Source organism: Enterobacillus tribolii (assembly GCF_003363015.1).
Lineage (GTDB): Bacteria > Pseudomonadota > Gammaproteobacteria > Enterobacterales > Enterobacteriaceae > Enterobacillus > Enterobacillus tribolii.
Genome location: NZ_QRAP01000009.1, coordinates 1 through 57,366, shown reverse-complemented (window position 1 = coordinate 57,366; position 57,366 = coordinate 1). Strand labels below are relative to the sequence as shown.

The window sequence follows — 57,366 nt, the reverse complement described above, 5'->3', positions numbered from 1 at the left end:
TTCCGCCGAAGGGCACCACGCTATGATTAACGGCCTGCGTACCTGGGCTGCGACCTCGATCGGCGCCCTGTTCTGGCTGTGGACCGGCTGGACATCCGGCAGCGGCTTTATGGTGATGATCGCCGTGGTGACGTCGCTGGCGATGCGTACGCCGAACCCGCGTATGACCTCCATCGACTTCCTGATGGGAACGGCGGTGGCGCTGCCGCTCGGTGCGCTTTACTACATGCTGATTATTCCCTCGACGCAGCAGAGTATGCTGCTGCTGTGCATCAGCCTGGGCGTGCTGGCGTTCTTTATCGGCATTGAGGTGCAGAAACGGCGTCTGGGCTCGCTCGGGACGCTGGCGTCCACCATCAATGTGCTGATGCTGAGTAACCCGATGAACTTCTCGGTGACGTATTTTATCGATAACGCCCTGGGGCAGATCATCGGCTGCTTCGTGGCGATGATCGTTCTGTTCCTGATCCGCGATCGTTCAAAAGCCCGCACCGGGCGTACGCTCCTCAACCGCTTTGTTTACAGCGCGGTATCGGCCCTGACGACCAACCAGGCGCGGCGTAACGAAAACCACCTGCCAGCGTTGTATCAGCAACTGTTCCAATTGCTGAATATGTTTCCGAACGACATTGCCAAATACCGGCTGGCGCTGACGCTGATCATCGCGCACCAGCGGCTGCGTAACGCGCCGATCCCGGAGAATCAGGATCTGTCGGATTTCCACAAACAGATCCGCGCCACGGCGAACCGGATCATTACCACCCGCAGCGACAACCGGCGGCGGGTGTATTTCGATCGTTTGCTGGAAGAACTGGAAATCTATCAACAGAAACTGGTGCAGTATGAAGCGCCTTATACCGTGACGATTCCGGTGAAACGGCTGGCAATGATGCTGGATAAATACCAAAGGGCGCTGGTGGACTGATTCCGGCGTTTTCCGCAAAGAAAACGATTGCCCACGACAAAAAAGTGTTAATTTCCGCTTGCGGCGCGAATTTTGCTGAGTATAATGCCGGACAATTTGCCGGGAGACTGCATGAAAAACGTGATTGCTACAGCACAAGCTTTGGTCGCATTCCGACCGCAAGCGCTGCCAGAAGAAGGCAGCCAGCAGCCGTTTTTCCTTCCGTTGCTTAACCGATCGCTAAAAGCCCCTCATTGAGGGGCTTTTTTTTGTCCGGCGATTGGGGAGTACAAAAAATAATCATCACTATTAATCGGGTATGAGACGCGAACAGGAGAGGAACGATGGCTAATCCGCTGTATAAGAAACATATCATCTCAATCAACGATCTGGACCGTGAGGAACTGGAGCTGGTGCTGGACACCGCGGCCCGCCTGAAAGCGAAACCGCAGCCGGAACTGCTTAAAAACACGGTCATTGCCAGCCTGTTCTTTGAAGCGTCGACGCGTACCCGTCTGTCATTTGAAACCTCTATGCACCGCCTCGGGGCGTCGGTGGTCGGTTTTTCCGACAGCAGCAACACCTCGCTGGGCAAGAAAGGGGAGTCGCTGTCCGACACGATTTCGGTGATCAGCACCTACGTTGACGCCATCGTGATGCGTCACCCGCAGGAAGGCGCGGCGCGCCTGGCGACCGAATACAGCGGCGGTATTCCGGTTCTGAACGCCGGCGACGGTTCCAACCAGCATCCGACCCAGACTCTGCTGGATCTGTTCACCATCCGTGAAACCCAGGGGCGGCTGAACAATATCAACATCGCCATGGTCGGCGACCTGAAATACGGGCGCACGGTTCACTCCCTCACCCAGGCGCTGGCGAAATTCGAAGGCAACCGCTTCTACTTCATCGCCCCGGACGCGCTGGCGATGCCGGCCTACATCCTGAGCATTCTGGAAGAGAAAGGCATTGAGTACAGCCTGCACGCCACGATGGAAGAAGTGATGCCGGAACTGGATATTCTCTACATGACCCGCGTGCAGAAAGAGCGCCTCGATCCGTCGGAGTATGCCAACGTGAAAGCGCAGTTCGTGCTGCGCTCCGCCAGCCTGGAAGGGGCCAGAGACAACATGAAGGTGCTGCATCCGCTGCCGCGCATCGACGAGATCACCACTGACGTGGATAAAACGCCGTACGCCTGGTATTTCCAGCAGGCCGGCAACGGTATTTTCGCCCGCCAGGCGCTGCTGGCGATGGTTTTAAACGCTGAACTGAATTTTTAAGGGAGACACGCACATGACGCACGATAACAAATTGCAGGTTGAAGCCATCAAATGCGGCACCGTCATCGATCATATTCCCGCCCATGTCGGCTTTAAGCTGCTGACCCTGTTTAAACTGACCGAAACCGACAACCGCGTTACCATCGGCCTGAACCTGCCTTCCAATGAGTTGGGGCGTAAGGACCTGATTAAAATTGAAAATACTTTCCTGACCGAAGAGCAGGCCAACCAGCTGGCGATGTATGCGCCGAAAGCCACGGTTAACCGTATTGAAAACTATGAAGTGGTGCGCAAGCTGACGCTCGGCCTGCCGGAACGCATTGACGGCGTGCTGGACTGCCCGAACAGCAACTGCATCAGCCGCGGTGAACAAGTGACTTCTGGCTTTGCAGTACGTACACGGCAGGGAAATGTTCTGTTGAAATGTAAATATTGCGAGAAAGAGTTTGACCATCAGGCGGTGATGCAGAATATCTGATGACCGTCCTTTGTGGGCCGGGTCACTGTGCATCCGGCGGCGCTCTACTTATAATAGCCCGGTGTTATTATCCGTAGATGCCCGTTGTTTTCGGGCATAAGCGCCGGTGCGATGTACCGCCCGGCCCGTCAGAGTCCAAAAAGGAGCAGACATGTCACGTATCATCAGTACAGAGCAGGCCCCCGCAGCGATCGGTCCTTACGTTCAGGGCGTTGATCTGGGAAGCATGATCATTACTTCCGGTCAGATCCCGGTTGATCCGAAAACTGGCCAGGTTGCGGATGATGTTGTCGCACAGGCGCGCCAGTCTCTGGAAAACGTCCGGGCTATCGTCGAAGCCGCCGGCCTGAAAGTGGGCGATATCGTTAAAACCACGGTGTTCGTTAAAGATCTCAACGATTTTGCGGCAGTAAACGCAGAATACGAGAAATTCTTCAATGAGCATAAGGCGACCTTCCCGGCCCGTTCCTGTGTGGAAGTCGCGCGTCTGCCGAAAGACGTGAAGATCGAAATCGAAGCCATCGCCGTTCGTCGCTGATGTGCTGATGCCAGCCGGTAAATATCGGCTGGCGTTAACCCTCCTGTCGTCCTCTTTCCCCCTCTTTTTTGAATGAAATGTCGCCATTTTGTGATCTCCATTGATTTTCGGGAACGTTCCCATTTAACAAACGCCAACTTCTGACTAGTCTGTTAAAGAGAACATATCCTTTGAATCAGAGACCTCTTTACTTCTACGGGTGCTTACTATGAGCAAAGTACAACAGCAGTACATCGAGCGTTTAATCGCGCTGGTGGGCGGCAAGGAGAACATCGCGACGGTGAGTCACTGCCTGACCCGTTTACGTTTCGTGCTGAACGATCCGGCGCTGGCGTCGCCGAAAGATATTGAGGCGCTGCCGATGGTGAAGGGCTGCTTCACCAATGCCGGGCAGTTTCAGGTAGTGATCGGCACAGATGTGGGTGACTGGTACCAGGCGTTAATCGCCGCCGCGCAGGTTGACGCCAGCAACAAAGAACAGGCTAAGGTCGCCGCACGTAAAAATATGAGCTGGTATGAAAACGCCATCTCTCACTTCGCAGAAATTTTCTTCCCGCTGCTGCCTGCTTTGATCAGCGGCGGTCTGATTCTGGGGTTCCGTAACGTTATCGGCGATATTCCGATGGTGGACGGTAAAACCCTGACGCAGTTGCATCCGTTCTGGAAAACGGCTTATGACTTCCTCTGGCTGCTGGGGGAGGCGATTTTCTTCTACCTGCCGGTAGGGATCTGCTGGTCTACGGTGAAGAAAATGGGCGGCACGCCGATTCTGGGCATCGTTCTGGGGATTACGCTGGTTTCTCCACAGCTGATGAACTCTTACATGCTGGGGCAGCAGCTTCCGGAAGTCTGGAATTTCGGTTGGTTCACGGTGGAGAAGGTGGGCTATCAGGCGCAGGTGATCCCTTCGGTGCTGGCTGGTCTGGCGCTGGGGTGGATTGAAACCCGCCTGAAACGCATCGTGCCGGATTATCTCTATCTGGTGGTGGTGCCGGTGGTTTCCCTGCTGCTGGCGGTGTTCCTGGCTCATACCCTGATTGGCCCGTTCGGCCGCATGATCGGCGACGGCGTGGCCTGGGCGGTGAAGGCGGTGATGACCGGCAGCTTCGCGCCGATCGGCGCTGCGTTGTTCGGCTTCCTCTATGCGCCGCTGGTAGTGACCGGCGTGCATCAGACCACGCTTGCCATTGATATGCAGATGGTGCAGAGCATGGGCGGCACCCCGGTGTGGCCGATTATCGCGCTGTCTAACATTGCCCAGGCGTCGGCGGTGCTGGCGATCATCATCATCAGCCGCAAGGCCAATGAGCGGGAAGTCTCCGTACCCGCGGCGATTTCCGCTTATCTGGGCGTTACCGAACCGGCGATGTATGGCATCAACCTCAAATACCGCTTCCCCATGCTGTGCGCGATGATCGGCGCGGCCTGCGCCGGGCTGATTTGCGGCCTGAGCGGTGTGATGGCGAACGGTATCGGCGTCGGTGGTTTGCCGGGCATTCTTTCTATTCAGCCGCGCTTCTGGGGAATTTATGCGCTGGCGATGGTGGTGGCCATCGCGGTGCCGATGGTATTGACGCTGGCGGTGTATAAGCGCAAAGCCAGCCGCGGCGAGTTGCCGCAGTAACATGTTATTGGAGTCGAATTATGCAAACTTCCCTTCCCTGGTGGCAAAACGGGGTGATTTACCAGATTTACCCGAAAAGCTTTCAGGATACGACGGGCAGGGGAACCGGGGATCTGAGGGGCGTTATCCAGCGGCTGGACTATCTGCAACAGCTGGGCGTGGATGCGCTGTGGCTGACGCCGGTTTATCCATCGCCGCAGGTGGATAACGGCTACGATGTGGCGGATTACTGCGCCATCGATCCGGCCTACGGCACGATGGATGATTTCACCGACCTGGTGGAGCAGGCGCATCAACGTGGTATCCGCATCGTGATGGACATGGTTTTTAACCACACTTCCACCGCGCATCCGTGGTTCCTTGAAGCACAGAAGCCGGACAATCCGCACCGGCAGTTTTACATCTGGCGTCAGCTGACCAACAACTGGCGCTCCAAGTTCGGCGGCCCTGCCTGGCAGTGGAATGCGGCGGTCGGTAAATACTATTTGCACCTGTTCGCCCCGGAGCAGGCGGATTTGAACTGGGAGCATCCGCCGGTGCGGGACGCGCTGAAAAAAGTCTGCGAGTTCTGGGCCGACAAAGGCGTGGACGGCATGCGGCTGGACGTGGTGAACCTGGTTTCCAAGCAACAGGATTTCCCCAATGATAGCAGCGGCGACGGGCGGCGTTTCTACACCGACGGGCCGCGCATCCATGAATTCCTGCAGGAGTTCAGCCGCGATGTGTTCCGGCCGCGCGGGCTGATGACGGTCGGCGAGATGTCTTCCACCTCGCTGGAGCATTGTCAGCGCTACGCGGCGCTGGATGGTGATGAGCTGTCGATGACGTTCAACTTTCACCATCTGAAGGTGGACTACCCCAACGGGGAAAAATGGACGCGGGCAGCGCCGGACTTTGTGCAGCTTAAACAGATTTTTACCCACTGGCAGCGCGGTATGCACGGCAAAGCCTGGAACGCCCTGTTCTGGTGTAACCACGATCAGCCGCGCATTGTTTCCCGCTTCGGCAATGACGGCCCGCTGCGCGTTACTGCCGCCAAAATGCTGGCGATGGCGCTGCATGGCATGCAGGGAACGCCGTATATCTACCAGGGGGAAGAGCTGGGCATGACCAATCCGGGCTTTACCCGCATTGATCAATACCGGGATGTGGAAAGCCTCAATATGTTTCGCGAACTGCGTGAGCAGGGCCGCACGGAGAGCAGCCTGCTGGCGATCCTCGCGGCCAAGTCCCGCGACAACGGACGCACGCCGATGCAGTGGGATAGCGGCGAACACGCCGGTTTTACCCACGGAACGCCGTGGATACCGCTGGCCGAAAACTTCACCACCATCAACGCGGCGGCAGCGGTGCAGGACCCGGATTCGGTGTTTCATTGCTACCGGCAACTGATCCAACTGCGTAAACAGCATGAAATACTGACCTTCGGCGACTACCGTGACCTGCTGCCGGAAAGCCCGGTGCTGTGGGTTTATCGCCGTCGCTGGCAGGAACAGACGCTGTGGGTGGCGGTTAACCTCAGCGGGGAAACGCAGGCGTGGAGCAGAGAGGGCATTGATGCCAACGCACAAAGGCTGATGGGGAACTACCCGGAGGATGGAAGCGCGTCTGGGGTATTAAGACCATACGAAGCTATTTGGCTGCTGGAATAACTGTCGTGAATGAAATGTACCGGGAATATTTACCGGTACATTTCCGCCTGTCTCTCACTTTTTTGCCCTGATATTCATTCCGAATCATCAGCGGAGAAATTCCCGTTGTTTCATCACTGCCTGATGCATCTCCGGATGACATAAGGTTAAATTAGTGATAAAAATGAAACATCATTTCATTTTTATCACTAATTTAACAGAGGCAATCTATGATTACCGGCAATGTTCATCACCTTACCCTGATGCCTTACCTGCCCGCAGCGCTGAAAGCCGCTATTCAGCACGTGATGGCGAACTTTAACGCTGACACGCCGCTGGGTAAGTATGACATCGATGGCGACCGTCAGTTTGTACTGATTTCCAACGACACCACATCTCCACGCCTGGAGCGCCGTGCCGAATATCACGCGCGTTATCTCGACATCCAAATCGTACTGGCCGGGCAGGAAGGCATGAGTTTCAGCAACCTGCCGGCGGGCACGCCGGAGACCGACTGGCTGGCGGACAAGGACATTGCTTTCCTGCCTGCGGGCGACGAAGGCTTGCAGGAAAAAACCATGGTGCTGAACGCCGGTGACTTCGTCGTATTCTATCCGGGAGAAGTACACAAACCGCTGTGCTCGGTGGGTGAAAACGCGCCGGTGAAAAAGGCGGTGGTGAAGATGCTGGTTTCGTCCCTGCCCTGAGTTATAGCGGCGGCAAACGGTCGATATTATTGAGGAAACCGCTGATGCGCTCGTCGCCGTGCCGAAACAGCGAAACGATCTCCCGTACCGCTTTGCCGCTGCGCTCCTTACTCCAGGCCAACGACAGCGGCGACGGCTGACGGCGGTTTTCCACATCGCGGGCGATCAACTGCCCGCTGTCGATATAGGGCTGACACAGGTTTTTAGGCAAAAAGCCGACGCCCAACCCGTCCAGATGGCATTCCAGCTTGGTCTGCATATCCGGCACCTTGATTTCCTTCTGCCCGGAAAGCAGCCAGGCAACCCGCTTCGTCAGGTTGCGCGACGTATCTTCGATATTGATTGCGGAATAAGCCCGCAGCTGTGCTTCGCCCAACGTACCGCTTTTGGCCGCCAGCGGATGATGCGGCGCGATGACGAACACCCAACTGATTTCGCCGAACGGCAGCAGGCTGATGGAGTTGGAAAGCGACTCCGACCCGGTGACGCCGATGGCGAGCTGAAAATCGCCGTACAGCATGGAATCCCACACGCCCATATACACCTGGCGCGACAGCTGAAACTGGGTAAAGGGAAAACGCTGATTAAGCCAGCTCAGCAGGCGTGCGGCCGCTGCCGCGTTATACAGCAGGTTGTTCACCACCAGATTGACCTGACGCTCTACGCCGTCGTTGATTTGGCTCAGTTCATCCGGCATCGCATCGATCCAGCTCAGCCACTGATGGCAGCGTTCCAGCAAATGATTGCCGGCGGGCGTCAGCGTTACGGTACGGGTGGTGCGTAAAAACAGCAGCGTACCGAGATGTTCTTCCAGCATTTTTATCCGGTAGCTGATTGCCGCCGGCGTTTTGTGCAGGCTCTCCGCCGCTTTGGAGAAGCTGCGGCTTTCGGCAACGCGGATAAAGGTTCGCAAAGTTTCCTGATCAAACATAACGGACGGCTCCCGGATAAGTGACTGACAGCCAGCGCTGCGCAACGCAGATACCCAGCAGCGTGTCGGCGCCTGAGGTATGCCCGTGCGCCAACAGTTTAGCGATCGCCCCGTTCGTGGCCGGTGAGCCGCGGGTCAGGCGGCGCAGCAGGCGAATCAGGGCTGACGAAAACCGTCCCTGGCTGGCATGGTTAAGATAACAGGCGCTGACCGGGGTTGTCAGCGTATGGAGTTCATTGAGGTTTGGCAACAGGGAACGGCTTCGCATTTGGGCGCGCAATTCAGGCGACGTATGCAACAGCGCCAGAGCGCCGATCACCATGTCGTCCGCGCTGGGGGTGAGGCCGGGGCCGAGGCCGATAAAGGTTGCCGGCACGCCTGCGCCGGTGGTGAACCAGGCGTTCAGGATCGCGAACAGACGTGCCTGAATGCTATCCGGTTGCTGGAGTGCACGGTTCAGCGGGCCGCAGAGGCCGGTGGGATGCGGGATGCCGGTTAAGTGTGAGGCAAGATCGGGGAGTTGCGGGGCTGGCGCAGGGTTAAGCGCGAGACAGCGGCGCGGCCGGGAAATATGAAAGCCGTTGCCGTGCAGGCCGTCCTGCGTCATGTGCAGCGTTTGGCCGGGCTTCAGGCGCGAGCTGATGGCATGGAAATCAGTCCGGGCCAGCAACCATCCCATCGGGGTCAGTTCCGGCGCGGTGCAAAGCAGGGTTAAGAGATCGCCCTGAGGATGCTGGAGATTGATGGCATGACGAAAGTGGCTGTGGCAGCGCCAAAAGCCGGTTTGAAGTGGAGCAGAGCATGCGGTGGCGAGTGGCGTGATGGTCATGCTGGCCTCCCTGTATTTATCTCTGTCGTGTACCTGTCGCTCCGTATCCATGAAGCCGCGCAACGGGAGCGCTTCAGCACCCCCGTTGCGCGTTACGGCATTTACTCGACTTCCGCCTTGATATTCATGGCTTCAGCCAGGGCTTCCAGCGCCTGTTCGAAGCAGGGCAACGGTGCGCGTACCGTCCCGGCGCCGACCTGACCGATGCCTGCGTCTTTATGCGCGATACCGGTATTGATCAGCGGGGTGATACCGGTTTCCACCACTCTGCGGATATCCAGCCCGAGGCAGGCACCCTGGAAGTTCCATGAGGGAATTTGCAGCAGCGGGTTGTGTTGCAGGTAGATTTCACTCATTTCTTCCGACGTTTCCTGCGCTGCCTCCATGCCGCCCGCGCCGACGAAGCGGGTGACGCCCGGAGCGGCAATCATCGCCGCGCCGCCGATGCCGAAGGTTTCCGTGATGGCGCTGTCGCCGATGTCCGGGTTGGCGTCATCCTGGCTGAAGCCGGTGAAAAACAGCCCCTGCGGCGTATTGACCGGCGCGGTGAACCAGCGATCGCCCAACCCGCTGACGCGGATGCCGAAGTTGCGGCCGTTACGCGTCATGGCGGTGACGATGGAACCGGCCTTGATAGCGGCGGCAGCGTCCATCACCGCTTTGCAGTAGGCCATTGCCAGGTTGAGGAAGAACTGGTCGGTCACGCTGAGGAACTGCAGGACTTCGCCCAGTTTCTCTTTGTCACCGTCCAGCAGGGCGATTTTCGGCGCCAGGGTACGCATCAGCAGCGCCGAAGCGGCGATGTTGCGCTGGTGGAATTCGTCGCCCATGGTAATGGCCTGCGCCATCAGGGCGGTCAGGTCGATGCCGTTTTCGGTGTCGCGCAGCACCCGGCTCAGCACCGGCGCCAGCGTATCGCGCATCCAGCGCAGGCGCTGCTGCACGTCCGGGCCGTATGCGCCGAAGCGCATGACTTTCCCGATGCCTTCGTTCAGGTTGCAATACGCGCTGTTGCCGTGCGTGACGTTTTTCACCACGATAACCGGCATGGTGGCGGAGGTGATGCCGCCCATCGGACCTACCGCATTGACATGGTGGCAGGGGATAAAGGTAATTTCGCCGTTTTCCAGTAACGCGGCCGCTTCTTCTTCGCTGGCCGCCCAGCCTTCAAACAGGCTGGCGCCGATGCAGGCGCCGCGCATCGGCCCGGTCATGTCCTGCCAGCAAATCGGCGGGCCGGCGTGCAGCAGCTTACGGCCCTGTTGCAGTTCCGGGATAACGTCGGCTGCGGGGCGAACGTCAATCCAATGGGGACGGGCCGCTTTAATACGTTCAATGATGGCGTCGTTGGCCTCGGCAATAGATTTGTACATAACAACCTCTTCTTCTGATGTATTCGTTCGATTACTGCAACCGGGATAACAGGGCGGCCAGGCGGGCATTGCCGCCGGCGACCGGCGCCCACTGGTAATGCACCACCGGGCAGCCCGCGCTTTGCAGATCCTGGGCGAAGCTGCGCAGGCCGGCGTTGATCACCTGCACGCCGTCCAGCAGCGCGGGACGGGGGCGGGCCTCTCCCTGCGGGTGGCGGGTGGTCAGGTGGTGGGCAAGCAGCACCGCTTCCTGCAAGGTGTTCATCACTACAATGTCGCCGTTGATCAGCGTGTCGATTTGCGCGGCGCGCGGCTGGGGATCTTTCTGCGTTCCGGTCACGGTGGCGATCACCACCAGCGGGTTGGCCGGGCCGCGTGCAGCGCGTACTTTCTCTACCGCATCCAGTACCGCTCTGGCCGGATCGTCGCAGGCGCCGTAACCCAGCACGACATCGACCAGCAGTACGCCGACGTCGGTTTCTCGGCTCAGCTTGTCGATCTCCAGCGAACGGGTAGTGGGGTCGATCATCGGGTGCGGACGGCCTACGGTGTAAGCGTCGTCGCCGAGGTCAATCAGCATGTGCCCCTGCGCGTTCAGCATGACGCCGCGATCGTGATGGCTGTCCGGCTCTGCGCCGATCTGCGCAGCCAGCAGCATCGCCGCCTCGGCGGCCAGCGTACCGCCGGCGTACAGGCCGAGGATCTTCTTGCCGGTAACAGCGGGATGCAGGGTGGCGATTTGCTCCACGCTGGCGAGCATTGCGGCAAGCTGAGCCGCTTCCGCCAGCGAGCCGGGCAGCCAGACGTTGCCGTCATGGCGCTGTTCCGGCTTGCTGCCAAGGAACAGCGCCACCACCGGTTTGGGAATCGCTTTCATCGCCTCCAGCACCTTGCGGCGTACCGACGGCGCCGGCGGTTTAGACACGAACGCCAGTACCTTGCTCTGTTCGTCTGCGGCCAGAATATCGAGGGCGGTCAGGGCGCTCAGCCCGCCGACGTCGTTACTCAGGTCGCGACCGCCCAGGCCGATTGCGTGGGTAATCCCCTGGCCGAGCAGGGCGATTTGGGACGTCAGCTCCTGAATGCCGGTGCCGGAAGCGCCGATCACGCCGATGGAACCGTGCGGCAGCACGTTGGCGAACGCCAGCGGCGCGCCTGCCACCATGGCGGTGCCGCAGTCCGGCCCCATCACCAGCAGGCCCTTGTCACGGGCGCATTGCTTAAGCGCAATTTCCTGTTCCAGCGGCACGTTGTCGGAAAACAGCATCACGTTTTTACCCGCGTCCAGCCCCTGCTGCGCCAGCCCGGCGGCATATTCGCCGGCGACGGAAATCAGCAGCAGGTTAGCGTCAGGCAGTTTCTGGCAGGCGCTTTCCCAGCGGCGTGCTTTTTGCAGGTGCTGGCCGCCGCTCTGACCCTGGGCGATAGCGTTAAGCTCTTCATCGAGCTGTTTGCGCATCCGCGGTATGATGTCTGCGACCGCGTCGTGGGTGCGGATGGAGGCACAGATGTCGTTGGGCGTGGCGTCGGCGAAATCGTCATGCCAGAATCCGGTGGCCTCTAACAGCGATTTGTTGGCCGGCGTGCCCATCATCACCGACACCTCGTCTACTTCCGGCAGGGCGCTCAGCTTGCGGGATATCAGCATCAGGCTGACGGAATCCTGGAAGCTCCCCTTTTTGACAAACGCATAAATCATCTTGAATCACCTCGGATTATTTCTTTTCTTTCAGGAACAGCATGCCGCACAGGCCGACAACCAGCAGCGCTGCGGAAACGTAGAAGCTGGATGCCAGACTGCCGGTAACGTCACGCGCCGCGCCGGCGATGACCGGAGCCAGGATGGAAGAGCTCATGCCGATGAAGTTGAACAGGCCGAATGCGGAGCTGTAGTTGCTCTCGTCGACGCTGTCGGCGACCAGTGCGACCAGCACTGGGTCAAGCGCCAGCTTGCCGACCAGGCCGTAAACGCACAGCGCGACGACGACGCCGGTCATGGTGGGCATCCAGGCAATGGACAGCATGCTGATGATGGCCAGAGGAACCAGTATCAGGATCAGCGGCTTACGCTTGCCCAGACGGTCAGAGATGGTGGAGAACAGCAGGGCTCCGGGGATGGAGATCCAGGCAACCAGCGAAGAGATGAACCCGGTTTCGCTGCCCGGAATGCCGCGCTCGCTTTGCAGGTAGTAGGGCAGCCAGGTGAGGATGACGAAGAAGCCGAACAGGCTGCAGAACACCATCAGATAAACCAGCAGCAGGTTGCGGTTCTTGAACAAATCGCTGAATTTACCTTTTTTCACCGTGCCGTCTTGGGCGATCGCCGGCTGGCGCTTCTTCTCTTTAACGAAGAACCAAATCGCCAGGCCGGTCAGAATGGTGGGAACCGCCATGGCATAAAACGGCATGCGCCAGCTGTGGCCCTGGTCATACACCAGCCAGCTGGACGACATCAGGCCGAGCGCGATACCAAACGCCATACCGCTGTTGATGATGGCGCTGCCGAGCGAACGGTATTTTTTCGGAATTTGTTCGGAAGAGAGGCCGTACTGCGGTCCGTAGTAAGTCCCTTCGCCCGCGCCGGTGACGACGCGCGCCATCAGCAGCGTATACCAGCTTTTGGCCCAGCCGGTGACGGCGGTGAAAGCGCCGAATAACAGGAAACCGGGGATCAATACCTTTTTCTTGCCTATTTTATCGCCGAGGACGCCGGCGGGAACCTGCAATAATGCATAAGAAAAATAGAAGACCGAGTTTAATAATCCTAACTGAGTTCCGGTAAGTCCGAACTCTTTTTCCAATTCCCCCATGACCGGGTTTAATACCGTACGGTCAGCATACATAAATATCCAACCGAGCCAGAAGAGAAATACGGTTACCCACCAGGCGGGTATTCCCTTTTTTTGCGGCACCGCCGCTGAATTCACCTGTTCAGACATAATAAAGTCTCCCGGACAAAAAAATATTTTTTCATTATTAGTACAGAAAATTCACAAACTAACCTGTGCGCTGGTGCTTCTGTGATGGCCCTACGCTATAGCAAGAAACCCCGGGTTCTGGTGAGGTAAATCACATTTGAATGATTGTGAGGGATTTTTTGGTTATGGTCGCGGAGATTATTAAAAAACTTTAAATAACCATTTTTAGATTTAATTTAATAAAAGAACGGCGCATGACGCGTCATTATCAAAATATAATGAAGATATAAATTAATAACGATAACGGTCACATTTTATTTTTCCGGGAACTTTATGGTGAGGGCGAAACATAATTTTCAGTATTGGGGAAAAAATGAAAAAGACTATTGTGATTGCGCTGGGGGGAAATGCCCTGTTGCAGCGCGGAGAAACGCTTTCTGCCGAAAACCAGTACCGCAATATTGAACAGGTGGCCGGGGTGGTCAGCGAACTGAGCCGGGAATACCGGGTGGTTATCGTGCATGGCAACGGGCCGCAGGTCGGGTTGCTGGCGTTGCAGAATTTGTCATGCGCGGAATTTCCCGCCTACCCGCTGGACGTGCTGGTGGCGCAAACGCAGGGCATGCTGGGCTACATGATTGCGCAGGTGCTGGAGCGCCGGCCCGGAATGCCGCCGGTGGCTACACTGCTGACGCGGGTGGAGGTAGACCCCGCCGATCCGGCGTTCCATACGCCGAGTAAATTTATCGGCCCGGTTTATGCGCCGGAAGAGCAACAGGCGCTGGAAACCCGCTACGGTTGGCAGATGAAGCGCGACGGAGACAAAATCCGCCGCGTCGTTGCCTCGCCGCACCCGCGGCGCATCATCGAGCTGACGGCGATTCGTCAGCAACTGGATCAGGGCAACATCGTAATTTGCGCCGGCGGTGGCGGTACGCCGGTAGTGGCGCAGGAAAATGGCTATTGCGGCGTGGAGGCGGTGATCGATAAAGATCTGGCGGCTTCCCGTCTGGCGCAGGCGTTAAATGCCGATGCGCTGATGATCCTGACCGATGCTGACGCGGTTTATCAGGACTGGGGCACTCCGCAGGCCCGCGCGCTGCGCCACGCCTCGCCGGAAACCCTGCGCCCGTTCGCCGCGCCGGACGGTGCGATGGGGCCGAAGGCGGAAGCGGTGATTGATTTCGTAGAACGCAGCGGCAACAGCGCTTATATCGGCGCGCTGAAGGATGCTCCGGCGATTCTGAAAGGCGAGAAGGGAACCTGGGTACGGCCTGAGGTTGCTACGGCGTAAAGGGTTCACCGCGCCGCGATAACGGCATGTTCATGCACCGGCTCAGGCTCGGGGATGAGCATGCCGGATGTCGGGATAAATTTCCCGGCCTCCGGCTGGAGTGCGCCAAAAGTCGCATGGCGGGTTTCGCCGGGGTCGGCTGATGAATTTCGGCGGATCGATTTAAAAAGATATTTTGTGCGTTGCCGGCGGGTCATTCGGAACGCCTGACGGGCGCGGCGGAGACGCCGCCGCCCCGTAATGAACATTGCGCGGTTATTCACCCAACGTCGCCACCATCACAGCCTTGATGGTATGCATCCGGTTTTCCGCTTCATCAAACACTACGCTGTGCTCCGATTCGAACACTTCGTCGGTGACCTCCATACCGCCATGCAGGCCATACTGTTCCGCCATCTGCTTGCCGAGCGCGGTCTGATCGTCGTGAAACGCCGGCAGGCAGTGCAGGAATTTGACCTGCGGATTGCCGGTCAGTTTAATCACGTTCATGTTGACCTGATACGGCAGCAACTGCGCGATGCGCTCCTTCCACACTTCTTTCGGTTCGCCCATAGAGACCCACACGTCGGTATACAGGAAGTCCGCGTCTTTCACTCCTTCGGCCACGTCTTCTGTCAGGATCAGTTTGGCGCCGGTTTTGGCCGCCACCGCCTGACATTCTGCCACCAGATGTTCTTCCGGCCAGCAGGCTTTCGGGGCCACCAGACGCAGCTCCATTCCCATCAGCGCCGCGCCTTCCAGCAGGGAATTCCCCATGTTGTTGCGCGCGTCCCCCAGATAAGCCAGCTTAACCTGCGACAGCGGCTTACCCGGCAGATGTTCCTGGATCGTCAGAAAATCGGCCAGGATCTGGGTGGGGTGAAATTCGTTGGTCAGGCCGTTCCAGATCGGCACGCCGGCATACGCTGCCAGCTCATCCACCACGTTTTGCCCCCAGCCGCGGTACTGAATGGCGTCATACATCCGGCCGAGCACGCGTGCGCTGTCCTTGATGGATTCTTTGTGGCCAATCTGGCTGCCGGTCGGGCCGAGATACGTGACGTGGGCGCCCTGGTCGTAAGCGGCAACTTCGAAAGAGCAGCGGGTTCGGGTCGAATCTTTTTCGAAGATGAGCGCAATATTTTTACCGCAGAGCGTTTTTTTCTCGGTGCCGTTCTTTTTGGCCTGTTTAAGGTCTGCTGAGAGAGTGAGTAAATATGCGATGTCTGCCGGCGTGAAATCCAGCAACCGCAGAAAATGCCGCTTGTTTAACTGATTCATGGTATCGTCCCCGCTGTAAACGCATTTGAATTTATATTCACATTATGTGTATTAAAATTCAAATGCAAGCGCCGCGTGAAATCTTTCCTGTTTCTGGTGGAGCGCTGCGCGCGGCTGTGCGAGAATGCTCCTAAAACCGGCCAGAACGAGGATAAGGTCATGGCAAACCGTGAGCTGTTGGAAGAGCAACGCGAAGAAACGCGTTTGATTATTGAAGAGCTGCTGGATGACGGAAGCGATCCTGACGCGCTGTATACCATAGAGCATCACCTGTCGGCGGAGAATTTCGAACTGCTGGAAAAGGCCGCCGTGGAGGCGTTCAAGCTGGGATATGAAGTGACCGACGCCGAAGAGTTCGAGGTGGAAGACGGTTCGATCCTGATGTGCTGCGACGTGATCAGTGAAGTCGGATTAAAGTCGGAAATCATTGATAAACAGGTAGAACAGTTGGTGAATCTGGCTGAGAAGTTCGGTGTGAACTACGATGGCTGGGGCACTTACTTTGAAGATCCGGACGCGCAGGATGACGATGGCGTGGACGGCGAATATTACGACGAGGACGATGACGGCAAGCGTCACTGATCCCGGACGGTGTTCCCCCGTCTTTGCGAAAGGCGGGGCGTGCGTAAGGATAATACGTTGATGGTGGCGTGGGAGGGCTGAAGATAATGAATAAAGCATTTTCCGCTTGGGTGTTGGGAATCGCGCTGGTTGCCCCGGCAGTGGCTGCCGCGGCGGATGCGCCGGATGCAGCACAGGCCCGGGGGATTATCGCGCAGGAGCTGGAACAGGATTTATTGTGCGTGCGGCCGGGAGAACATGCCCGCGCAAATGCCCACCGGGAAAATAACGTATTGAAAGCCGCCGGTGCGCGCATCACTTTCGATGATGCGGAAGATACCTACAACAACTACATTTATCGCTTCGAGAAACCGTTGATGGTTAAAGGACTGCCGGTTTATTCCGTCAGCCAGACGGAGGGAGAAAACGGCGTCATCATCACCGCTGAAGTTAAAGGCAATCCGGCCGCGCTGGCGCGTGAGCTGGGCGCCAAGCCGTTAGGCAAGAATGAAATCGTGTTCGGCCTGGGCAATGAGCTGTACCAGCGCGCGGTGAGCGGCGTCGCCGGTAAGGCCGACGCTATTATTATCGGCGCCGATGACGACCAGAAGGCCATCGGGCGTTTCTATTTCGGGTGCAGTCAGGGCGCGGAATCATAAGCAAAGGAAAGTATGCACACTCGGGATGCGCTTATCAGGGAAGTGGAACGGGGCCAGCGGTTTCGTTATCTGATGTTTTGGGGCCATCAACCGGCGAAGGACGGGCGCATTACTGCGTCCTGTTTCAGTCAGTGGTGGCCGTCGGCGTTCGTGGTTGACGGTGAGCGTTACGCGACGGCGGAACACTGGATGATGGTGCAGAAAGCCCGTCTGTTCAATGACGAAACCATGGCCGTCCGTATTCTGGCCGCGGCTTCTCCGGCGCAGGCCAAGCGGTTGGGCCGCGAGGTGAGCGGGTTTGATGCGGTACGCTGGGAGCAGCAGCGCTTCGGGCTGGTATGTGAAGGAAACTGGCATAAATTTTCCCAGCATCCGGAACTGGGCGAGTTCCTGCTGGCGACCGGGAAACGGGTGTTGGTTGAAGCCAGTCCGGTTGATCGTATATGGGGCATCGGACTGGCGGCGGACGATGTCCGGGCGGAGAATCCCCGCCTGTGGAACGGCCTCAATTTGCTGGGGTTTGCCCTGATGCAGGTGCGCGAGCGCCTGGCGTCATAACGCCCGCAGCATGCGCACTTCGCAATCCACGTGTCGGGTGCTGCCCAGCGCATGATCGATATGGCGAAAGCCGATCTTCTCATACAGCGCGATGGCGGTAGTCAGGCTGGCCGTGGTTTCCAGATAACAATGGGTAAAGTCTTTACTGCGGGCGAACTCCATCGCCAGCAGCGCCAACTGGCGCGCCAGGCCCTTACCGCGCAATGCGGGCAAAAAATACATTTTCTGTAGTTCACACAGCGTTTCATCTGCCCCGGTCAGCGGCGCTATGCCGCCGCCGCCGGCCACCTTTCCTTCGTACTCAATGACCCAATAGGCGCTGCGTGGCTGGCTGTATACCTCAAACAGCTGGTCCAGGTTAGGGTCGGAAACCGTGTAGCCCTTGTCCGCCGTCAGGCCGTGTTCGGCGGATACCCGGCGGATAACGTCGGCGATAGCCTGGTTGTCGCCACGGGTAATGGGGCGGATTTGCAGTTCAATGGGAAGAGAAAAAGTGATGTCGCTCATGGAATGACCCGGATGCCACGGAAAAAATACCAACGTTGTTAATACCACTGAACCCTTAACCGATGCAATGGTGTGTTGCGTTTCACAGAAAATATTGGTGATAACGATTGCTGCTCCGGGAGAGGCATGATTAAATTCATGATGAATATGTCATTAGTCCGAAATATTCACATTATTTTTTAGTAAATAAGCCTTTTACTTTCTTTGTTCTTAATAGGGAAGGGCTGAAGGTAGTGATTTGTTTTTTTACTTTCCAGGATGAAAGAATATTATGTCAAACAATGATGGGATGGCAAATAACCGCTACCGCATGAAGTTTCATGGTAAAGGTGGTGAGTATTTTTCTATTTGGTTTGTGAATGCTCTACTTACGGCAATTACATTAGGTATTTATTCCGCATGGGCCACGGTGCGCCGTCGTCGTTATTTCTATGGAAATACTGAACTGGCAGGCGATCGTTTTGATTACCTGGCTCAGCCGATGCAGATCCTCAAAGGTCGTCTGTTGGTGGCCGGCGGATTAATCCTGTTTTTTGTCTTCTCCCTGTTCTCTCCGCTGCTGAGCGTGCTGATGCTGTTGATTTTCTTAGGCATGATTCCGTGGATCGTCGTACGCAGCTGGCGTTATAACGCAATTATGAGCAGCTATCGCGGGGTGCGCTTTAATTACCATTGCCAAATGGGCAAAGCGTATTGGGTAATGTTTTTCTGCCCGCTGATGATGTTCGTTCTCTTTTATGCGGCGTTGATTGCACTGGCATTTCTGGCGACGCAATCCGGCGGTAGCGGCGGTGCTATTTTCGTTGGTCTGCTCCTGATTGTGTTGTTCATTCCCGGATTGGCGGCGATGCAGGGCATTATTTCCGCGATGCATACCGACCTGTACATTAATAACCTGTTTTTCGGCGACTCCGCGTTTAAAGCGGTGATCAAGAAAGCCGCTTTCATAAAGTTTAGTCTGATTTCTTTGCTGATATTGCTGCCGTTCCTGATTGCGATGGCGTTGATGATGGGGTCGTTCATTGCTTCCCTCTCTATGGGCGCCGCGTACGGCATGAGCGAAGAAGCCGCTGCGATGATGGTGCTGGGCAACATGGGGGCGATCCTGCTTTCTTATGTACTGCTGCTTATCGGCGTACTGGTGGCGATGAGCTATCAGGTTGTGGCGCAGCGTAACTATCTGTTCCGTCAGACCACGCTTAACGAAGACCGGATTAAGTTTCACTCTTCCATGAGCACGCTGCCCTACCTGGGGCTGATGTTGACCAACACGCTGATGGTGGTGTTCTCCCTGGGGCTGGCGATTCCGGTGGCGGAAGTACGTCATGCCCGCTACATCGCTGAAGCGACCGAAGTTGAAGGCGATCTGGCTCTGCTGAATGTTCACGCGCACAAAGACTCGGCTAACGTTGCTGTTGCTGAAGAAATTGCGCAGGCGTTCGATTTAGGCGCGGGTCTGTGAGACTGCCATCGTGATCTGCGCGGGACACTACCAGTACCCCGGACGGGCGGCCCGTGAGGCTGCCCGTCTTACGTTGGGGGAAAGCGGCTCTTTTATCATGCTGCATCTGGAAAGCGGCAACCGTTCCTTTTCTCTGGATCAACTGACGGTTTCCGATGCGCTGGGAAGCATTCCGCTGACCATTACGTTTCCGGACGGCGCACGCTTCGTGCCGGAAGACGACGCGTCGTTTCGCGGCTGGTATTTCTCGCGCAGCAAGCCGACGCTGGTACACCGTCTGGAGCGCCGCAAGCGCGGTATGCTGCTGGCGCTGTGCGGGACGATATGTCTGGGCTTCTTCTACGTATTCATTCTGTTACCCTGGCTGAGCGTGCGGATTGCCTACCATATTCCGGTGCAGGCGGAACAGCGCCTGGGAGAGTACACCCTTAAATACCTGGTTGAGGCCGAAAGCTTCAAGGAGTCGGCGCTGCCGCCGGCGCGCCAGCAGGAACTACAGGCGCTGTTTGCCGGGGCGATTCCGCCGTCGATGCGTAATGAGGACCCACCCCTTAAGCTGAAGCTGATGCGTTTTCCCGGCGGTGCCAACGCCTTTATGTTGGCGGACGGAACGTTGATCGTCAGCGACGAACTGGTGAAGATGGCAAAAAGCGATGACGCCATTGTCGCGGTGATGCTGCATGAAATGGGGCATCATCATTATCGCCATCCGATGCGGATGGTGGTGCGTTCCTCAATCGTGACGATGGCCGTGATGTGGATGACCGGCGACGTCAGCGGGATCGGCGATACTCTGTTGCAGTCGGCGGCGTTTCTCGATCAAATGCAGTATTCACGCGGCATGGAACGTGAGGCTGATACGTTCGCCATTGCGGAAATGCGGCGTCAGAACCGGCAGCTGGCGGCTATGGGGCAGATGTTCCGGGCGTTACGTAATGACAGTGGGGATGAGGGCAAGAAACGGCTTGATATTCCTGACTGGCTGAGCACCCATCCGGCGATGGATGAGCGCCTGGAGCGAATTGACGCAGCGGCGCAGGGGGAAGCGCTTTAACCTGCTAAGATGTTGACGAATCCTTAGCTGGATTGACAGTTTTCTGCCTGTAAAACGCCTGATGAATTTCATCGGGCGTTTTGTTTTTGAGTGCCAGGTGTGGATGTAAGTACACCCGTTTTGGTTCCACGTACTTTTTGGTGCCTGACCATGAAACGTTTTATTATCGGATTCGGTGACCGCCTGAGCGATCACCGTTAATACCGTGACAGTTACACAGAATTATTTACAGGTTTTTATAATTGGGTACCGTGTTGTACCACTCACTACCATCAAATGACCAAACATTTGTATAAGATGCAATGATTAGTAAAGCGTCATTGCAGTCCATTGTGCCCGACGGTCGGATTTGTTCACCATTACATATAAAATAATCATTAATTGTGCCACTGGCCCACGAAAAGAAATCATGCTGTCCAATACCCCACAATGCATTATTGAACCAACATAAGTCGTTAAGCTCTCCCTTTAGTTCCGGTATATCGACGCTTTCCCATTTATTAAGCTTTCCACGCCATATCCGCTTACGTGATGCAACATATACAAAGCCATCATCAGCGCATACAACATTGGTTAATTTATCGTTTGTGGGGAACCCGCATTGCTGCCATACATGTCCATCGAAGTGCCAGATATCACCTTGTTCACCGACAGCATAAATATCATTCTCAGTAAATCCCGCGATATCATTGAAACCATAGTCAAAAGCACTACCATCAGCGGCAGCAACACCGGAGGATATACCATTCATTACTGGTCTCCAGTCGCCGATGTTAAACCGCTTAGACACAAAGCGTCTTAAGCCTACGGCCCAGGCATAGCCATCGATTCTTTTTATTTTCTGAATTACAGCGACGGTATCCCTTGCCACAGTCTCTGAATCCCAGGAGGTTTTCCCTCCACCACTTGGAAGCGCAAAACCACCCAGGCAATCAATGAGTAAACCCTGAGAGATGGGGGATGTTGAGGTGCCTAATACGCTTGTAAACGCTGAAGGGAATTGTATGGATGAATATGCCAACGTTTCATCATTATCGAGATCTACCAATGTGACTTGCCGCATACCCGGCTTATCCGTACTGCTGACGGCCTGAATGTATATAATATTTTTTTCCCTAATGGCGCAATCTACTATTGCGTAATCGCAAAAGATTTTTTCCCAGTTTTCTTTATTAATTAGTTTTTTCACGGCCGTCTCCATAGTCCATGGCAAAAATACAATTAAATTGCACCAACGCTACCTGTACTTTCTGTGGTAATTTTATCAATTATTCTACTGGCACGTTTAATAAGTTGATCTTTGGTTACGTTTACCGGGGTATCTTGGTTACAGGCATACTTTGTTCCTCTGTCATCTACAGCAAACACTTCAGTAAAAACCTTTCCGCCTTTGCTATCACTCTGCTTCTCAATCGCCTTGTTTATAGGTAATAAAAAAGGCCGGAAATCCGGCCTTTTTCGTCGCTGAGTGATGCTTACAGCGCGGCAATTACCGCCTGCTGCTCAATCAGCTTGGCTTTTGCCTCGGCGTAGCCGTTCATCTTCTCACGCTCTTTGGCGACGACCGCTTCCGGCGCGCGCGCTACAAACCCTTCATTCGAGAGTTTGCTTTCAATGCGGGAGATTTCCGTTTCCAGCTTTGCCACTTCCTTCGCCAGACGATCCAGCTCTGCCGCTTTGTCGATCAAACCTGCCATCGGGATCAGCAGCTCAGCGCCGTCCACCAGCTTGGTGACGGAAACCGGGCCTTTGTCCCCCGCCGGCAGCAGCGTAATGCTGTCCAGACGCGCCATGGCCTGGATGAAGCCACGGTTTTCCTGTACCCGGCGTTGCGCATCGGCGCTGCCGTCGCGCAGCAGCAGCTCCAGCGGCTTGCTCGGCGCAATGTTCATCTCGGCGCGGATGTTACGCACGGCGATAACGCACTGCTTGATCCACTCCAGGTCTGCCAGCGCCGTTTCGTCTTCCTGCGCGGCGTCGTATTCCGGGAATGGTTGCAGCATGATGGTATCGGCGCTGATGCCTTTCAGAACCTTCACGCGCTGCCAGATGGTTTCCGTAATGAACGGAATGATCGGGTGCGCCAGGCGCAACAGGGCTTCCAGCACCGTCACCAGCGTATGGCGGGTGCCGCGCAGTTCGGATTCGGAACCGCCGTTCATCACCGGCTTGGTCAGCTCCAGATACCAGTCACAGAACTGGTTCCAGGTGAACTCATACAGAATGCCGGCGGCGATATCGAAACGGTAGCTGTCCAGCGCTTCGCGGTAGGCTTTCACCGTGCGGTTGAACTCGGCCAGGATCCAGCGATCCGCCAGCGACAGCGTCATTTCGCCGCCGTTCTGACCGCAATCCTGATCTTCGGTGTTCATCAGCACGAAGCGGCTGGCGTTCCACAGCTTGTTACAGAAGTTACGGTAACCTTCCAGGCGTTTCATGTCCCAGTTGATATCGCGGCCGGTAGAGGCCAGCGCCGCCAGGGTGAAACGCAGGGCGTCGGTGCCGTGTGCTTCGATGCCGTTCGGGAACTGCTTCTCGGTGCGCTTGGCGATTTTTTCCGCCAGCTGCGGCTGCATCATGTTGCCGGTGCGTTTTTCCAGCAGATCCGGCAGGGAAATGCCGTCCACCATATCCAGCGGGTCGATGACGTTGCCCTTGGATTTGGACATCTTCTGGCCTTCTTCGTCGCGGATAAGGCCGGTCATGTAGACGGTCTTAAACGGAACCTGCGGCTTGCCGTCTTCATCTTTGATGAAGTGCATGGTCATCATGATCATGCGCGCAATCCAGAAGAAGATGATGTCGAAGCCGGAAACCAGAACGCTGGTCGGGTGGAACTGACGCAGCGCGTCGGTGTTCTCCGGCCAGCCGAGGGTTGAGAAGGTCCACAGCGCGGAGGAGAACCAGGTGTCCAGCACGTCCTCGTCCTGACGCAGCGCTACGCCGGCAGCGATGTTGTTTTCCTGACGCACTTCTTCTTCGCTGCGGCCAACGTAGACGTTGCCCTGGTCGTCATACCATGCCGGAATGCGGTGGCCCCACCACAGCTGACGGGAGATGCACCAGTCCTGAATATCGCGCATCCAGGAGAAGTACATGTTCTCGTACTGTTTCGGCACGAACTGGATGTCGCCGTTTTCCACCGCTTCGATGGCCGGTTTTGCCAGCGGGGCGACGCGTACGTACCACTGGTCGGTCAGCATCGGCTCGATCACCACGCCGCCACGGTCGCCGTAGGGAATGGTCAGGTCATGCGGCTTGATCTCTTCCAGCAGGCCGGCGTCTTCGAAGGCTTTTACCACCGCGCGGCGGGCGGCGAAACGCTCCATGCCGCGGAATTCGGCAGGCAACGTTTTGCTGTAGGCGTCGCTTTCTTCGCCGTTGGTGTCCAGCACTTCAGCTTCGTCACGGATGTCGCCGTCGAAGGTCAGGATGTTGATCATCGCCAGCGCGTGGCGACGGCCAACTTCGTAGTCGTTAAAGTCGTGAGCCGGCGTGATTTTCACGCAGCCGGTGCCTTTTTCCATATCGGCATGTTCGTCGCCGACGATCGGAATACGGCGATCAACCAGCGGCAGCAGCACGAATTTGCCGATCAGATCTTTATAACGCGGATCTTCCGGGTTTACCGCCACGCCGGTATCGCCCAGCATGGTTTCCGGACGGGTGGTGGCGACCACCAGGTAATCTTTGCCGTCAGCGGTTTTCGCGCCGTCAGCCAGCGGGTAGCGCAGGTGCCAGATGGAACCTTTGGTTTCGCGGTTTTCCACTTCCAGATCGGAGATGGCCGTGCGCAGTTTCGGGTCCCAGTTCACCAGGCGCTTGCCGCGGTAAATCAGGTTTTCTTTATGCAGACGAACGAAGACCTCTTTGACCGCGTTGGACAGGCCTTCATCCATGGTAAAGCGCTCGCGCTCCCAGTCCACGGAGTTGCCCAGACGGCGCATCTGGCGGGTAATGGTGCCGCCGGATTCCGCCTTCCACTGCCAGATTTTATCGATGAACGCGTCGCGGCCGTAGTCCTGACGGGTCTTGCCTTCTTCTGCGGCGATTTTACGCTCCACCACCATCTGGGTGGCGATACCGGCGTGGTCGGTACCGGCCTGCCACAGGGTATTTTTACCCTGCATGCGCTGATAGCGGATCATAGTATCCATGATGGTCTGCTGGAAAGCGTGACCCATGTGCAGGCTGCCGGTTACGTTCGGCGGCGGGATCATGATGCAGAAGCTTTCCTTACTGGTGTCGCCGTTCGGCCGGAAGTAGCCCTGCTGTTCCCAGTGTTCGTAGAGCGGTTGCTCGATGTCTTGCGGGTTATATGTTTTGTCCATGGTCGAATCGGTCTTGTCTCTGATCTGTCAATGCGTTGGCGGTGTGGCCGTCGTCAAATGGAAACCGGCGCTGCGGTAGGCTTTGTAGCGTTCGCGCGCCAGTTGCTTTAATTCGTCTTCGGATGGGACGAAGTCTATCACTTCATGGAAAGCGGTGGCAAAATCCGCGAACTGCGGCAGCAGGCTGATAAGAATATCGCGCGGGGCGCTGCTGCGTTTTTCCGGCCAGGAAAGCTCTACCGGCGCGCCGAAGCGCGGGCCTTCTCCCGCCAGATTGTGGGGGATGAAGGCATGGGGATCGCGTTGCCAGAGGGCCTCGTCGAGGCGGTGGGCCTGATCCTGATCCTGACAGGCGATTTGGATGCGTTTGCCGTTGCGGTAGGCAGCGGCGGCGAGATCGCAGGTTAGCGCCTCAACGGCGGTTAAGGGGGCGCCTTCGGGGGTGGGGTGGGTCAGGAGGTAGAAGGTGGCCTGTTTCATTTGCTGGTGGCGATCCTGAGTGATTGAGTTTGTTGGTTTGGGTGGCGGTTCCGTACGCCGGGGCTCCGGTAGTTCATGGTGCACCTTCGCGGCGTACGGGCAAAGGGTGGCCGTTGTGCTTCAATTAATGGGATGGCCCGCAAAGCGGGCCATCGGGTGTTGCTTTATTTTACGACAATTTGGGGGGGATTTCGCCCCCTTCAATTCGTCGTCTAGTCGTCGCCGTTCAGGCCTGCGCGGTTGAGCAGGAACTGCGAGAGCATCGCTACCGGGCGGCCCGTGGCGCCTTTGGCTTTGCCCGAGCGCCAGGCGGTGCCCGCGATGTCGAGGTGCGCCCAGCTGTATTTGCGCGTAAAGCGCGACAGGAAGCAGCCCGCCGTAATCGCGCCGCCGGGGCGGCCGCCGATGTTGGCCATGTCGGCGAAGTTGGATTCCAGTTGTTCCTGGAATTCATCGCCCAGAGGCAGGCGCCAGGCGCGGTCGCCCGCCTGTTCGGACGCGCTCAGCAGTTCGGATGCCAGCGGATTGTGATTCGCCATCAGGCCCGTCAGGTGATGGCCCAGGGCAATCACGCAGGCGCCGGTCAGGGTGGCGATGTCGATCACCAGCTCCGGCTCGAAGCGTTCCACGTAGGTCAGGACGTCGCACAGCACCAGGCGGCCCTCGGCGTCGGTGTTGAGCACTTCTACCGTCTGGCCGGACATGGTGGTCAGCACGTCGCCGGGGCGGTATGCCCGTCCGCCCGGCATGTTTTCACAGCCGGCCAGCACGCCGATGATGTTCAGCGGCAGCTTCAGTTCCGCCGCCACGCGCATCACGCCGTAAACCGACGCGGCGCCGCACATGTCGTACTTCATCTCGTCCATCGCTTCCGCCGGCTTGATGGAAATGCCGCCGGAGTCGAAGGTCAGGCCCTTGCCGACCAGCACGATCGGCTTGGTGTCCGGATTCGGGCTGCCCTTGTATTCAATCACCGACATCAGCGATTCGTTCTGCGAACCCTGGCCGACCGCCAGATAGGCGTTCATACCCAGCTCTTTCATCTGCTGTTCGCCGATGACGCGGGTAGCGACGTTGTCGCTGAAGGCGTCGGCCAACTGACGCGCCTGCGAGGCAAGGTAGCCGGCGTTACAGATATTGGGCGGCATGTTGCTCAGATCTTTGGCCGCCTTAATGCCCGCCGCTACGGCCAGGCCGTGCTGAATGGCGCGTTCGCCGCTGGTCAGCTCGCGGCGGGTCGGCACGTTGAATACCATCTTGCGCAGCGGACGGCGCGGCTCGGTTTTGTTGCTCTTGAGCTGATCGAAGGTGTAAAGCGTCTCTTTGGCGGTTTCCACCGCCTGGCGCACCTTCCAGTATGTGTTGCGGCCTTTGACGTGCAGCTCGGTCAGGAAACAGACCGCCTCCATCGAACCGGTGTCGTTCAACGTGTTGATGGTCTTCTGGATCACCTGCTTGTACTGACGCTCGTCCAGTTCGCGTTCTTTGCCGCAGCCAATCAGCAGAATACGTTCCGAGAGCACGTTAGGCACATGATGCAGCAGCAGAGTCTGGCCGACTTTGCCTTCCAGTTCGCCGCGGCGCAGCAGGGCGCTGATGTACCCATCGCTGATTTTATCGAGCTGTTCGGCGATAGGAGACAGGCGGCGAGGCTCAAAAACGCCAACAACAATACAGGCGCTGCGTTGTTTTTCCGGGCTACCGCTTTTTACACTGAACTCCATGCACTCTCCTGAATCTTAAAGACAGCGGCACGGGGGATGGCTACACTGGGAATACGACCCGGAAAAATCTGGCCGTCATCGTTGCGTGTTGCCCCCTGCCGTTAAAGGTTGGTTGCCGGAAGGGGGGGCGATTTGTGCTTTTGCCCTGCCGGAAACACCGGGATTTTACTCATTGATTACTAATTTCTCGCATTTGTCGCCGGCGAATACGGTACAATCCGGCAACCATCGTTTCGCATAACAGGCGGTTAACGACTCCGGGACGCCGGCCATCTAATTAGGCATGTTCCGATAGGTCACCCTGGCGACGGATGCTGTAATGCGATTTTAGCGCGGCCCTCAGCCATAAATGATGATAAAAATGGCGGGTTAGCGTAGAAATTAGCGAGATTCCTGCAAAAAAACAAGTTTTCACAGGCGTAATAAGCGTGATCATCATTAGATATCTGGTACGGGAAACATTTAAGAGTCAGATCGCCATCCTGTTTATCCTGCTTCTGATCTTTTTTTGTCAGAAACTGGTCAGGATCCTGGGGGCGGCGGTTGACGGCGATATCCCGACAAATTTAGTGCTTTCCCTGTTAGGGCTGGGTATCCCTGAGATGGCGCAGCTTATCCTGCCGCTCAGCCTGTTCCTCGGCCTGTTGATGACGTTGGGTAAATTGTATACCGACAGCGAAATCACGGTAATGCATGCCTGCGGCCTGGGGAAGAGCGTATTGGTCAAGGCTGCGATGATTCTGGCCTTTATTACCGGCGCGCTGGCGCTGGTGAACGCCTTTTGGTTAAGCCCCTGGTCGTCTTTTCACCAGGATGAAGTGCTGGCCGATGCCAAGGCGAACCCCGGCATGGCGGCCATGGTGGAAGGGAAATTCCAGACGTCGCAGGACGGGCGCTTCGTGTTGTTCGTCGGCGGGGTGAAGGGCAGCACCTTTGACCGGGTCTTTTTGGCGCAGCTGCGCGCCAGCGGTTCCCAGCGCCCGTCGGTGGTTGTGGCGGAAACCGGTCATTTGCAGGCTCGCCCGGACGGCTCCCAGATGGTCGTGCTGGATAAAGGCACCCGCTATGAAGGCACCGCGATGCTGCGGGATTTCCGTATTACCGACTTCACGAATTATCAGGCGATCGTCGGCCACCAGAGCGCCGAGATGAACCCCAGCGACGCCGATCAGGCCGACATGAAAACGCTGTGGCAGTCTGACAAGCCCGACTTCCGCGCCGAGTATCACTGGCGTCTGACGCTGGTGGTTTCCGTGCTCGTCATGGGGCTGATGGTGGTGCCGCTGAGCGTGGTGAACCCGCGTCAAGGCCGCGTGCTGAGCATGCTGCCGGCGATGCTGCTGTACCTGGTATTTTTCCTGCTGCAAAGCTCCCTGCGTTCCAATGCCAGCAAAGATAAGCTGGACCCGCTGGTGTGGATGTGGCTGGTCAACGGCGTTTATCTGTTGCTGGCCATCGGCCTTAACCTGTGGGATACGCTGCCGATGCGCCGGGTGCGCGCCCGCCTGACCGGAAAAGGAGTCGCCTGATGATAGGAGTATTGGACCGTTATATCGGGCGTACGATTTTCAGCACCATCATGATGACGTTGTTCATGCTGGTGTCGCTGTCGGGCATCATCAAGTTTGTTGACCAGTTGCGTAAGGTGGGGCAGGGCGAGTATTCCGCCTTAGGGGCCGGGCTCTATACCCTGCTGAGCGTGCCGAAAGATATTCAGATTTTCTTCCCGATGGCCGCGCTGCTGGGGGCGTTGCTCGGGCTGGGCATGCTGGCGCAGCGCAGCGAGCTGGTGGTGATGCAGGCGTCTGGCTTTACCCGTATGCAGATTGCCGCGTCGGTGATGAAAACGGCGATTCCGCTGGTGCTGCTCACCATGGCGATCGGCGAGTGGGTGGCGCCGCAGGGCGAGCAGGCTGCCCGTAACTACCGTGCGCAGATGATGTACGGCGGTTCGCTGCTGTCGACGCAGTCCGGGCTGTGGGCTAAAGACGGCAATGATTTCATTTATATTCAGCGCGTCAGCGGCGAAAAACAACTGACCGGCGTCAGCATCTACCACTTCAATGATGAACGCCGCCTGCTGAGCGTGCGCTATGCCAGTTCGGCGACGTTTGAAAACGACGAATGGCGGCTTTCGCAGGTTAATGAATCGAATCTGGAAGATCCTAATCAAATCACCGGTTCCCAGACGCTGAACGGCTCCTGGAAAACGAAGCTGACGCCGGACAAGCTCGGCGTGGTGGCAATGGACCCGGACGCGCTGTCTATCAGCGGCCTGTACCATTACGTGAAATACCTGAAGCAGAGCGGGCAGGAGTCCAACCGCTATATGCTCAACCTGTGGAGCAAGGTCTTCGCGCCGTTGTCGGTGGCGGTGATGATGCTGATGGCGCTGTCATTCATTTTCGGGCCGCTGCGCAGCGTACCGATGGGCGCGCGGGTGTTGGTCGGGATCTGCTTCGGCTTCCTGTTCTACGTTCTGGATCAGATATTCGGGCCGCTGAGCCTGGTTTACAGCATTCCGCCGCTGTTCGGCGCGCTGTTGCCGAGCGCGTTGTTCCTGATTATCAGCATCTTCCTGCTGCTGCGTAAGCAGTAAGTCCGCGGCCGGGGCGGCTTAACCGCCGTCCCTGCTGCGCAAAAACGTCAGTCCCCATTCTTCATAACACCGCGTTATCGCCCTGGCGCCGCACAGGTGCGCTTTCGGCAGCGTCAGCCCGTCGAACATCTCCCTGTAACGCCGCATGTTTCCCGGCGTCACACAAACAAGGTGCCTGAGCATGTCCAGCTTGATGCTGTCCTGCCGCCCTTCCAGCGCCCCGATCCTTCCTTTTTCAAACAGCGTACGCCGTAAGTATCTGAACAGGCTCAGTGATGTGGAGATATCCAGCAGAATAAGGCCAGTGGCGCGTTCGAGGCGCTCTGGCAGGCATTTCGTGTAGTTTCCGTCGATAACCCAGCTCTCCCGGCGGATGGCCGCGGCATGCAGCGCCAGAAATTGCTCCGCAGGGCGGGGTTGCCAGTCGGTGTGCGGCAGGTGAAAAAGCAGGTCGAGATGCACGGCGCATGCGCCATTTTTGCGCGCAATGGCCTGCGCCAGCGTTGATTTACCGCTGTTGGAGGGGCCGAGTATGCATATTCGCGGCCCGAGAGCGGAAAGCGGGGGCAAAGAAGACATTTTATCAACCTCAGGTTTCACGGAAGGTGATGATACACGCATAGTCCCGCGGGTTTCAGCCAGCCATCACCGCATGGCGTAAGTCGTCGCTGAACTGCCGGTATTGCGCCTCATCAAGCGGCAGCGGGTAGCTGAGCACGATCAGCGCGTGATCCTCCACGCCGGGATGATAGCTGGGGTGATGATGCCCGCAGGCGTTTGGCTGGAACCCTAATCCCTGATAGAACCGCAGGCGCTTGCGGGCGGTATCCGTCGTCAGGGGATCGATTTCCAGAACCGTCAGCGGATGCCGGCCGAGAAACTGTTGCAGCATACGCTTGCCGTAGCCCTGGGAGCGCAATTTGTCATTCACCGCCAGGTGTTCGATATAGGCATAACCGCCGAAGTCCCATGCGCCGATCATACCGACGAACTGCCCTGCGTCCGACCAGGATTGCAGAGCATAACGCGGATCGTCCAGCGCGCGTTGCTTTGCCTGCGGCTCGCGTTTTTCATGGTAGGGGAACGCCGCCTCATACAGGGCGTCCACCCTGGCAAAGTCGGGGGAAGCCAGCGTCGTGATGCGTGAAACAGTTAACATGGGTTCCTCGGTAACAGGGAAAATCACGGGCGTTACGGCAACGTCCGCCAGCGGCTTTTCCGGATAGCGCTTCCGGGAGATTGTAACAAATTCGCCTCCTGAGACGCGGAATCATTTACCCCGCCCGGCATTCTCCCGTTATGATGACGGGTTATTACGCGGGCGGCATCGCCCGCATTGGGGAGGAACTGTGAAATTCCGTTGCGGGGCTTTATTGGCGCTGGTTTTAATGACGTCGGCTTTCTGCCTGGGCGCATGGCAATCCCTGTGTCCGGCCTTGCCGGCGCCTGCCTGGCAACAACAGGTATATATCTGGCAGCGGGTATGGAGCGACCGGCATGCCCGCGCGCTGAGCGAAAGCCGCACGCTGTTTTCCGCGCTGCGGGTGCTGGCATTTCAGCAACATCCCGCCGAAGGAACCCGCTATGCCGGCGTCGATCTGGCGCTGCTGCGCGCGGATGGCCGGCCGGTGTGGCTGGTGGCGCGTCTGGATGGACAACTGGCGCGCCTGGATCAGCCGCAGTTGGTACATGAGGTGCTGCGGCTGGCGGAACAATGGCGCCTGGCCGGGGTGAATTTGCGCGGCGTTGAAATCGACTATGACGCCGCAACCGCTAAACTGGGGGAGTACGGCCGGTTCCTCGCCGCGCTGCGCAATCAGTTGCCTGCGCAACTGCAACTGAGCATCACCACACTGCCTGCCTGGCTCTCGTCTCCCCGTCTTGCGGAATTACTGCGCATTCCCGATGCTTCGGTGTTGCAGGTGCACGCGGTGCTTTCGCCCGAACAGGGCATTTTTGACTCCGCGCTGGCCGGGCGCTGGCTGGCGGCGTATGCGCAACGTACTTCCCGTCCGTTTTTGGTGGCGTTGCCCGCTTACGGTATGGCGCTGGCGCAGACCGGCTCGGCGCTGCAGGTGATCAGTGAGGCGCCATTACGCATGGCCGGCGAGTTCCGCGAGCTGACGGCGACGCCGCAGGCGCTTTCCGCGTTCGTCGCGCAGCTGACGTCCCGTCGTTATTCGCATCTGAGCGGGATCATCTGGTTTCGCCTGCCGCTGGAGGATGATCAGCGCGTCTGGTCGCTGACGACATTGAAAGCGGTAATTGAGCGACGCCCGCTGGACGTCGCGTGGCAACTGAGCGTGCTGTCTCAGCCTGCCGATCCGGATTTACACGATCTGGCGCTGCAAAACGGGGGCGATATTGACGCTCCCCTGCCGCGCCGGATCGTTTTCCCTGCCCAGTCCTGCCAGGCGTTTGACGGCGCGCGCGGCTATCAGGCCGCTGAGGAGGACGGGGCGCTTATTTTTACCCGCACGGATCGTCCGCTGCTGCGTGCGGGAGAACGTTATGCGATCGGATGGGCGCGCTGCGCCCGCATCATGCCTGGAGGCCTACATGTTACGCCCTGAGTTTTCCCGTTTTCCGCTGAAAATGCTGGTGATATCCGCGCTGGGTATCGCCCTGCCGGGTCAGGCCTGCGGCCCGGACTTCCCGTACCGCCTGTTGCTGGACCGTAACGCCACGCTGCTGTATATGCCGGAGGGTAATTACGCTTTCGAAGCCAGCCGCCTGGCGACGTTCGATGATGGCCTGCCGCGCTGGCAGCAACCCGCGGAGCCTGAAGCGCCGGCGCCGGCGATTGCGCAACTGAGGGGCAGCAGCTCGTTGGCTGAAGCGGAACAGATGAAGGTCGATCTGCCGGAGGCGGCACGGCTGTATACGTTGGGCGCGCTGGCGTTCCACCTGCGGGACGGCGCCAAAGCCGCGGATTATTTCCGTCAGGTGCTGGCGCTGCCGGCGGAGCAGCAGAGCGACTGGGGGCTGAAGGCCCGCTATTCGCTGGGGCGGGCGCTGATGGGCGACTTCCCCGCGCAGGAAGAGGGCGGAGCCACGGCAACGGACGGTCGCGCTGAGCCCGCGGCGCTGCGTGAGGCGTTGCAGGTCTTTGGCGAGGTGGTTGAAGCGGTGAAGGCGGGCGCGCCCGATCCGGCGTATCTGTCGCTGGCGAGCCTGGGCCAGGCGGGGCGCATCAGTGTGTGGCTGGGCGATCTGCCGGGCGCCGCGCATCTTTATGCGCGCCAGGCGGCGCAGGGCGACCCGGTCGGCGGGCTTTCCCTGCAATATCTCTCCGCTTATCTGATTAAAACGGCCAACCGCGCCGCGCTGGAGAAAAGCATCGACGATCCGCTGATCCAGCAACTGGTCACCATCGAACTGTTTACCCGCAGCGGCAACCTGCAATGGGCCGACAACAACAATTCGCCGGAGGACGTGGCGCGCACGGTCAGCGGGGTGGTTGAGCTGCTGGGGCGTCATGTGAAAACAGGATTTGCCGGCAGCGACCGGCTGGCGGCGCTGGCCTATCGCGCCGGTAATTATCCGCTGACGGAGACGTTGCTGAAGAACGCCGGCGACGGCGGGCTGAGCTGGTGGCTGCGGGCCAAAATGGCGCTCCGCAAAGGCGATGTCGCCACGGCCACCGCGAATTATGCCAGGGCCGCTGCCGCATTTCCCAGCGACGAGTCGTGGGGAGATCAACGCAATGAGAGCTTCGAACAGGAAAATATCGTGCCGGTGTGCCGCGTTTCCGGGGAACAGGCGATTCTGGCGCTTAACCGCGGGGAATACGTGCAGGCGATGACGCTGCTGTACCGGGGCAAGGATATTTACTGGCAGGATGTGGCCGACATCGCCGAGCGCGTTCTGACGCTGGATGAGCTGCGGCAGTTCGTCGATAAAAATGCGCCGCCGCCGGCAACGCCGCTCAAGCCGCGGGCCGGAGAGCAATATGACTGGCAGCCGCTGACGCCGGATTTACAGCTGCGTGAGCTGCTGGCGCGCCGCCTGATGCGCGTCGGCCGTTATGAGGATGCCCTGCGCTACTTCGATATTCCCAATTATCGCCAGTCCGCTCAGGAACTGGCGGGTTTGCTGGCTCAGGGCGCCGATAAGAAAAGCAACAAAGTTGCCCGCGCCGGGGCTTACTACCAGGCTGCCGTACGCCTGCGCACTGAGGGAATGGCGCTGACCGGCTATGAAATGACGCCGGATTATGCCGTGTATGAAGGCAGCTTCTCTTATCTGGGCGACGCCTTCGACACCCGCGAACGGAAGGAGAAAAGCTGGATCAGCGTTGCTGAAGCCAGCCGCGCCAAACAGTCACTGCCTGTTGCCGACCAACGTTTCCTGCATTATCGCTGGCAGGCAGTGAAACTGGCGGAGAAAGCCGCCGATCTGCTGCCGCCCAAATCCCAGCCCTATGCCGCCGTGCTGTGCAACGCTGCCGGCTGGGTTATCGCCCGCGACGCAAAAACCGGGCGGGCGCTGTATAAGCGTTACATCGCCAACGGAACGCAGTATGACTGGACGCCAGGCTTCGGCTATAACTGCCCGAAACCGGATTTCGGATCGGTGAAATAACGGCGCCGGTGAAAACAGCCAACGAGGGTTGGCTGTTTTTTCTTCATGTCGCGGGTTATTCCTCTGCCGCCATACTTTCACTTCTTTCCTTCAGCAATCGCAGCAACGCTGCCAGAAAAAACGCCATAGCGACTCCGGACACCAGCGCCATCGTGTGAAAGATCAGCCGTCCGCCCATGTCGAGGTACAGCCAGCGGCCCACTTCAACCGAAGCGGCGCATACGCTGAGGATGACGATGTTGAGCGAAGCCGACACCGTGCCCTTCGGCAGATCGTTGGAGAACAGCGTAAAGCGGAATAACGTCGGGAAAATCAGCCCGATGCCGAAGGCGTACACGCTGGTGCCCAGCACTGACCACAACCAGACATGCGTAAACAGCAGGTTCCCCGCCACGGCGATGACCAAACCGGTGAGCTGAACCGGCACGCTGGCGCGGATAAAGCGCGGCGATGCCGGATCACGGATAAAACGGGCCACCACCATGTTCGCCAGAATCACCGCGCCGAAGACCGGCACCTGCGTCCAGGCGAACTGCGATGAAGTCAGCCCGCCGTCGTCAATCAGGATCACCGGCGATACCGCTACCCAGGCCATCATCGGGATGTAGCTGAGCGAGATAGTTACGGCGCCGGTAAGGAAAATCCGGTTGTGGAATACCGCGCGGAAGTCGCGGGCGACGCCGGTAGCGCTGAACGGCGCGCCTCTCTTTTTGATGGTTTCCGGCATGTTGAACAGCAGGCCCAGCCAGGCGATGAAGCCCATGACGGCAATCAGCGCGAACAGGATCTTCCAGTGAACGAAATGCATCAGGGCAGCGCCGCACAGTGGGCCGATGAGCGGGGCGATCAGAACGATTGAGGTGATGATCGCCATCAGCTTTATCGCCTTGGTTTCGTGAAAGGCTTCCTGCACCGTGACATAGCCGACGGTGGCGATGAAACAGACGCTGGTGCCCTGAATAAAACGCGCGACCAGATACTGTTCCATTGAGGTGGTGAACAACACGGCGGCGCAGGCCAGGCTGAAGATCAGTGCGCCGGTCAACAGCACCGGGCGGCGGCCGACCCGGTCTGACAGCGGCCCCAGCAGCCATTGCAGCGCCATGCCGCCGGCCATGTACAGGCTGACGGAGGCGGGCGCGAGGCTGACGTCGGCGTTAAATTCCCGTACCACGTTGATGATGCCGGGCTGGATCATGTCCGTGGTCAGGTAGGCGGAAAAGTCGTAAAGAATCAGCGCCATCGGGAAAAACAGCATGGCGGAGGGGCGTGCTATCCATTTTGCGATAAACTGCATGTGGTTGTACTCCGGAAGTTGAGGTCATTGGGTACAAATGGCAAACAGCGAAATTCAACAAACAGGAACAACGGAATGACGGTTTGTGTGTCGTATCTGGCATTGAATTTCGTGCAATCAAAATGGCGCCAGTGCAAACGTCACACGGCGTCGGGCGTTTTTCTGACGCAGGTCAGAAAATGTTATTGATTGACTACAATGCCCAGCTGCACACTCGCCTCGGGTTGCTGAGAAGGGGGTTGGAAATATACTATGCCGGAAACCATAAACCACACGAATAGTGCTGTTATTGTGAGGGGTATCGGATTTTTACCCGGCGCAGATCACCATCAGGAAAGGCGTTGCGATGCGGTATGAAAACCGTTCACTGCCGTTACCGACCCACGATCCGGGCGTAAACGCCTTTCAACTGGCGCCTGATGGTGCGTTTATGCGCCATATGCACAGTTCGCGGCCTGGGCGGCGTCAGTCCGGAGGCCTTTGAACAGGCCTCGTCGTGAGGACAGAATTTGTCTACTGTCGTGGGGGCAGTCCAATTACGGTTTGTGGGCGTTTTTGCTGACTCGCGTGGGCTTATCACGACAACAAGATGATTAATGTCAGTTTGAGCCACTCTGTGGTGTTTAAAGGATTTCTCATGAACGGTAACAGACCTTTACCCTGTTTCAAATATCATCCATATCCTCTGCAGACTGGTGCATTTAAACAGGACAAAACTGTTCTTTGCGACTGCTGTGCGCTACATACAGACATTTATTACGCTTCCACTTTCGTCAGTGCTGGTAACATTACCAACCTCTGTTTCTGCCCGTGGTGCATTGCCGATGGGGTTGCGGCAGAAAAGTTTGATATCTGCTTTCATGAATCTTCGGATATTGAGGGACAGATTGTTATGTACGATAGTGCCGGCGAATTTATAGGCGTCAACAATATTTATCCACCGGAAATGGTCGATCTATTAACCAAGCGAACTCCCGGATATTTCGGCTGGCAGCAGGCATACTGGCTCGCGCATTGTGGTGAGTTTTGTGCTTTTATCGACTATGTTGGCTGGGATGATATTAGCCAACAACTGGACGCGTTTGCTGACCTGGCTGCTGACTGTGCACACTTTGGGGTGAAAGTGGAACACCTGCCGAAATACCTTAGTAATGGCGATTGTCAGGGCTATCTGTTCCGCTGTCTCAAATGCGGTACCCTGAGGCTTTGGGCTGATTTTTCGTGAAATAACCCATTTGGGAAGGAAACAGGCCACAAATACTGTGGCCTGTATTTATAGCGATTTAGCTGCTGGCTGCTTCCAATGTGACTAATCGGAGCCTGTCGGTTTGAATCACTTGACACACCTGTAATACCCTCTATCTTCAAAAAATAATCGGTGCTCATAGTATGTCCTTTAATTAATTATGGAATGGAAGGCTCGCCAGCTAACACGTCTAACCGTCTATAATTCTCTACAGCAAAACATAGGTCTTTTGTCGATTGATATAGAGGCGTATTTCCCTCATAACCTATCAATTTATATGCGCATTGCTTTTCTACGTATTCCACCCAGGCATTCTGTGCATTGTTAAATATGGCTATTTTTTTCTTTGGTTTATACATTTTTCCTAATTCAAGTTTTACCTCTTTAGCTTTGCTTTCGATTTTTTGTTTTGAGTCTTTCAGCATTAGTGATGTACATTGATATGTTTCCATATAACTTTTACCTTTAACAATCTCGTTGCACAAACCTGACTTGTTCCTGTTCAGGTAATCATAGTAAATGTCGGCATGGGCTATCTCTGCATAGTTAAATAATAGTGCTAATAAAAATAATAAATTTCCATTTTTCATCTGATTTCCACCAAATTATCGATTGTTATCTAAGTAGTCAATGCGCTTTCTGTTTCCCTCATACTCCATATAGGCAGGTTTATTTCTAATGTATTGAATAAATTCATCTATATCATTCCCAGAGGCTACAGACATAGCGCTTTCCCCGGCAAATCCCTGATATACCATATCAACAACAACATCACGAATCGCCGGGTGTAGTTGCTCCCATTCTGTGCGGTTAGCCAGAGAGCGTGTATATCTATTATAGTTTCTGCGTGCTCGATTCTCATAATTGGGATAAATCATATTAAAAAGCATAACCTCTTGCTGTGCTGTTATTTCGCCTATTGTACTCCTGTTATTATTTACAAATTCTCTGGCTCTGGTTCCTTTGCGATCAACACCCAATGAGATAGCTCTTGCCTGTGACTCGCTTATCCCAACCCTCCGTAAATCGGAATATGCCTGCTCTTGCGTACGATTACCAAGATCGTATCCTCTGCCAATTGTTACACCAGAAAGCTCATTACCAGGCCAGTGAACTACACGACTGTAATTTCTTGAACCACGTACGTTAGTCCCTTCGGCATCGAAGGTCATTTGACCACGAAGTATTGTATTTGAAGCATTATTTTCAGGGGATGCCATAAAAATTACTCCATTAACATTTTTATGGCATGCTACTATATAAATGTGTAAGTGTCTCTTAGTCAGGTAAAATAAAATTGTTTGCTGGAGTATTGTTTGTCTGAACTATTATTACTGCGGTAATTTTGTAGATGAATAATTTTTTGAAGAGATGTATCGCATTTTAGATATTTTCTATATTAATATTATATTCCAGCACTAAAATAACTTACGTAGTAGCTACGCTCTTACCCTTAAGCAGATTTTCTTGAGATCCCTACCTGCTCTCGCTAATCTCTGTTCAGATCGCGTCACAGCGCCTCACCGATTAAGGACAATCATGCTCTCACCCCTATGCGCATTATTTGGCGGTATTTTCTCTTTTTGCGCTGCCGTGATGCCGGTTCCTGCCGAGCCACTGACCAATGCCGCCGTGCTGGAGGGCGCCAGGGAACAGATAGGCCGTACCCTCTACTACGACGCCCGTTATGAAACCATCGGCTACCCCAACGGCGACGTGCCGATCGAGCGCGGCGTGTGTACCGACGTGGTGATCCGGGCGCTGCGCCACACCGGGGAAGATTTACAGCAAAAAATCCATCTGGATATGCGTGCCAACTTTTCCCGCTACCCCGCGTTGTGGGGGCTGAAAACCACCGATCGCAATATCGATCACCGCCGGGTGCCAAACATCCGCGTCTACCTGAGCCGCCATCATCAGTCGCTGCCGGTGACCCGTCAGCCGGAAAATTATCTGCCGGGGGATATCGTCAGCTGGGTATTGCCCAATGGACGGCCGCATATCGGCGTCGTCAGCAACGAGAAAAATTTTGCCGGTACGCCGCTGATCGTCCACAACGTGGGCCGCGGCGCGCGCCAGGACGACATGTTGTTTACCTGGGAGATTACCGGGCATTACCGCTATTTTACGCGCTGATGTGTTTATTGCGGGGCTTCAGAGGCCGCAGGCGCTTCTGCTGCGCCATCATTCTCCCGCGTCGTACTCATCCAGAATGTTGACCATTCTTCGAAAGGATACTGTTTGCCGTCATAGCGCAGCACCCGTTTCACCGTACGGACGGTTTCATCGCTTTCGGTCACGTGCGAGGTGATCTCCAGATCCGCGAAACCGGCGGATTTTCCTTTACCAATCCCGATCGTCAGGTGTGACGCTTCAACCCTGGCCTGTTGATCTGACGGGCACAGGCCCGGCGTGATTGACTCCCATTGATCGAGGTACGTGCGGAAAACCGGACGCAGGCTCCGGCCTTCGGGCACCACCAGCGTCAGCAAATTATTGGCCCAGCCATCGGGGCAACTGGCGCCGCGCGCCGCACTGTGAAAATTGATGCCAAACGCCCGCACGCCCGGCGCCAGATGATAGCGCGCGGTATCGATGCGCAGGGAGTTGGCGCCGACTTCCCACATAGCGTCTTCGCCAATATCTTCGCGGTACTCGCTGAGCAACCGCCCGCTGCGGGTGTCTGCTTTGGCCAGCAGCAAATGCACGTTGCGCTCCCCCGGCGCGGCATGTTCATCGCGGTCGGTGTACGCCACGGCGACGACGGTTTGCTTCTCATCATCCGGCCAGGGCTTACAGGCTGAGGCCACCAGCGTACCAGACCGGGCATTTTCCGGCAGCGCCCAGCCCTCCATGTTCAACTGCCCGGCCAGCGCGTCCAGCATCGTTTCATCACAGCGCTGCTGATCGTCAGCGTGAGCGGCACCCGCCAGGCACAGCGCCAGCAGGCAAATACGGGGCAGGGATAGCATGAGTTCCTTCTCCTGAAATTAGCGTCGGTTCGGCCCGTGGGGCGTGGTGCAGTTTACTCCGCTATCAACGATACGGGAAATGCCGATGCGGCAGGCGCCCGGTGAAAATCATTCATTTTGTGAATCGTGATGCCCCTCACATTTGCTTCATTATTGTTTCTTGTTTGTTATTTTTTTGTTTCTTTTGGTTGACGGTATTTTATTCGCCCAGTATAGAGATCATGTACCACATAAGAAACAAAGTTTCATATATGAAACAAATAGATAGGGGAACACTTTTATGAGCTGGACCAACGTGTGCGAAGTGTCTCATGTGAAAGAGGAATTTCCATTTTCAGGCACCGTCGGCGGTAAAGAGATTGGCATCTATCTGGTGGACGGCGAGTACTACGCGCTGGAAGACGTCTGCCCCCACGCTTATGCCCTGCTGAGTCAGGGGTTCGTCGAAGACGGCAAGGTGGAATGCCCGTTGCATGAGGCGGTGTTTGACATCAAAACCGGCCAGTGCCTGCGTGAACCGGGCGGCCGCGACCTGAAGCGCTATCCCCTGCGCGTAGTGGAAAACCGTATTCAAATCACCCTGATAGAGGAGTAAACCCGTGAATCCGATTCAGGACTTCAACCCCTGGTTGCCCGACACTCAGGCGCTGATCCCGGCGCAGGAAGGCGGCAACGGCAAAATTCATCATCCCGGTCAGTCGCAGAACGTTGTCTGGCAAACCCGCAGCCGCGTACCGGACGGCTTTGAAAGCACGCTGATTGCGACGCTGGAATCGTTGTTCGACGCCGGGGCGGAAACGTTGCCCGAACTGGTGGACGCGCTCAACGATCGCCGCGTTTACGACCGCAGCGGCGCGCCGTGGAACGAACGCTCATTCCGCGAGTTCCTGACGATTAACGGCTACTGACGGGAGAAGGAAAATGACAACACAATTTGATTCAGTACAAAGCTATCTCGATCAGGGGTTGCGCGGCAGCTGGTATCCGGTGCTGGCCAGTTGGGAAGTCAGCAGCAACCCGGTCGGCATTACCCGCCTTGGCGAGCAGATCGTCCTGTGGCGCGATCGCGACGGGGGCCTTCATGCGCTGGAGGACCGCTGCCCGCACCGCGGTGCGCGGCTTTCTCTCGGCTGGAACCTCGGTGACCGCATTGCCTGCTGGTATCACGGCGTAGAGGTCGGCGGCGACGGCGAAGTGCGTGACGTACCGGCCGTGGACCGTTGCCCGCTGGTCGGCCAAAAATGCCTGCGCGCCTATCCGGTGCAGGAGGCGCACGGCGCGGTGTTCGTCTATTTCGGCGTACTGGCCGACGACGCGCCGGTTGAGCTGGCATTTCCCCCTGAACTGGCGGACAGCGAGCAGTACAGCAACTTCCTCTGCACCGCGGCCTGGAAATGCAATTACCAGTACGCGCTGGAGAACGTCATGGACCCGATGCACGGTTCTTACCTGCACTCCGCTTCGCACTCGATGGCGGAAGGGGACCGCAAGGCGGACATGGTGCTGGAGGCGACTGAACATGGCTTTATGTTCAGAAAAAGCAGCCAGATGGGCGTGAACTTTGACTGGGTGGAATATGGCCACACCGGCGCAGGCTGGATGCGGTTGTCGATCCCGTACAAACAACGTTTTGGGCCGGGCGGCCACTTCTGGATCATCGGCATGGTCGTGCCGGAGGACGAAGATAACTGCCGCGTTTTCTTCTGGCGCATTCGTCAGGTGCAGGGCTGGCAGCGCGACATGTGGCGCTTTATGTACCGCAACCGCCTCGAGCAACTGCACTGGGACGTTCTGGAACAGGATCGCATCGTTCTGGAAAACCTGGCGCCGCAGGCCCGCGACCATGAATACCTGTATCAGCACGACGTCGGCCTGTCGCGCCTGCGCCGCATGATGCAAAAAGAGGCCAAACAGCATCTGGCGCGTATTAATGCGGCCAGGACGGAGAACGCGCAGTGACGGGGCTGCTGGCGGGCAAGCGCATCGTGATCACCGGGGCCGCGCGCGGGCTGGGGCAGAGCTTCGCCCGTGCGGCAGGCAAGGCGGGCGCAAGGCTGGTGCTGTGCGACATCCTGGAGCAGCCGCTGCGGGAAACCGCCGCGACGCTGAATGAACAAGGCATTGACGCGCAGGCCGTCGCCATCGATCTGGCCGATCCCGCGTCCATCGAACATGCATTTTCCCTCATCGGCCAGAACGGCGGTATCGACGGCCTGGTCAACAACGCGGCGCTGGCGACCGGCGTGGGCGGCGTTGACATGATGGATTACGACATCGACCTGTGGGACCGGGTGATGCGCGTTAACGTGCGCGGCACCTGGCTGGTCAGCCGCGCCGCGGTGCCGTTGCTGCCGCGCGGCGGCAAAATCGTCAACGTGGCTTCGGACACCGCGCTGTGGGGCGCGCCGAACCTGCTGGCCTATACCGCCAGCAAAGGCGCCATCATCAGCATGACGCGCTCAATGGCGCGCGAACTGGGCGAACGCGGCATCTGCGTCAACGCCATCGCGCCGGGGCTGACGCGGGTGGAAGCCACCGAATATGTGCCGCAGGCCCGGCATCAGCTGTATGAAACCGGCCGTGCCCTCAGCGGGGCGCAGCAGCCGGAGGATGTAGACGGCAGCGTGCTGTACCTGCTGTCGCCGCTGGCGGATTTCGTCACCGGTCAACTGCTGCCGGTCAACGGTGGTTTTGTCTTTAATTAGCCGGAGAGAACGCGATGAGCACCATGGACGAGGAAGAGGCGGGCTGCAAATACCTGATTCCCGGTCTGGAACGGGGGTTGCAACTGCTGCTGCTGTTCAGCCGTCAGCACCGCGAGCTGTCGTTCACCGAGCTGCACCGGTTGATCGACATTCCCAAAGCCACCGCGTACCGGGTGGTGCAAACGCTGGAGCACCTGGGCTTTCTCCAGCGTAATCCGCGTAACAATACCTTTGCGCTGGGCATCAACGTGCTGCGGCTGGGGTTTGAGTACATCTCCGGTCTGGATGTGGTGCAGGCCGGGCAGCCGGTCATCGAGCAACTGCGCGACGGCAGCCAGTGCAGCAGCCACCTGGCGATCCGTGACGGCGCGGATGTGATTTACGTGGCGCGCGTCAGCGCCGCCGGGGCCACCATCAATCAGGTCAGCGTCGGCACGCGCCTGCCGGCGCACAGCACCTCGCTCGGACGCATGCTGCTGACCGGCGTTGACCGCGCGGAGTTTGAACGCATCTATCCGCAGGCGACGCTGCCCGCAGGCGGCACGGTGAGCGACAGAGAGAGCCTGTGGCGCATGGTGCAGGAGGACCGGGCGCGTGGTTACGTCATCGGCGAATCCTTTTACCGTCACGGCATCTCCTCCATCGTCTATCCGGTGTTTAACCGTGAGCAAAAGGTCACCGCGGTGGTCAGCATCATGGTGCCGGTGGATGAAATTCCCGCCGCCAGGCGGGAACGGCTGCAAGAGCAGGTGCGTGATGCCGCCGGAACCATCTCCGGCTTCCTGGGGGCGCCGCTCTACTGAGTGACGCCGTAAAAATACTCATGTTTTCCAGGCGCTTTTATTGCGTCAGGGGGACTCCTGCGCCTGAAATCCGGCGTAAGGCACCAAGAGGCACCATTATGAGCAGCGAATTTTCTCCCGTTACCGGGATTGAACAGCTTGAATTCGGCGTGACGGACCCGCAGGCGTGTGCCCGCTTCATGCAGGATTTCGGCCTGACGCCGCAAGCGGCGAAGCAGGGGCAAACCCACGATTTCACCACCCTGAGCGGCGCCCGGATCAGCGTGACGCCGTTGCAGGACAGCCGGTTGCCGCCGCCTTTCGAAGCCGGCTCCACCCTGCGCCGCATGACCTGGGGCGTGGCGACCGCCGGCGATCTGGTGGCGCTGGCGCCGCGTTTGCGCGATCAGCCCGGCTTTCGCGAAACAGAACAGGGGCTGGAGTGCCGCGATCCTAATGGTATGACGCTGCGTGTGGCGGTCAGCCGCCAGGTGCCGGTCACCCTGACGGTGCCGCCGATCAATCAGTGGGGCGACGTGCGCCGCGTGGATACGCCCAGCCCGGTTTATGAGCGCGCCCAGCCGGTCAACATCGGTCACGTGGTGTTTTTCGTCGACGATCTGGCCGCTACGGAGCGTTTTTACCGCGAAGTGCTTGGTTTTCACGTCTCGGATCGCTACATCGATCGCGCAGTATTCCTGCGCTGCCAGGCGCGCGGCGGCCATCACAATCTGTTCCTGCTCAAGCTGCCTGCACGCGGCGCCGGGCTGAACCACGTCGCCTTCACCGTGCGCGACATTCATGAAGTGGTCGGCGGCGGTATCGCCATGAACCGGCATCAGTGGAGCACCTTCATCGGCCCCGGCCGCCACCCGATTTCTTCCGCGTATTTCTGGTACGTCAACAGCCCGACCGGCGGCGCGTTCGAGTATTACACCAATGATGATTACCTGACTGAAAACTGGCAGCCGCGCGAGCTGGAGCACTCGCTCACGTCCTTCACCGAATGGGCGATCGAGGGCGGCATCGACGCCGACACCCGCCGTCAGCAACGCAAGCCGGAGGCGGTATGAGCGACACCATCGTCATTATCGGCGCCGGGCAGGCCGGCGGCTGGACCGCCAAAACCCTGCGTGACAAAGGCTTCGCCGGCCGGCTGATCGTGGTCGGCGACGAACCTCATGATTTCTACGAACGTCCGCCGCTCTCCAAGGCAGCGCTGCAACAGGAACAGCCGCCGTTCAGCGCCTTGTTCAGCGCGGAAACGCTGGCGGCGCTCAACCTGGAATGGCGTCGCCCGCTGCGCGCCGAAGCCCTCGACCGCGCGGCGCGTGAAGTGGTGCTCAGCAACGGCGAACGCCTGCGCTATGACCAACTGGTGATCGCCACCGGCGGTCAGGCACGGCTGCCGGGGCGCGAATGGCAGGCGCATCCGCGGGTGCATACCCTGCGTACCTGGGACGACGCCACCCGTCTGCGCGCTGCGCTGTCCGCCGGGCAAAAGGTAGCGATTGTCGGTGGGGGGTGGATCGGCCTGGAGATTGCCGCCACGGCGCGCGGGCTGGGCAAGGACGTCACCCTGTTCGAGTCTCAGGCGCGGCTGTGTCAGCGCAGCGTCGATCCTGCGGTGTCGCAGATGCTGCTGGAGATGCACCGGGCGCACGGCGTTACGGTGCATCCGGGCTGCGGCAACGTCACGCTCGGTGGAGGGGCCGGGCAGGCGCTGATCCGCAGCGACGTAACGCCGGAAGAGGACTTCGACTGCGTGGTGGTCGGAATCGGCGTCACGCTGAATACCGAACTGGCGCAGCGCGCCGGGCTGGCGGTGGAACAGGGCATCGTGGTGGATGGTCGTGGGCGCACCAGCGACCCGGCGATTTTTGCCGTCGGCGACGTGGCGCAGCATCCGCAGCTCGGGCTGTGCCTGCAATCCTGGGCCTACGCGCAGAATCAGGCGATCGCCACCGCCACGGCGATGCTGGACCCGCAGGCGCCGGAATATACCGACGGCGCCTGGCTGTGGTCGGATCAATACGGCCGCAATATCCAGATCCTTGGCCTGCCCGGCGCGGGTACGCAAACCTGCGTGCGCGAACAGCCGCAAGGCGCGCTCTATTTCTCCCTGAATGCGCGCAACAGGCTGACGCAACTGGTCAGCGTGAATGACGCACGCACCGTGAAACTGGCTAAACGCTGGCAAAGCGCGGACCGGGAATTAGATCCTGCGCAGCTGGCCGATCCGGCCTTTTCCCTGATGTCGCTGAAATGAGCGGCTTCTCTGATACGGGAGGAAAGACCATGACTACCGCACATGAGATAGACGGCTGCGCGGTGACGCCAAACGCACGCGCTGAAGCTGAAAAGGAAACGGCGCAGCCGGTGCGCTGGAGCGTGCCGATGGCGCTGTTCGCCTGCGTCCTGCTGGCGTTTTTCGACAAAATCAGCATCGCGGCGCTGTTCTCCGACACCGGATTCCAGCGCGCGCTGGGCATCGATTTCGACCCTACCCGCCTGGGGCTGCTGATGACGGCGTTTCTGCTCTCTTACGGGCTGTCATCAACGCTGCTGAGCGGCATCGGTGACCGCATTTCGCCGAAGAAACTGCTGCTGGGCATGATGTGCGTCTGGTGCGTGCTGATGATCATGATGGGGTTTACCCACTCTTACAGCGGCATGATGACGCTGCGCATCCTGCTCGGCATTGCGGAGGGGCCGCTGTTCCCGCTGGCGTTTTCCATCGTCCGCCATGCGTTTCCGCAACGCCTGCAGGCGCGCGCCACCATGCTGTGGCTGCTGGGAACGCCGATCGGCGCCGCCGTCGGTTTTCCCGTCACGCTGTATATCCTCAATCATGCCGGCTGGCAGGCGACCTTCTTCGTGATGGCCGCGCTGACGCTGCCGGTGATCCTGTGGGTGTGGCTCGGCCTGCGGCACGTCGCCGAGCCGCCGCGCGCCGTTGCCCGCACGGCGCAGGGGCAGGCCGGGGAACGCCGGGAGGAGCGCCGTCAGCTGTTGCGGCAGCCGCATTTCTGGCTGATCTGCCTGTTCAATATCACTTTCCTGACCTACCTGTGGGGCATGAATGGCTGGCTGCCCAGCTACCTGATTGACGGAAAAGGAATTCATCTGGAACACGCCAGCTATCTCTCTTCGTTGCCGTTTATCGCCATGCTGCTGGGCGAGGTGATCGGCGCCTGGTTTTCCGATCGGGTAAACCGGCGCGCGCTGAGCTGCTTCATTTCCATGCTGGGCGCCGGGGCCGGGCTGCTGATGGTGCTGCACCTGAGCAATACCTATGCCGTGATCGCCGCGATGGCCTTCAGCACTTTCATGTGGGGCGCGGGCGCGCCCAATATCTTTGCCCTGTTGGCGAAAGCGACGTCCCGCCAGGTGAGCGCCACCGCGGGGGGCATTTTCAACGGACTGGGTAACTTTGCCGGCGCGCTGGCGCCGGTGGTAATGGGCGTGCTGATCGCCACCTTCCACGACATGGATACCGGCCTGATGTTCCTGACCGCCGTTGCCGCCGTGGGGTGCCTGATGCTGCTGCCATTACTGAAACATTACTGATAACCGGAGGATCACCATGTCAGAGATTACCGAACTGAAACCGGAAGCGGTTAAACCGCAGGACAAAACGCTGCAAGAGTGGGTGGAGTCACGCGTCGCCCGTTTCGAAGGCCGCAAATATGACTGGAACGCCCTGAAGTTTCAGGCGGATTTCGACCCCAAATACCGCCGTGCCCAGATGCGTTACATCGGCACCGGCGCCACCGGCGTGGCAAGCGACAGCAACACCGTGCCCGCCGAGCATTTCACCTTCTCCACCATGGTGCTGCCGGCGAAGTGCGAAGGGCCGCTGCACCTGCATATCGACGCCGAAGAGGTGTTCTTCATGCTGCGCGGCACCATCACGCTGTTTATCCGCGACGGCGAAGAGGAATACCAGACCACCCTGCGCGAGCGCGACCTGATTTCCGTGCCGAAAGGCGTGTATCGCGGGCTGTTCAATCACGGTGAGGAAGAGGCGCTGATGCTGGTGATGATTGGCAACCCGAAGCCGGTGACGCCGACCTATCCGGCCGATCATCCGCTGTCTCAGGTGAAGCGTAACTGATGAAGGAAATGACCCTGACGCTTAACGGCGGCACCCTGAGCTATCGCCGGGCCGGGCAGGGCGCGGACGTCGTGCTGCTGCACGGCATCAGCTCGCGCGCGGCCTCCTGGCACAAGCAGTTCGCCGACGGCGAACTGTGTGCGGCGTGCCGCCTGTGGGCCTGGGACGCGCCGGGCTACGGCGAGAGTACGACGCTGACGCCAGCCCGGCCGCGCGCCGCGGATTATGCCGCCGTGCTGGCGCAGTGGCTGGACGCGCTGCAACTGACGCGGGTGCTGCTGCTCGGCCATTCGCTGGGGGCGATGATGGCCGCAGCGTTTGCCGCCCGTCACCCTGAGCGCGTGGCGGGGCTGATTCTTGCCGATCCGGCGCAGGGGTACGGCACGGCCGACGCGTTACGGCGCGAACAGGTTTTTAACGTCCGCCGCGCGCAGGCGGAGGATTTACAAGACTACGCGCAGCGGCGTGCGGCGCAGTTGCTGCGCCCCGGCGCGGACGACGCGGATATCGCCACGGTGCGGGAAGGCATGCGGGCGCTGCGCCGCGATGGCTTTCTTGCCGCCGCGCGGATGCTGGCTGACGACGCGCTGGCGTCTTATCTGCCAGGCTACCGCGGCCCGTTGGCGGTGTGGTGCGGCGAGCAGGACGGTATCACGCCGCCGCAGGACGCCGCCGCGCTGGCGCAGCGCACCGGGGCGGCGCTGCATCTGTTGCCGGCTGCCGGGCATGCCAGTTATCTCGATGCCCCGGCGCAATTTAACCGGCTGCTGCGCGATTTCGTGCGGCGCTCTGCGGGAGAAGTGTCATGAATTACCAGATAGAAGGACGGGTGGCAGTGGTCACCGGCGGATCATCCGGTATCGGGTTTGCCACGCTGCGCCTGTTGCTGGCCGAAGGGGCGAAGGTCGCCTTTTGCGGCCGGGATACGGAACGCCTGAGCGCGGCGGCGGAAACGCTGCGCGCCGAGTTTCCCGCCGCCGCTGTTTTCGCCTGCCGCTGTGACGTCCTGAACGCTCAGGAAGTGCAGGATTTTGCCGGACGGGTAGAACGCGAGCTGGGACCGGCGGACATGTTGATCAACAACGCCGGGCAGGGTTACGTCGCCACGCTGGAGCAGACGCCCGACAGCGCCTGGCTGCATGAGGCGCAGCTCAAGCTGTTCGGCGTGCTCAATCCGCTGAACGCTTTTTTGCCGCAGTTGCGCCGCTCCGATCGCGGATCGGTGACCTGCGTGAACTCGCTGCTGGCGTTGCAGCCGGAGGAGCACATGATCGCCACCTCCGCCGCGCGCGCGGCGTTGCTCAATATGACGCTCAATTTATCTAAGACGCTGGTGGAGCAGGGGATTCGGGTGAATTCGATCCTGCTTGGCATGGTGGAATCAGGACAATGGCGCCGGCGCTTTGAACAGCGCGACGATCGCAGTCAGAGCTGGGAAACGTGGATCGCGGGGATCGCCCAAAAGCGCGGCATTCCCATGGGGCGGCTGGGCAAGCCGGAGGAAGCCGCGCAGGCGCTGCTGTTCCTGGCTTCTCCGCTGGCCTCGTTCACGACCGGGGCGACGCTGGATGTTTCCGGCGGATTCAGCCGGCATTTGTAACGCACGCGTCTGCGGGAGAGGGAAGATGAAAAAGATCATGTTGATAGGGTACGGCGCGATGGCGCAGGCGGTGGTTGAACGTTTACCCGAAGGCGTGAACGTGGGCTGGGTGGTGGCGCATGAGCGGCATCACCGCGCCATTAACGCGCGTTTCGGCGACGGGGTCGCGCTGAGCCACCCGCAACAATGCGGGGCGACGCCGGATTTGGTGCTGGAGTGCGCCAGCCAGCAGGCGGTGCGTGAATATGGTTGCGCGGTGCTGGCGCGCGGCTGGCGGCTGGCGGTGATTTCCACCGGCGCGCTGGCGGATGCGGCGTTGCAGGCGGATTTGCGCCGTGAGGCGGCGCGTCACGGGGGGCGCCTGGTGGTGCTTTCCGGCGCGGTGGCGGGGATGGACGGCTTAGCCAGCGCGCGCGAGGGCGGGCTGGACAGCGTGACCTATCAGTCCTGTAAAAGCCCGGCCAGCTGGCGCGGCAGCCCGGCGGAACAGCTGATTAATCTGGATACGGTCAGCGAAGCGAGCGTCTTTTTTGAAGGCTCGGCGCGTGAGGCGGCGCAGATGTTTCCGGCCAACGCCAACGTGGCGGCTACCGTTGCCCTGATGGGCATCGGCATGGATCAAACCCGGGTACAGCTTAAGGTCGATCCGCATACCCGGCGCAACACCCATGTGATTCACGCCAGCGGCGGATTCGGCGAATTCCATATCGAACTGTGCGGCACCCCGCTGGCCAGTAACCCGAAAACCTCCACCCTGGCCGCGTTAAGCGCGGTGCAGGCCTGTCGTCACTTATTGAATCAGGACTATGCCTGGTAAGGGGATGCGATGAGCGTATTACCGATTTTTGTCGCCGGTCAGTGGCGTACCGGCAAAGGGGAGGAGATGGTTTCCCGCTTTCCGGCGGACGGCTCCGAAGTGGCCCGCCTGAACGCCGCGGGCGAGCAGGACGTGGCCGAAGCGATTGCCGCCGCAGACCGCGCCTGGCGCGATCCGGCATGGCGTAACCGCGTGCCGCATGAACGGGCGGCGGTGTTGCACCGGGTCAGCAAGCTGATTATGGCGCGGCAGGAAGAACTGGCGCAGTTACAAAGCCGCGATAACGGTAAACCGTTGGCGGAAACCCGCGGGCTGGTAGCCAGCGCCGCCGCGACCGCGCGCTATTTCGCCGCTGCCTGCGAAGTGCTGGAGGGGGAACTGCCGACCCCGCGCAGCGCCGCGGTGATGACCCTGAGCGAGTATGAGCCGCTGGGCGTGGTGGCAGCCATCACGCCATGGAATTCCCCTATCGCCAGCGAAATGCAGAAAGTTGCCCCGGCATTGGCGGCGGGCAATGCGGTGGTGCTCAAACCGGCGGAGGCCACGCCATTAATGGCGCTGAAGCTGGCGGAACTGTTTGAACAGGCGGGTTTACCGGCGGGCCTGCTGAGCGTATTGCCCGGCAAGGGCAGCGTGATTGGCGAAGCTATCGTACGCCACCCGGCGGTGCGCAAAATTTCCTTCACCGGCGGCACCCGGACCGGGCGTCATTTGGCGGCCATTGCGGCAGAACGGTTGATCCCTGCGTCGCTGGAGCTGGGCGGCAAGTCGCCGACCATTGTGCTGGACGATGCCGATCTGGAGCAGGCGGCGCGCGGGATTTGCTACGGCATTTACAGCTCGGCCGGGCAGGCATGCATCGCCGGGGCGCGTCTGTTCGTGCAACGCAAACTGTATCAGCCGCTGGTGGCGCGCGTGGCGCAGTTAGCGCGCGGGCTGCGGGTGGGCGATCCCTTCACGCCGGGCATTCATCTTGGTCCGTTGATCAGCGCCGCCCACCGCGACAGCGTGGCGGCCTACGTGGCGCTGGCGAAAGAGGAGGGGGGCCGGGTGTTGGTGGGCGGTGAAGCGCCAGCCGATCCGGCGCTGAGCAAAGGCAGCTACTTTCTGCCAACGCTGATTGAAGGATTGGATAACCGGGCGCGGGTATGCCAGGAAGAAATTTTTGGCCCAGTGCTGGTGGCGATGCCGTTTGATGACGAAGCGGAACTGATCGCCATGGCCAATGATTCAGTTTACGGGCTGGCCGCGGGGATCTGGAGCCGTGATTTCCCGCGTGCGCTGCGCCTGGCGCGGGCGCTTGAGGCGGGGACCGTGTGGATCAACACGTATAAAACCTTCTCCATCTCCACGCCGTTCGGCGGTTTTAAGGAGAGCGGGCTGGGGCGGGAAAAAGGAATGCAGGGCATTAAGGCCTATATGCAGCAAAAGAGCATTTATCTGGGGCTGAGCGGGCAGAGCAATCTGTGGAGCGACTGATCCGGTAACAACTGATGAGAAGGCAGACCATGAGCGAAGAGATTACCGTGGGCGAAGCGATTGCCCGGACGCTGGAGCAGTATGACGTAAACGCCGTATACGGCATTATCTCGATTCATAACCTGCCGGTGGCGGATGCAATAGGCCGCCGGGAGAAGATTCATTTTGTTCCCGCGCGCGGCGAGGCCGGGGCGGTGACGATGGCGGACGCGCACGGTCGCTTTTCCGGCCTCGGCGTGGCGCTGACCAGCACCGGCGCAGGGGCGGGGAATGCGGTGGGGGCGTTGGTGGAAGCCGCCAATGCCGGTTCGCCGCTGCTGCATATTACCGGGCAGGTGGAGAAAGCCTGGCTTGATGCCGACGTCGGTTTTATTCATGAAGCCCGCGATCAGCTGGGATTCTTGCGCGCCAGCGGTAAGCGCGCTTACCGGGTAAACAGCGCCCGGCAGGCGCTGGCGCTGTTGCACCGGGCGATTGCCGATGCGCGCACGCCGCCGTGCGGGCCGGTGTCGATTGAAATTCCGATCGACATTCAGGCCCAGAAAATCTCCGCCGATCTGCTGACGGATATTCCCGCGCTGCCGGCTGTGCCGCAGGCATCACCGGCGCAGATTGAACGTTTGTACCAGCAGGTGAAGCAGGCTAAACGGCCCCTGCTGTGGGTGGGTGGTGGTGCATTGCACTGTGCAGTTGCGGTACGCCGCCTGGCGGATGCCGGGGTCGCGGTCATTTCTTCCGCGCATGGCCGCGGGATTTTGCCGGATAATCATCCGCGCAGCCTGCGTGCGTTTCATAACTCGCCTTCCGTGGAGCAGGTGCTGGCGCAAAGCGATTTGGTGTTGATCGCCGGCTCGCGCCTGCGCAGCAATGAAACCCGCACCTGGAGCCTGGCGCTGCCGGAAATGCGGGTTCAGATTGATATCGATCCGGCGGCGATTAACCGTAATTATCAGGTCAATGATGCGATCGTGGCTGATTGCGCACCGGTGTTAACGGCGCTGGCGGCGCGGTTGCTGCCGGATGAAAAGGCCGACGCCGCCCGCGACGCGCAGATTAGCGCAGCGGTGACGCAGGCGGAGCAGGGGTTGCGGGAGCAGTCCGGCCCTTACGCCCGACTGAATGACGCGATTGAACGCGCGTTGCCGCAGGATGGCATTCTGGTGCGTGATATCACCGTCTCCGGCAGCGTGTGGGGCAGCCGTTTATTCCGAGCTACGCAGCCTTTGCACAATATTCATTCGCTGGCCGGCGCCATCGGTATGGGGTTATCGATGGCGATCGGTACGGCCATCGCCAACCCGGATAAGAAAATCGTCGGACTGGTCGGCGACGGCGGGCTGATGCTCGGCATTGGTGAGCTGGCGACCATGGCGCAGGAGAAATGCGACATCACCCTGCTGGTGATGAATGATGGCGGCTACGGCGTGATGCGCGGCATTCAGGACAAATACTTTGGCGGCCGTCAGTATTATAACCAACTGTTAACGCCGGATTTTACCGCCCTGGCTGAGGCAATGGGCATTTCGTCTTATCGCGTAAGCGACGCGGCGGATTTTGACGGCATCATGGCGGAGGCTATCGGTCATCCGGGGCCGGTCGTGGTCGAGGTAATGATGAACGCTATCGGCGAAATTCGATTCGCCGGTCCGCCACAAAAAACGCTGTATTGATTTACGTGGCAATGAGCGGTGTTAAGCCGCTCATTGCCGGCTTCTTCCGCCATTAATTCCCACGCTGTTTCTTCTCTGACTGTTTCACAATTACCTGCCTGAAATGCGTCGTTACCTGGTGATATAAGGATTATCTGATTTTTGTTTTCACCCGAGGGTAAAACCATGCTGACTTTGTGCTTATTATTTTTCCGAGAGGATATAAACCGGAGTATAACAGATGGAAAATTTGTGGGATTTTTAAACGCCAGAATTTATGTGTGCGTTTCTTGATTTTTGCGGACCTATCTCTGTTTTAACTTTTAATTAAGGAAATTGTGCGTTTCAAATTTTTAATAAAAAGTAATTTCTTTGTTAAAATTTATCTTTAATGTGAAAGTTATTTAATGAATGAATTCTGGTTTTATTAAGTATATAGCGATAAATATCTCGTTTTATGGCAAATACTATCGCTATCTTTAACTATAGAAATCATCTCGCACTCAACGTACAATGCTTTTTGTGATGATTTTTTGAGCGTCAAGAGAGTAAAAGTACTGCCAATGGCCTGTTTATAATTCTTTCCCCAGAGGATTGACTATTTTTTGTAGTGGGAATATTCTTATGCCGAGTTTCGAATTTCTGTAAGAAAGTTCTTGTTTAGTGTTGTGATATGTTTTTGCGCGCGTATACGGGTTAGCAAACGACCTATCATCTCCGTTTCTGTCCATGTAACTTTATTGTTTGATTTTTTGTGGTAAACAATAACGATGACTACGATGATGGAAAGGCGCGCTCCGGTGTCTCCGGAGGCAAACGGGAACTGACGACGATCGCGAACATAATTTTTTGATTCAAGAGGGAAAAGTCTTAAGACCGTAATTGTAGCGCAGGCGCAATAGGAAAATGGTTTTAGACTATCAGTATAAATAGGGACAATTTATGAAAACGTTATATCTTGGTGAGAAAAACCTCGGGAGCTTAGGCATCATCAGTATCATAGAGTCCAGCTATCAGACGTCTTCTATTGTACTGAAAAATATTGAAAAATTCATCGAAGAAGGTCCCGATGAGCACTATGACATTGGCATCGTCGATGGAAAAGTGCTGCATACCAGCCCCTCTCATCATCTGAAACGCCTTTCTCAGCAAATCAGTTTCCCTGTTCTTCTTCTGGTTGAGGACGATCAGCCCTGGCAGAAGTTTCTTGAGCAGCTCGACAATGTACACGGTGTGATTGAGCGTGAAAGCGAAGTCGGCTTTTTCCTTAATGCAATCAATATCGTACGCGATGGTGGCTACTGCTACTCCTGGGATATCCATTCTCTTAAGAATAACGGCGCGGCAATGCTTAACGACGAGTACTACGCCGCGGCAGGCCTGACGCGCAGAGAGACGGAAATCCTGAAAATGTACCTGGATGGCTCCACGAACAAGGAGATCTCTATCCGGTTATCCCGCAGCGAGAAGACAATCAGCGCCCATAAATCGAATATATTACGTAAGCTTGGGGTCAAGCGCTTTTCCGACCTCTTCTTTCAGTGTCGCTGAAATACCCTCATTAAGATATATCTGTTAAGCAGAGAGGCAGGGGTAATAGCGCGTTGTTCATCGTGATATTACCTCTCTACTTTCTTGAAAAAGTTCACTTTCAACGGTGGGTTCTTCCTTATTTATATCATCAAGATGAGAAAAATCCTAATCTTATTTATGGTCTGAATATATTTTGTTGGATTTTTCATGTTTTAAGAAAGTCTTATTTTTGCGCTGTTATACTTATTTTTTATCCTACTGAATAGGAAACGAGTTTTCTTATTTCTGAATTAACCTTCCTCTTTTCATTAAAAGATCTTTTAAAGCAGTGCTTTAACCTTGCCTGTGTGTCAAAAAGATGACTAAGAACCGCCTACCTGGTTTTAAATGGGACTTATCCGTCCAATGTAGGTGAATGTTTTGACGAAATAATCGATGTTAAGTTAGCGGTAGCTCTTCTGGGTAAGGGGATTTCTTACCCAAAAAGGAATGGGGACGACCTAGGTTCATGGCATGATGCTTGGAGTTGAATATGACGGAAAATAAAATCGTTCTGGCTGTTAATAGCGGAGAAGGAAAAACTCGGCTTTTAACCGCAGATGCAGGCAAAGCAGTTAAGGTAAAACTGGTTGCCGGCAATAAATATCTGCTCAAGAACGTTAATGATGACTTTGCACCTGAGAATATTACACTGAAGCGTGTAGATAAAGCGCTGCACATTATTCAAGAAGGTGATACACAACCCAGTATTATTATCGAAGACTACTTCGATGGTGATGCAAACAACCCTGTACTGTTGGGGATGGCGGAAGATGGGCAGCTCTATGCCTATGTTCCTTTGTCCGGTGAAGGTTATGAAACGGGTTACCTGATCGCTGAAGGAGACATGTCTCCTGTCGCCCTGGGCGGTGAGCCTCTGGGATCGGGCAGCGGTATCTTTACTGCGGCTGACGACGACAACGACATGTTGTTCGGTTTCCTTGGCTGGTTGGCTGCCGCCGCTGCGATTGGCGGGATTGCTGCCGCAGCTGCGGACGACGACGACGATGGCGATCGCACGCCGCCGGCAAAACCAGTAATCGATAGCCTGATGGATAACACCGGCCCGATTACCGGCCAAATCAAAACCGGCGACAGCACCGACGAAACGCGCCCGGTAATGAGCGGTAAAGGTGAACCCGGCAACACCATCACCATTTACGACAACGGTGATGTTATCGGCACCGCGACCGTCGGCGAAGACGGCAAGTGGACCTTTAAACCGGAAAAGCCGCTGAGCGAAGGCCAGCACGCGCTGACCGTGATCGAGACTGATCCCTCCGGCAACGCCAGCGAAGAATCCGCACCCATCGATTTTGAAGTTGACACCACTGCGCCGGCTGCCCCTACCATCGAACACATCATGGATAAAGTGGGCAGCGTTACCGGTGAAATCAAAAGTGGTACTTACACCGACGATGCCCGCCCGGAAATGAGCGGTACAGGTGAAGCCGGTGCGACAATCACCATTTATGACAATGGTAAGGCGATTGGCCAGACCCAGGTTAACTCTGATGGCCGCTGGTACTTCCAACCCTCCGAAAATCTGAGTGACGGCAGCCATAAAATCACCGTTACGCAGGCTGACAAAGCAGGCAACGTCAGTGAACCCTCCGACGTACGTGATTTCAACGTTGTCACCGGTATACTCGACAAGTCTGATCTTCCTGAAGTCATCGATAACACCGGCCCGATTACCGGCCCGCTGAACAGTGGCGATGTAACGGATGAAACCCAGCCGACGTTCAACGGCAAAGGGGATCCGGGCAACACCATTATTATTGAAGATAATGGCAAAGTTATCGGTACTGCGATTGTTGATGAAGACGGTAAGTGGACCTTCACGCCGGAAGAACCGCTGGATGAAGGTAATCACGAGCTGGTTATCAAAGAACAGGATCCGGCTGGCAACACCAGTGAACCGTCCGATCCGATCGAAATCGTGGTTGATACCACCCCTCCGGCCAAGCCGGATGTCGCCAATGCGCAGGATAATACCGGCCCGATTACCGGTCCGATCCAAAGTGGCGGCGTAACTGACGAAACTAAGCCGGTATTCAGCGGCGGCGGCGAGCCGGGCGACACCGTTATTATTTATGACGGCAAAGAAGTTCTGGGGTCCACCGTTATTGATGAAAACGGCAAATGGACTTTCACGCCGGAAGAACCGCTGTCTGAAGGCGATCACAGCATCACCGTGACCCAGACTGATAAAGCGGGCAACACCAGTGATGCGTCCGACCCGCTGGACTTTGAAGTCGACACGACACCACCGAACCCGAGCGCGGACGTTCTGAAGATCACCGGCGTGGAAGACAACGTGGGTGACAAGCAGGGCAACGTCGCCAGCGGCGACACCACCGACGACAGCAAGCCGGTTATCAACGGTATCGGCGAAGCCGGCAATATCGTATTCGTGTACAGCGAAGATGCATCCGGTAAGCACCTGATCGGTTCTGCGGTTGTGAACGCAGAGGGCAAATGGAGCCTGACGCCGGACACCCCGCTGCTGGAAGGTCTGAACCAGCTGACCCTGGAAACGCGTGACCCGGCGGGTAACCTCGCTGTAGGTGAAGCACCTCCTTATAACGTGAACGTCTTTATTCCTGTCAGCTCCGAGCCGTCTATCATCAGCGTGGTTGACGACGTCGAACCGCACACCGGGCCGCTGCAGAAAGGCGATGTGACCAACGACACCACCCCGACCCTGAGCGGTACTGCGGTTCCGGGCGACGTGGTGACCATCAAGGACAATGGCAAGGCCATCGGCAGCGTTGTGGCTGACGACAACGGCCGCTGGACCTTCACGCCGGGCACCGCGCTGGCTGACGGCAACCATACCCT

General features: G+C 57.8%; 54 protein-coding genes (1 of these 54 only partly in view). 36 read left to right on the top strand and 18 right to left on the bottom strand.

Annotated features, from left to right (window positions below):
• The 8 genes from aaeB to C8D90_RS17550 form a co-directional block, all read left to right on the top strand.
• A protein-coding gene (gene aaeB, locus C8D90_RS17580; RefSeq protein WP_115459773.1) for a p-hydroxybenzoic acid efflux pump subunit AaeB crosses the window boundary here: on the top strand, positions 1–925 show its 3' portion. Its footprint begins 1,034 nt before the window's first position; 925 of the gene's 1,959 nt are visible here — the last part of the coding sequence; the start codon falls outside the window, past its left edge; its stop codon occupies positions 923–925.
• Positions 926–1,036: 111 nt separating this feature from the next.
• Positions 1,037–1,162 carry a hypothetical protein gene (locus C8D90_RS22400; RefSeq protein WP_260503033.1) on the top strand — a complete coding sequence of 42 codons (126 nt, stop codon included), beginning with the start codon at positions 1,037–1,039 and terminating at the stop codon, positions 1,160–1,162.
• Positions 1,163–1,248: 86 nt separating this feature from the next.
• Positions 1,249–2,184, top strand: coding sequence for an aspartate carbamoyltransferase (gene pyrB / locus C8D90_RS17575; protein ID WP_115459772.1), 936 nt, complete (start codon positions 1,249–1,251; stop codon positions 2,182–2,184).
• A gap of 13 nt (positions 2,185–2,197) precedes the next feature.
• Positions 2,198–2,662 (top strand): aspartate carbamoyltransferase regulatory subunit, encoded by a 465-nt coding sequence (pyrI, locus tag C8D90_RS17570; RefSeq protein ID WP_115459771.1) that lies wholly within the window; start codon positions 2,198–2,200, stop codon positions 2,660–2,662.
• 151 nt (positions 2,663–2,813) lie between these two features.
• The gene (gene ridA / locus C8D90_RS17565; RefSeq protein ID WP_115459770.1) at positions 2,814–3,200 is read left to right on the top strand and encodes a 2-iminobutanoate/2-iminopropanoate deaminase; all 387 of its coding nucleotides are present in this window, start codon (positions 2,814–2,816) and stop codon (positions 3,198–3,200) included.
• A gap of 208 nt (positions 3,201–3,408) precedes the next feature.
• Positions 3,409–4,824, top strand: coding sequence for a PTS trehalose transporter subunit IIBC (treB, locus tag C8D90_RS17560; RefSeq protein WP_115459769.1), 1,416 nt, complete (start codon positions 3,409–3,411; stop codon positions 4,822–4,824).
• 20 nt (positions 4,825–4,844) lie between these two features.
• Complete coding sequence (treC, locus tag C8D90_RS17555; protein ID WP_115459768.1) at positions 4,845–6,476, top strand: alpha,alpha-phosphotrehalase; 1,632 nt, start codon at positions 4,845–4,847, stop codon at positions 6,474–6,476.
• A gap of 209 nt (positions 6,477–6,685) precedes the next feature.
• On the top strand, positions 6,686–7,162 hold the full coding sequence (locus C8D90_RS17550) for a YhcH/YjgK/YiaL family protein (RefSeq protein WP_115459767.1): 477 nt from the start codon (positions 6,686–6,688) through the stop codon (positions 7,160–7,162).
• A 1-nt stretch (position 7,163) separates the two neighbouring features.
• On the opposite strand, the gene allS is transcribed toward C8D90_RS17550, so the two are convergent.
• The 5 genes from allS to C8D90_RS17525 all read right to left on the bottom strand — a co-directional run bounded on the left by allS (position 7,164) and on the right by C8D90_RS17525 (position 13,234).
• Positions 7,164–8,093 (bottom strand): HTH-type transcriptional activator AllS, encoded by a 930-nt coding sequence (gene allS / locus C8D90_RS17545; RefSeq protein ID WP_115459766.1) that lies wholly within the window; start codon positions 8,091–8,093, stop codon positions 7,164–7,166.
• On the bottom strand, positions 8,086–8,922 hold the full coding sequence (locus C8D90_RS17540) for a DUF2877 domain-containing protein (protein WP_115459765.1): 837 nt from the start codon (positions 8,920–8,922) through the stop codon (positions 8,086–8,088). Before C8D90_RS17540 ends, allS begins: the two co-directional genes overlap by 8 nt.
• A gap of 101 nt (positions 8,923–9,023) precedes the next feature.
• Entirely contained in the window at positions 9,024–10,295 is a 1,272-nt protein-coding gene (locus C8D90_RS17535) for a YlbE family protein (protein ID WP_115459764.1), read from the bottom strand.
• A gap of 31 nt (positions 10,296–10,326) precedes the next feature.
• A complete protein-coding gene (gene fdrA, locus C8D90_RS17530) occupies positions 10,327–11,994 on the bottom strand; it encodes an acyl-CoA synthetase FdrA (RefSeq protein WP_115459763.1) in 1,668 nt (555 codons plus the stop codon).
• A 16-nt stretch (positions 11,995–12,010) separates the two neighbouring features.
• The gene (locus tag C8D90_RS17525; protein WP_115459762.1) at positions 12,011–13,234 is read right to left on the bottom strand and encodes an MFS transporter; all 1,224 of its coding nucleotides are present in this window, start codon (positions 13,232–13,234) and stop codon (positions 12,011–12,013) included.
• Positions 13,235–13,586: 352 nt separating this feature from the next.
• On the opposite strand from C8D90_RS17525, the gene C8D90_RS17520 reads away from it, so the two are divergent.
• On the top strand, positions 13,587–14,507 hold the full coding sequence (locus tag C8D90_RS17520) for a carbamate kinase (protein ID WP_115459761.1): 921 nt from the start codon (positions 13,587–13,589) through the stop codon (positions 14,505–14,507).
• A gap of 5 nt (positions 14,508–14,512) precedes the next feature.
• On the opposite strand, the gene C8D90_RS17515 is transcribed toward C8D90_RS17520, so the two are convergent.
• Positions 14,513–14,704, bottom strand: a complete 192-nt coding sequence (locus C8D90_RS17515) for a hypothetical protein (RefSeq protein ID WP_115459760.1) — start codon at positions 14,702–14,704, stop codon at positions 14,513–14,515.
• A gap of 58 nt (positions 14,705–14,762) precedes the next feature.
• Positions 14,763–15,767 carry an ornithine carbamoyltransferase gene (gene argF, locus C8D90_RS17510; protein WP_115459759.1) on the bottom strand — a complete coding sequence of 335 codons (1,005 nt, stop codon included), beginning with the start codon at positions 15,765–15,767 and terminating at the stop codon, positions 14,763–14,765.
• Between the two features lie 159 nt (positions 15,768–15,926).
• On the opposite strand from argF, the gene rraB reads away from it, so the two are divergent.
• The 3 genes from rraB (at position 15,927) to C8D90_RS17495 (ending at position 17,545) form a co-directional block, all read left to right on the top strand.
• Positions 15,927–16,349 (top strand): ribonuclease E inhibitor RraB, encoded by a 423-nt coding sequence (gene rraB, locus C8D90_RS17505; protein WP_115459863.1) that lies wholly within the window; start codon positions 15,927–15,929, stop codon positions 16,347–16,349.
• 86 nt (positions 16,350–16,435) lie between these two features.
• Positions 16,436–16,987 carry a hypothetical protein gene (locus C8D90_RS17500; RefSeq protein ID WP_115459758.1) on the top strand — a complete coding sequence of 184 codons (552 nt, stop codon included), beginning with the start codon at positions 16,436–16,438 and terminating at the stop codon, positions 16,985–16,987.
• Between the two features lie 12 nt (positions 16,988–16,999).
• Positions 17,000–17,545, top strand: a complete 546-nt coding sequence (locus tag C8D90_RS17495; RefSeq protein ID WP_115459757.1) for an NADAR family protein — start codon at positions 17,000–17,002, stop codon at positions 17,543–17,545.
• Here C8D90_RS17495 and C8D90_RS17490 read toward each other — a convergent pair.
• Entirely contained in the window at positions 17,540–18,052 is a 513-nt protein-coding gene (locus tag C8D90_RS17490; protein ID WP_260503032.1) for a GNAT family N-acetyltransferase, read from the bottom strand. The genes C8D90_RS17495 and C8D90_RS17490 overlap by 6 nt on opposite strands.
• Positions 18,053–18,323: 271 nt before the next feature.
• On the opposite strand from C8D90_RS17490, the gene C8D90_RS17485 reads away from it, so the two are divergent.
• Positions 18,324–19,514: a YjgN family protein gene (locus C8D90_RS17485; RefSeq protein WP_115459756.1), complete on the top strand. Its 1,191-nt coding sequence runs from the start codon at positions 18,324–18,326 to the stop codon at positions 19,512–19,514.
• 10 nt (positions 19,515–19,524) lie between these two features.
• The gene (locus tag C8D90_RS17480) at positions 19,525–20,568 is read left to right on the top strand and encodes a M48 family metallopeptidase (RefSeq protein ID WP_115459755.1); all 1,044 of its coding nucleotides are present in this window, start codon (positions 19,525–19,527) and stop codon (positions 20,566–20,568) included.
• A gap of 226 nt (positions 20,569–20,794) precedes the next feature.
• Here C8D90_RS17480 and C8D90_RS17475 read toward each other — a convergent pair whose 3' ends face one another.
• The 4 genes from C8D90_RS17475 to pepA form a co-directional block, all read right to left on the bottom strand.
• A complete protein-coding gene (locus C8D90_RS17475; protein WP_115459754.1) occupies positions 20,795–21,757 on the bottom strand; it encodes a hypothetical protein in 963 nt (320 codons plus the stop codon).
• A gap of 286 nt (positions 21,758–22,043) precedes the next feature.
• Positions 22,044–24,899, bottom strand: a complete 2,856-nt coding sequence (locus tag C8D90_RS17470) for a valine--tRNA ligase (RefSeq protein ID WP_115459753.1) — start codon at positions 24,897–24,899, stop codon at positions 22,044–22,046.
• A 27-nt stretch (positions 24,900–24,926) separates the two neighbouring features.
• Positions 24,927–25,379, bottom strand: coding sequence for a DNA polymerase III subunit chi (locus C8D90_RS17465; RefSeq protein ID WP_115459752.1), 453 nt, complete (start codon positions 25,377–25,379; stop codon positions 24,927–24,929).
• A gap of 212 nt (positions 25,380–25,591) precedes the next feature.
• Positions 25,592–27,103: a leucyl aminopeptidase gene (pepA, locus tag C8D90_RS17460; RefSeq protein ID WP_115459751.1), complete on the bottom strand. Its 1,512-nt coding sequence runs from the start codon at positions 27,101–27,103 to the stop codon at positions 25,592–25,594.
• 428 nt (positions 27,104–27,531) lie between these two features.
• Here pepA and lptF point away from each other — a divergent pair, with 428 nt between their 5' ends.
• Complete coding sequence (gene lptF / locus C8D90_RS17455; protein WP_115459750.1) at positions 27,532–28,632, top strand: LPS export ABC transporter permease LptF; 1,101 nt, start codon at positions 27,532–27,534, stop codon at positions 28,630–28,632.
• On the top strand, positions 28,632–29,702 hold the full coding sequence (gene lptG, locus C8D90_RS17450; RefSeq protein WP_115459749.1) for an LPS export ABC transporter permease LptG: 1,071 nt from the start codon (positions 28,632–28,634) through the stop codon (positions 29,700–29,702). The genes lptF and lptG overlap by 1 nt, the downstream gene beginning before the upstream one ends.
• 18 nt (positions 29,703–29,720) lie before the next feature.
• Here the strand turns inward: lptG and C8D90_RS17445 are convergent, their stop codons facing one another.
• Both C8D90_RS17445 and C8D90_RS17440 read right to left on the bottom strand, forming a co-directional pair.
• Complete coding sequence (locus tag C8D90_RS17445; RefSeq protein ID WP_115459748.1) at positions 29,721–30,281, bottom strand: P-loop NTPase family protein; 561 nt, start codon at positions 30,279–30,281, stop codon at positions 29,721–29,723.
• A 55-nt stretch (positions 30,282–30,336) separates the two neighbouring features.
• The gene (locus tag C8D90_RS17440) at positions 30,337–30,861 is read right to left on the bottom strand and encodes a GNAT family N-acetyltransferase (RefSeq protein ID WP_115459747.1); all 525 of its coding nucleotides are present in this window, start codon (positions 30,859–30,861) and stop codon (positions 30,337–30,339) included.
• Positions 30,862–31,051: 190 nt separating this feature from the next.
• Between C8D90_RS17440 and C8D90_RS17435 the strand changes: the two genes are divergently transcribed.
• Positions 31,052–32,275, top strand: coding sequence for a DUF3142 domain-containing protein (locus C8D90_RS17435; protein ID WP_230473044.1), 1,224 nt, complete (start codon positions 31,052–31,054; stop codon positions 32,273–32,275).
• Positions 32,262–34,286, top strand: coding sequence for a hypothetical protein (locus C8D90_RS17430; protein WP_115459746.1), 2,025 nt, complete (start codon positions 32,262–32,264; stop codon positions 34,284–34,286). The genes C8D90_RS17435 and C8D90_RS17430 overlap by 14 nt, the downstream gene beginning before the upstream one ends.
• Positions 34,287–34,341: 55 nt before the next feature.
• Here the strand turns inward: C8D90_RS17430 and mdtM are convergent, their stop codons facing one another.
• On the bottom strand, positions 34,342–35,574 hold the full coding sequence (gene mdtM, locus C8D90_RS17425; protein WP_115459860.1) for a multidrug efflux MFS transporter MdtM: 1,233 nt from the start codon (positions 35,572–35,574) through the stop codon (positions 34,342–34,344).
• A 646-nt stretch (positions 35,575–36,220) separates the two neighbouring features.
• On the opposite strand from mdtM, the gene cbrC reads away from it, so the two are divergent.
• Positions 36,221–36,808: a PF03691 family colicin E2 tolerance protein CbrC gene (gene cbrC / locus C8D90_RS17415; protein ID WP_115459744.1), complete on the top strand. Its 588-nt coding sequence runs from the start codon at positions 36,221–36,223 to the stop codon at positions 36,806–36,808.
• A 179-nt stretch (positions 36,809–36,987) separates the two neighbouring features.
• Here the strand turns inward: cbrC and C8D90_RS17410 are convergent, their stop codons facing one another.
• Both C8D90_RS17410 and C8D90_RS17405 read right to left on the bottom strand, forming a co-directional pair.
• The gene (locus C8D90_RS17410; RefSeq protein WP_115459743.1) at positions 36,988–37,419 is read right to left on the bottom strand and encodes a lysozyme inhibitor LprI family protein; all 432 of its coding nucleotides are present in this window, start codon (positions 37,417–37,419) and stop codon (positions 36,988–36,990) included.
• A 15-nt stretch (positions 37,420–37,434) separates the two neighbouring features.
• Positions 37,435–38,049 carry a pesticin C-terminus-like muramidase gene (locus C8D90_RS17405; RefSeq protein WP_115459742.1) on the bottom strand — a complete coding sequence of 205 codons (615 nt, stop codon included), beginning with the start codon at positions 38,047–38,049 and terminating at the stop codon, positions 37,435–37,437.
• A gap of 319 nt (positions 38,050–38,368) precedes the next feature.
• Between C8D90_RS17405 and C8D90_RS17400 the strand changes: the two genes are divergently transcribed.
• The gene (locus C8D90_RS17400; protein WP_115459741.1) at positions 38,369–38,965 is read left to right on the top strand and encodes a DUF1287 domain-containing protein; all 597 of its coding nucleotides are present in this window, start codon (positions 38,369–38,371) and stop codon (positions 38,963–38,965) included.
• Between the two features lie 5 nt (positions 38,966–38,970).
• On the opposite strand, the gene C8D90_RS17395 is transcribed toward C8D90_RS17400, so the two are convergent.
• Positions 38,971–39,801, bottom strand: a complete 831-nt coding sequence (locus C8D90_RS17395; protein ID WP_221810483.1) for a PA3715 family protein — start codon at positions 39,799–39,801, stop codon at positions 38,971–38,973.
• A 280-nt stretch (positions 39,802–40,081) separates the two neighbouring features.
• Here C8D90_RS17395 and C8D90_RS17390 point away from each other — a divergent pair, with 280 nt between their 5' ends.
• From C8D90_RS17390 to C8D90_RS17315, 16 genes are all read left to right on the top strand, one after another.
• Positions 40,082–40,396: a Rieske (2Fe-2S) protein gene (locus C8D90_RS17390; protein ID WP_115459740.1), complete on the top strand. Its 315-nt coding sequence runs from the start codon at positions 40,082–40,084 to the stop codon at positions 40,394–40,396.
• 4 nt (positions 40,397–40,400) lie between these two features.
• Positions 40,401–40,709: a recombinase-like helix-turn-helix domain-containing protein gene (locus C8D90_RS17385; protein ID WP_115459739.1), complete on the top strand. Its 309-nt coding sequence runs from the start codon at positions 40,401–40,403 to the stop codon at positions 40,707–40,709.
• A gap of 13 nt (positions 40,710–40,722) precedes the next feature.
• Complete coding sequence (locus tag C8D90_RS17380) at positions 40,723–41,760, top strand: aromatic ring-hydroxylating oxygenase subunit alpha (protein WP_115459738.1); 1,038 nt, start codon at positions 40,723–40,725, stop codon at positions 41,758–41,760.
• Positions 41,757–42,506 carry an SDR family oxidoreductase gene (locus C8D90_RS17375; RefSeq protein WP_115459737.1) on the top strand — a complete coding sequence of 250 codons (750 nt, stop codon included), beginning with the start codon at positions 41,757–41,759 and terminating at the stop codon, positions 42,504–42,506. Before C8D90_RS17380 ends, C8D90_RS17375 begins: the two co-directional genes overlap by 4 nt.
• A 23-nt stretch (positions 42,507–42,529) precedes the next feature.
• Positions 42,530–43,309: an IclR family transcriptional regulator gene (locus C8D90_RS17370; protein WP_115459858.1), complete on the top strand. Its 780-nt coding sequence runs from the start codon at positions 42,530–42,532 to the stop codon at positions 43,307–43,309.
• Between the two features lie 98 nt (positions 43,310–43,407).
• On the top strand, positions 43,408–44,361 hold the full coding sequence (locus tag C8D90_RS17365; RefSeq protein ID WP_115459736.1) for a VOC family protein: 954 nt from the start codon (positions 43,408–43,410) through the stop codon (positions 44,359–44,361).
• Positions 44,358–45,557 carry an NAD(P)/FAD-dependent oxidoreductase gene (locus tag C8D90_RS17360; protein ID WP_115459735.1) on the top strand — a complete coding sequence of 400 codons (1,200 nt, stop codon included), beginning with the start codon at positions 44,358–44,360 and terminating at the stop codon, positions 45,555–45,557. The genes C8D90_RS17365 and C8D90_RS17360 overlap by 4 nt, the downstream gene beginning before the upstream one ends.
• 29 nt (positions 45,558–45,586) lie before the next feature.
• Positions 45,587–46,858: an MFS transporter gene (locus C8D90_RS17355; RefSeq protein WP_115459734.1), complete on the top strand. Its 1,272-nt coding sequence runs from the start codon at positions 45,587–45,589 to the stop codon at positions 46,856–46,858.
• Between the two features lie 16 nt (positions 46,859–46,874).
• Entirely contained in the window at positions 46,875–47,405 is a 531-nt protein-coding gene (locus C8D90_RS17350; protein ID WP_115459733.1) for a cupin domain-containing protein, read from the top strand.
• On the top strand, positions 47,405–48,214 hold the full coding sequence (locus C8D90_RS17345) for an alpha/beta fold hydrolase (protein ID WP_115459732.1): 810 nt from the start codon (positions 47,405–47,407) through the stop codon (positions 48,212–48,214). The genes C8D90_RS17350 and C8D90_RS17345 overlap by 1 nt, the downstream gene beginning before the upstream one ends.
• Positions 48,211–49,005, top strand: a complete 795-nt coding sequence (locus tag C8D90_RS17340) for an SDR family oxidoreductase (protein WP_115459731.1) — start codon at positions 48,211–48,213, stop codon at positions 49,003–49,005. Before C8D90_RS17345 ends, C8D90_RS17340 begins: the two co-directional genes overlap by 4 nt.
• A 25-nt stretch (positions 49,006–49,030) precedes the next feature.
• Positions 49,031–49,822 (top strand): aspartate dehydrogenase, encoded by a 792-nt coding sequence (locus C8D90_RS17335; protein ID WP_115459730.1) that lies wholly within the window; start codon positions 49,031–49,033, stop codon positions 49,820–49,822.
• A gap of 9 nt (positions 49,823–49,831) precedes the next feature.
• On the top strand, positions 49,832–51,301 hold the full coding sequence (locus C8D90_RS17330; protein WP_115459729.1) for an aldehyde dehydrogenase: 1,470 nt from the start codon (positions 49,832–49,834) through the stop codon (positions 51,299–51,301).
• 29 nt (positions 51,302–51,330) lie between these two features.
• On the top strand, positions 51,331–52,971 hold the full coding sequence (locus C8D90_RS17325) for a thiamine pyrophosphate-binding protein (protein WP_115459728.1): 1,641 nt from the start codon (positions 51,331–51,333) through the stop codon (positions 52,969–52,971).
• 921 nt (positions 52,972–53,892) lie between these two features.
• The gene (locus tag C8D90_RS17320) at positions 53,893–54,501 is read left to right on the top strand and encodes a helix-turn-helix transcriptional regulator (protein WP_115459727.1); all 609 of its coding nucleotides are present in this window, start codon (positions 53,893–53,895) and stop codon (positions 54,499–54,501) included.
• A 514-nt stretch (positions 54,502–55,015) separates the two neighbouring features.
• A partial coding sequence (locus C8D90_RS17315) for an Ig-like domain-containing protein (protein ID WP_230473043.1) occupies positions 55,016–57,366 on the top strand: 2,351 nt, incomplete at its 3' end.

What these genes read in the sequence shown, in the direction of transcription:
- ridA (WP_115459770.1), top strand. Translation starts at nt 2,814, where the DNA reads ATGTCACGTATCATCAGTACAGAGCAGGCCCCCGCAGCGATCGGTCCT.
- C8D90_RS17345 (WP_115459732.1), top strand. Translation starts at nt 47,405, where the DNA reads ATGAAGGAAATGACCCTGACGCTTAACGGCGGCACCCTGAGCTATCGC.
- C8D90_RS17360 (WP_115459735.1), top strand. Translation starts at nt 44,358, where the DNA reads ATGAGCGACACCATCGTCATTATCGGCGCCGGGCAGGCCGGCGGCTGG.
- C8D90_RS17390 (WP_115459740.1), top strand. Translation starts at nt 40,082, where the DNA reads ATGAGCTGGACCAACGTGTGCGAAGTGTCTCATGTGAAAGAGGAATTT.
- C8D90_RS17495 (WP_115459757.1), top strand. Translation starts at nt 17,000, where the DNA reads ATGCACACTCGGGATGCGCTTATCAGGGAAGTGGAACGGGGCCAGCGG.
- C8D90_RS17515 (WP_115459760.1), bottom strand. Translation starts at nt 14,704, where the DNA reads ATGACCCGCCGGCAACGCACAAAATATCTTTTTAAATCGATCCGCCGA.
- C8D90_RS17465 (WP_115459752.1), bottom strand. Translation starts at nt 25,379, where the DNA reads ATGAAACAGGCCACCTTCTACCTCCTGACCCACCCCACCCCCGAAGGC.
- C8D90_RS22400 (WP_260503033.1), top strand. Translation starts at nt 1,037, where the DNA reads ATGAAAAACGTGATTGCTACAGCACAAGCTTTGGTCGCATTCCGACCG.
- pyrI (WP_115459771.1), top strand. Translation starts at nt 2,198, where the DNA reads ATGACGCACGATAACAAATTGCAGGTTGAAGCCATCAAATGCGGCACC.
- C8D90_RS17440 (WP_115459747.1), bottom strand. Translation starts at nt 30,861, where the DNA reads ATGTTAACTGTTTCACGCATCACGACGCTGGCTTCCCCCGACTTTGCC.
- argF (WP_115459759.1), bottom strand. Translation starts at nt 15,767, where the DNA reads ATGAATCAGTTAAACAAGCGGCATTTTCTGCGGTTGCTGGATTTCACG.
- C8D90_RS17335 (WP_115459730.1), top strand. Translation starts at nt 49,031, where the DNA reads ATGAAAAAGATCATGTTGATAGGGTACGGCGCGATGGCGCAGGCGGTG.
- pepA (WP_115459751.1), bottom strand. Translation starts at nt 27,103, where the DNA reads ATGGAGTTCAGTGTAAAAAGCGGTAGCCCGGAAAAACAACGCAGCGCC.
- C8D90_RS17525 (WP_115459762.1), bottom strand. Translation starts at nt 13,234, where the DNA reads ATGTCTGAACAGGTGAATTCAGCGGCGGTGCCGCAAAAAAAGGGAATA.
- C8D90_RS17400 (WP_115459741.1), top strand. Translation starts at nt 38,369, where the DNA reads ATGCTCTCACCCCTATGCGCATTATTTGGCGGTATTTTCTCTTTTTGC.
- C8D90_RS17340 (WP_115459731.1), top strand. Translation starts at nt 48,211, where the DNA reads ATGAATTACCAGATAGAAGGACGGGTGGCAGTGGTCACCGGCGGATCA.
- C8D90_RS17405 (WP_115459742.1), bottom strand. Translation starts at nt 38,049, where the DNA reads ATGGCATCCCCTGAAAATAATGCTTCAAATACAATACTTCGTGGTCAA.
- C8D90_RS17325 (WP_115459728.1), top strand. Translation starts at nt 51,331, where the DNA reads ATGAGCGAAGAGATTACCGTGGGCGAAGCGATTGCCCGGACGCTGGAG.
- C8D90_RS17330 (WP_115459729.1), top strand. Translation starts at nt 49,832, where the DNA reads ATGAGCGTATTACCGATTTTTGTCGCCGGTCAGTGGCGTACCGGCAAA.
- allS (WP_115459766.1), bottom strand. Translation starts at nt 8,093, where the DNA reads ATGTTTGATCAGGAAACTTTGCGAACCTTTATCCGCGTTGCCGAAAGC.
- C8D90_RS17470 (WP_115459753.1), bottom strand. Translation starts at nt 24,899, where the DNA reads ATGGACAAAACATATAACCCGCAAGACATCGAGCAACCGCTCTACGAA.
- C8D90_RS17550 (WP_115459767.1), top strand. Translation starts at nt 6,686, where the DNA reads ATGATTACCGGCAATGTTCATCACCTTACCCTGATGCCTTACCTGCCC.
- cbrC (WP_115459744.1), top strand. Translation starts at nt 36,221, where the DNA reads ATGAACGGTAACAGACCTTTACCCTGTTTCAAATATCATCCATATCCT.
- pyrB (WP_115459772.1), top strand. Translation starts at nt 1,249, where the DNA reads ATGGCTAATCCGCTGTATAAGAAACATATCATCTCAATCAACGATCTG.
- C8D90_RS17320 (WP_115459727.1), top strand. Translation starts at nt 53,893, where the DNA reads ATGAAAACGTTATATCTTGGTGAGAAAAACCTCGGGAGCTTAGGCATC.
- C8D90_RS17500 (WP_115459758.1), top strand. Translation starts at nt 16,436, where the DNA reads ATGAATAAAGCATTTTCCGCTTGGGTGTTGGGAATCGCGCTGGTTGCC.
- C8D90_RS17430 (WP_115459746.1), top strand. Translation starts at nt 32,262, where the DNA reads ATGTTACGCCCTGAGTTTTCCCGTTTTCCGCTGAAAATGCTGGTGATA.
- C8D90_RS17370 (WP_115459858.1), top strand. Translation starts at nt 42,530, where the DNA reads ATGGACGAGGAAGAGGCGGGCTGCAAATACCTGATTCCCGGTCTGGAA.
- C8D90_RS17485 (WP_115459756.1), top strand. Translation starts at nt 18,324, where the DNA reads ATGTCAAACAATGATGGGATGGCAAATAACCGCTACCGCATGAAGTTT.
- C8D90_RS17520 (WP_115459761.1), top strand. Translation starts at nt 13,587, where the DNA reads ATGAAAAAGACTATTGTGATTGCGCTGGGGGGAAATGCCCTGTTGCAG.
- treB (WP_115459769.1), top strand. Translation starts at nt 3,409, where the DNA reads ATGAGCAAAGTACAACAGCAGTACATCGAGCGTTTAATCGCGCTGGTG.
- lptG (WP_115459749.1), top strand. Translation starts at nt 28,632, where the DNA reads ATGATAGGAGTATTGGACCGTTATATCGGGCGTACGATTTTCAGCACC.
- rraB (WP_115459863.1), top strand. Translation starts at nt 15,927, where the DNA reads ATGGCAAACCGTGAGCTGTTGGAAGAGCAACGCGAAGAAACGCGTTTG.
- C8D90_RS17445 (WP_115459748.1), bottom strand. Translation starts at nt 30,281, where the DNA reads ATGTCTTCTTTGCCCCCGCTTTCCGCTCTCGGGCCGCGAATATGCATA.
- C8D90_RS17535 (WP_115459764.1), bottom strand. Translation starts at nt 10,295, where the DNA reads ATGTACAAATCTATTGCCGAGGCCAACGACGCCATCATTGAACGTATT.
- C8D90_RS17490 (WP_260503032.1), bottom strand. Translation starts at nt 18,052, where the DNA reads ATGAGCGACATCACTTTTTCTCTTCCCATTGAACTGCAAATCCGCCCC.
- C8D90_RS17395 (WP_221810483.1), bottom strand. Translation starts at nt 39,801, where the DNA reads ATGCTATCCCTGCCCCGTATTTGCCTGCTGGCGCTGTGCCTGGCGGGT.
- C8D90_RS17410 (WP_115459743.1), bottom strand. Translation starts at nt 37,419, where the DNA reads ATGAAAAATGGAAATTTATTATTTTTATTAGCACTATTATTTAACTAT.
- C8D90_RS17350 (WP_115459733.1), top strand. Translation starts at nt 46,875, where the DNA reads ATGTCAGAGATTACCGAACTGAAACCGGAAGCGGTTAAACCGCAGGAC.
- C8D90_RS17540 (WP_115459765.1), bottom strand. Translation starts at nt 8,922, where the DNA reads ATGACCATCACGCCACTCGCCACCGCATGCTCTGCTCCACTTCAAACC.
- C8D90_RS17380 (WP_115459738.1), top strand. Translation starts at nt 40,723, where the DNA reads ATGACAACACAATTTGATTCAGTACAAAGCTATCTCGATCAGGGGTTG.
- fdrA (WP_115459763.1), bottom strand. Translation starts at nt 11,994, where the DNA reads ATGATTTATGCGTTTGTCAAAAAGGGGAGCTTCCAGGATTCCGTCAGC.
- C8D90_RS17365 (WP_115459736.1), top strand. Translation starts at nt 43,408, where the DNA reads ATGAGCAGCGAATTTTCTCCCGTTACCGGGATTGAACAGCTTGAATTC.
- treC (WP_115459768.1), top strand. Translation starts at nt 4,845, where the DNA reads ATGCAAACTTCCCTTCCCTGGTGGCAAAACGGGGTGATTTACCAGATT.
- C8D90_RS17355 (WP_115459734.1), top strand. Translation starts at nt 45,587, where the DNA reads ATGACTACCGCACATGAGATAGACGGCTGCGCGGTGACGCCAAACGCA.